The sequence below is a fragment of the Terrimonas sp. genome (assembly GCF_003075435.1).
Lineage (GTDB): Bacteria > Bacteroidota > Bacteroidia > Chitinophagales > Chitinophagaceae > Agriterribacter.
This window is the reverse complement of record NZ_QCZJ01000005.1, coordinates 115,343-173,013: the sequence shown is the minus strand read 5'-3', so window position 1 is coordinate 173,013 and position 57,671 is coordinate 115,343. Positions and strand designations below refer to the sequence as shown.

Here is a 57,671-nt window from a genome sequence, read left to right as displayed (position 1 = left end):
ACTGATCGCGCCAGTTAGCCCTTATATATTGAATGCCGCTTTCTGATTTCAGCCAGCTTTTTATTTTATAATCTCCATTGAGGGTGAAATTAAGACGACGGTAAAAAGTTTTAAGCGATAAACCATCCTCGTCATAATAACCAATATTCGCATAATACTTTCCCTTATCGTTTCCGCCAGTCATACCAATATTATAATCCTGCAATAAAGATTTTTTGTGTAATCCGTAACTGCCATAATTAAAATCTTTGTATATCAGATCGGCGTATGTTCCATTAGGATCATAGTTACCGGCAGCGTTGGTTGGTACCGCGTCTTTCATTGTCTTCCAGCCAGGTTCATTTAATAATTCCCTGTTCACATCATCCAAACGCATCACACTCCATATAGCCCTTGTATCATAATTACCATCAACAATATTCCCGTTTGCATCTTTATAAATGTTTCCGGTACCTCTTGGTCCTACGGCTGATAAAGCAGAATTAGTAGTAACGTTACCGAATGTACCATTAATGATGGCCTGCGCCACACCCATCCTTGACCATTTAATATAATCTTCCGCGCTCATGAAGTTATAGGGAAGATTAAGATAGTTGTAGCCGCGCTTTGCCTGAAAGTTGATAGAAGCGCTGCCGGCTTTACCTCTTTTGGAAGTGATCAGGATTACACCATTACTGGCTCTTGCACCATAGATGGCCGTTGCGGAAGCATCTTTCAATACTTCTATGCTTTGTATGTCTTCTGAATTGATATCACTGAGTGAACTCCGCACCTGGCCATCCATTATGATCAATGGGCTGCCAGATCCATCAAAGTTGGTACCGCCCCTTAATACAATATTGGGTAAAGAGCCTGGTCTGCCGGTAGTGGTAGATACTCTTAAGCCGGGAATGGTTCCCGCAAGCGCCTGTGCAGGGTTAGAGCGGACACCCGACTGTAATACTTTATTATCAAGTGTAGAAATAGAAGAGGTTACCTTGGAACGTTTGGCTGTACCATATCCCACTACTACTACTTCTCCCAGGCTGCCCGATGTTCTTTCCAGCGCAACATTCATTACAGCACTGTTGCCAACAGTAACTTCTTTGTTATTGTAACCAGCGGAAGAAAAGACGATCACGTCGCCTGTATTTACATTAATGCTGAAAGTTCCCGATTCATCGGTTTGTGTAATGGCTGTTTTTCCCTTAACTGCAATGGTTACACCAGGCATCGGCGCATTATCATCGGCTGATAATACCTTTCCGGTAATAACCCTTTCCTGCGATTTGCCAACCAGCGAAAAAAGCAACAGAGAAGATAAAAACCACACTCTCATAATAGCAGTATTCATTGTCTGATTTTTTTATTTTTTGTATTATGTATGACATAATAAAACTAGCAGTTAAATTTGTATTAGCAAAAATATTTTTGCAGATTGTGAGAAGAATTAAAACCTGTAATTATTTTTATTAATAAACAACTAATTAAACATTAAATAAAAATAACATATAAAATATTGGGCAAATGGTAAACGAAAATTTGAAAAAAGAACTTCTAACAGTAGATACCAGCTCGCTGGTTGATAAGGTGGTGGAGCGCCTTGTTAATTTACTGCAGCAAAAAAAACTCAAAGTCGGAGATAGCATTCCCAAGGAATTAGAGCTGACTGAAACACTTGGAGTAAGCCGCACCGTTATCCGCGAAGCGCTCACACGGTTAAAAATGATGGGATTAATAGCATCCAAAAAGAAAAAAGGTTCGGTAATAACCAGTCCCGATATTTTTGGCATTATGAGCAGGAGCATGAATCCGCATGTGCTGGACCAAAACACCTTAAGAGAAATATTTGAGATAAGGCTTGTGCTGGAAATCGGGATGGCTGATTTTCTTTTTCAGCGGATTACCAAAGAAGATATTAAAGAGCTCAGGGAAATTGTGAGCAATGAACCTCCTGTTGCGCAACATCATTTATTTAATATTGACCATGAAATAAAATTTCACGGAAAGCTGTACGAGATCACGGGCAATGAGGCATTAAAAAAGTTCCAGCGAATGCTGCTGCCGGTTTTTGATTATGTGCACAAGAGTAGCCATTTGCTTAAGGAACCTTATCCGTTTAAAACTTTTGTATCGCACAATCAACTGGTAGATATCCTGGAAAACGGTACACCGGAGGATTTTCGCAACGGTATGCGGGCGCACCTGGAAAATCATTTTGTGCGATTGTTTAGCTAAAATATTCAGCCAATTCCTGGCCTGACATAATGGGAAACAAAATCCCGGCAATATATCTTTATCATATCCCTTACCAGCCTGAACTGTTCAATCACGGCTTCTTCAGTGCCAACTGCTTTGGCAGGGTCAGGGAAATTATAATGTATCTTTTTTGCCCTAGCCGGGAGGTAAGGACATCTTTCTTTTGCATTATCGCATACCGTTATTACAAAATCAAAATCAATATTTTTGTATTCGTTTATACTATTGGATTGATGGGCCGATATATCAACACCATCTTCATTCATTACTGCTGTTGCTTTCGGATTAACTCCATGTGTTTCTACCCCGGCGCTATATATGTCGGCACTATCACCGGCAAATAAACGCAGATAGCCTTCAGCCATCTGGCTGCGGCAACTATTACCCGTACAAAGAACCAATATTTTCATTTCCTGCTTTTGAAGGTATTGTAATAAAAAACAACCTGTTCCCGCTTTTAATAAAAGGGTTGTTCACTACGGAATTAATTACAGCATTCGGGACCGCAACATGCCTTCTTCTCTTCCAATGGCTTTTCAGCATATACGGTAATACTGAATATACCCGCTTCGTTCGCTTTAAACTGCTCCAGTTCCCCGGCACTTAAAAAATTCTTTAAAATATCATCCGGCACTACAATCTTTTTCTCTTTCTGAATAGTAACATTTATAAACCCGTTAGACTGTATTAAATCAAGATAGGAATTTTTTTGAACCGCTCCGGCAACACAGCCGGCATACATTTCTGCAGCATTTTGTAAGGCTTCTGGCAATGTACCTGTTAATACAATATCTGAAATGCTGAAATGACCGCCCGGCTTTAAAACTCTGTACATGTCTTTTATTACAGCACCTTTATTGGGTACCAGGTTAAGCACACAGTTGCTAACCACTACGTCTATCGTAGCTGAAGATACAGGCATATGCTCTATATCTCCCTGCCTGAATTCAACATTGTTATACCCCAGCTTTTCAGCATTGTGTCTTGCTTTTTCAATCATGGCAGCAGTAAAATCTATACCGATCACCTTGCCCTCCTCCCCTGTTTCAGCGCGGGCTATAAAACAATCATTACCGGCACCACTACCCAGGTCTGCAACCGTATCGCCTTTCTTTATACGGGCAAATTGCGTGGGCAAACCGCATCCCAAACCCAGGTCTGCATCAGGTGTATACCCATCTAAACCAGTGTAGTCATCCGTCATAATGTTGTACACTTCGGTGCTGCAGCATGTGGAACCACAGCAGGAAGACGCATTGGACGTTTTATCCTGCAAAGCAATTTCGCTGTATTTCTGCTTTACTATTTCTTTTAACTCCTGTTCTGTTTGCATATAATAATAGTTAAATGTTTTATTGTAATATTACGATTAATAAACTCAAAAAAAATTATTTGCAGCAGGCAGCACCTTTCAAATCTACCTCTTTAAAAAAGCTGTTAAACAACTGCCGGTATTTGTTCCATATTGCCGGATTTATACAATAACATACACTTACGCCTTCAATTGTCCCCTGGATAATCCCTGCATTTTTTAATTCTTTAAGATGCTGTGAAGTGGTTGCCTGTGCAAGTCCTAACTCATCCACCAGGTCATTGCATACGCATGCATTCTTTTTTACCAGGTATTGCAGAATTGCCACCCGTGCAGGGTGCGCTATAGCCTTCGCCATCATAGCTATTTCATTCTGTCCTTTTGTAAATAGTATAGTTTTTGTAGCTCCCATATGCTGTTAATCAATCGCAATATTACGATACAATATTTATAACCCGTAAATTATTTTTAATTATTAGCTGTCGTGTAATAACAACAAAGTCTCTCCTCCGGGCAATTTGCGTTGGCAGGACTCCGCGGCAGTCGGAGAATCAAAGGTTATAATTAAAACGCTTACCACATAAGGAAGATATTGCAGAGACGATGAGCATGCCTCGCAGCATTCAGTGTATACACAAAAGATCAGGAGTTGAAAACTGCGGAGAACCAGGGATGCCTTCGCTGTTGAACATTGTTTTTGTACTGCTGTAAGATAACCCGGTAATCTCTTTTACGGCATTGCAATCCATGTCGGCGCGATACATTACAACAGGTCCATTTCCATTTTTCAGGATGCCAACCACACCTGTTTTTCCGATACCGGTAATTACTTCATACCCCAATGCTTTAAACCCGCCGGCCACAATTCCTGATGTTCGCTCTTCCATAAAGGCAAGCTCAGGGTGTTGGTGCAAATCTCTGAAGAGCTCAGCAAGCCTTACGGAATCAGCATCAGCCATTTGCTTTACCTGTTTAGCGGGTTGGGCCTGCGTATCAGTTACCGCCATTAGCAGAACTGAAAAAAATATCAATACAGTATTCTTCATCAGAAATATGTATCAGGTTTAAATTGTTAGTGCTATGAAAACTGTATATGTAATAGTTGCCGCACACTGTTACCTGCCCATTATCTTTTTCCGGTGCTCTGTTCCCCATGCAGACAGATGCTTTATTACAGATTGTAACTTTAACCCGTATTCCGTTAGCTCATAATATACCGTTACAGGCTGCGTATCAAACACTGTTCTTGTAATAAGCTTATTTATTTCCAGCTCTTTTAATTCTTTACTAAGCATTTTGTTTGATATTCCCTTTATATCATTTAAAATATCGGAGAATCTTCTTTTATTATGATAGCATAACACGCTTATGATAGATATCTTCCATTTTCCGCTCAATACATCCATCGCATCATGCACGGCCATAATATGTTTTTTACAATTATCAGCATTTTTAACGTCAGCCATAAGTTACTTTGTTTCCCCGAAGTTACTGTTACTTTTCGATACTAAGTAACTAAAATAAATTACTGTCCTGTAACTTTATATTTTAAACCAGGTAAAACTTTTATTATATGTCCTTATTAGAAGATTTGCAGTGGCGTTATGCCACAAAAAAAATGAACGGACAAACAGTTCCGCAGAAAAAACTGGAATATATTCTGGAAGCCGCGAGGTTTGCACCCTCGTCATCAGGCTTGCAGCCTTACAAAATTTTCGTGATCACCAATAAAAATCAGCTTAAACAAATAAGGGAATTTTCATTTAACCAAAGTCAGATTACTGATTGTTCTCATCTTTTGGTTTGGGCAGCATGGGACAGCTATTCTTCTGATAGGGTTAGTAATGTTTTATTAAGAACATCAAAAGAACGGGGCTTGCCTGACAGCAGTGCAGAAGCTTATAAAACCATGTTGCTTGACTTATATGAACCGCTCGGAAAAGAATGGCAGGAAAACCGGTGTGCAAAGCAGGCGTATATTTCCTTTGGACTGGCTATTGCCGCTGCTGCAGAACAAAAGGTTGACGCTACTCCCATGGAGGGATTTGATAATGCTAAAATGGATGAATTTCTTGGGTTGGAAGCCTTAGGTTTAAAAAGTGTTGTAATGCTGCCGCTTGGTTACAGGGATGAAAAGGAAGACTGGCTGGTAAACTTAAAAAAATGGAGAACGCCTAAAGAAGATTTTGCAACGACAATATCCTGACAACACATGAAGATCCTGGTAAACATATATTACTGCTTACATAAGAAATATGTTTACCGGGGTTAATCAGAAGATACCCTTTTGATTAATCCTGTCGGCTTTCCGGGCTGCACCCGGCATTTCACCACGTTGTCCTTTTTGTGGTAAAGCATTACCGGTTTCCCTGTCATACCAGTCTGATGTAAGCTTTTCCGGTTGTGTATCGCCTGTTTGCTGCTGCCATTGCTTTAATATTTTCCTGAGCCGGAATAATGGCTGTGTATATGTTTTATCATCTGCAAGGTTATGCAACTGCAGACTGTCTTTCCTGAGATCATACAATTCTTCAACCGGTCTTGGTTGCACAAATGCATCCTCCTGTAATAAGGTAAGCTTTCCTTTTGCGCGTGCAGCTTTCAATGAGTGCGCCGCCAGGCTTTGATTGGCATCAATAGGCCCTCCATTATCAAAGTTTGGCCTGCCATTAAAAATGTATAAATAATCTTTTGTGCGTACAGACCGTTCATAAGCTTCATAATCATGCCAGTTATGTTCACCAAATATATAATGGCGAAAATCCGAATTGTTGTTTGTAAGCAGCTTTGCAAAACTTGAGCCCTGTATACTTTCAGCAGGCTTTGCTCCTGCAAGCTGTAAAAATGTAGGAGCTATATCTATAGCACTTACAAGCGCGTTTACACTGCCAGCTTTATGTATGCCGGATGGCCAATAAAAAATGAACGGCGTTTTTAATCCCCTGTCATTAAGCCGGGTTTTGCTGCCGGGAAAAGGACGTGCATTATCCGCTATAAAAACAATGATAGTATTATCAGCTATACCTTCTTTTCGTAATGCTTCATGCAATTTACCCACATAATAATCCAGCCTTCCAATCTCGTTATAATAAGAAGCAATATCCCTTCTCGTTGAATCATCATCCATAAGTGTTTCCGGAATTTCTACCTCTGTTGCAGGATCATGCGTTATCCGAAACGTATCAGCAGACCATGTTCTGTGTGCATCAAAGGGAGAAAACCAGAAGAAGAAAGGTTTATTTGCAGGCCTGTTTTGTAAGATGTTTATCCATTGCGCTTCACCACCCAAACCATTTGCAGCTTCGCCTGCAATTACTGTGTCATAGGCCCGTGCCGTTTCTTTTCCTTCGTGCCACTTGCCGGCCAGTGCGGTATAATACCCTGCCTTTTTCAGCAGCTCCGGAAAATAAGTTAAATGCTTTGGCAGCGGCGTATGCAGCTCTGCCGCTCCTGTATTATGCGGATAACGACCTGTTAAAATACTGGTTCTGCTGGGGCTGCATGAGCTTGATGCAACAAACATATTATTAAACCTGAGCCCGTTGGCTGCAAGAAAATTAAGCGAAGGTGTTTTTACTTTACTGTTACCATAAGCACCAATGTCATCTATGCTGATATCATCACCAATAATAAAAATAATATTGGGCGAAGATGGCAACGGTTGTTGTGCAAAAATTTTTCCGCAAAAAAACAGTAAGAAATATAAAATCACTTTTTTCATGGCGATACTTTATAAAGTATATTCTAATTTTTTTTGTCTGTTGGAAGTAGATAATAAACAGAATCAAGTCCAAGGCGCTTCCTGTATTCAATTGAAGGAACAGGTGTCTTATCTCTTTCGTTATAATAAGGAGAGCTGTCCCAAATTATTTTTCCCCCGGTAGCTCTGGGATCTTTTGTGTCAAGTAAATATTTATCGAGCCTGCTCCTCAATGTTTTTTTCTGTTCTGTATATTGTACTTCCCCTGCAATATTATGCAACTGAAAAGGATCATTACTTAAATCATAAAGTTCCTCCTCTGGTCTTTTGGCAAAAGCCAGCTTATAATAAACACTGTCGTTTAAGGCCTTATTGGCCAAAACCTCTACTTTGGAAAGCGAAGGATAATGTAACATATGTGCATCCACATCTCCATATAATGGAGGATCTCCCGAAGGCCACCTGCCAGGCTCATAATTATGGATATACAAAAAATCATTTGTCCGTATGCCTCTCATCGGGTATCCCAAACCGTTATGCCGTACAAAAGCGTGTCTTTCCCTGCCCATGTATACAGCATCTCTTGTTTTATCTGTAATCCCTTCAGTTTGATCTGCTTTCAACAAAGACAACAGGCTTTTTGCCGTAACTGCAGCAGGAACGGTAATCCCGGCCAATTCAAGAAATGTTGGTGCAAGATCATTAAGATTAACAAAATCATCATACACTCTTGCCGGTATCCATTTGGAGTAGCTGATGATAAGCGGAACATGTGAGCCAAAATCATATAAATTACCTAATCCTCTCGGCATTTGCCATCCGTTATCGCTGCAAATTACAATCACAGTATTGTCATACAATCCTGCGCTTTTTAATGCTTCTATAATCCTGCCTACTTCCTGATCAAAAGTTTCAATAGCTGCATAATAGTCAGCTATATCATTACGCACTGAGTCTGTATTAGGCAAATAAGGCGGAACTTTTATGGAAGCAACAGGAATGCTGGAAGCTTTGCCTGAGCCCACAGGGTAAGGACGATGTGGCTCGCGGCTGCTGAACCAGAATGTCCACGGTTTATTTTTTTCAGCGCTGTTTAAGAATGCTGTAAAATCACTGAACTTATTTCCTGCAGGATTTCTGTTACGACCTTCCACAGAATCTTTACCGGGTCCCCATCCTTTACCACTAAAACCAACAGCATAACCGTTTTCTTCAAGCAGATCCGTATAAGTATTAAATTCATGGGGAAGAATACCCCAAAGATTCGCTCCTTCTTTTAATCTCCATATATCCTGTCCGGTAAGCAACCCTGCTCTTGAAGGTGTACAGGAAGGTGATGCACAAAACGCATTTGTGAAGCGAACACCTTTCAATGCTATTGCATCTATATTAGGTGTTCTCACAATTTCATCTCCATAAGCGCCAAGGTGCCTGAAGTATTGATTGTCTGACATCAGTAACAGGATGTTAGGCTGATCCTCCTTTTTTGAAGCATTACATTGTAACCCTGTTACTATAATTATAATCAATATAATTGCTGAGCCCCTAGTTTTCATTATTTTGATTTTTCTGAAAACGCAGCAATCCTTTTCAGCAGGTAGCGCGCTGCTTTTTTATCATACTCTGTTTTGTTTTTTGTGATTTGCTCAAGCTCACCTGCAACAGGTACCAATTCTTCCGGAGTGGCAGCCTGCAGTGCGATCAATGCCTGCAACCTGCTCATTACACTGCTGTCTTTTACTGCTTTGTAAAGATGTTGTAATGCATCCTGCTTATCGCCCAGGTGGTAAAGTGCTTCCGCTGCCACAGTTCCTATATATCGTTTTTCATCTTTCAGTAATTTTTGCAAAACAGGTTTTGCCGCCTGCGCGTCTTTTCCCAGTGCCAGCAAACCGGTTGCCGCCCAGTAACGGATCACCGGATCTTTAACAGCAGATTTTTTTATAAGATACGAAAGCTGCTTCTTATCATTTGATGAAGCAGCAACAGCTGTTTCCAGCACTTTGCTGATATCATAATTGCCTGATCGTGCATAATCATATAAAGTGGTAGTTGCAGTAATACGCTCTGCTTCAGGCTCAGGTATAAAGCCCACATCTTTTATCTCCACCAGCAACCGGAATGTTTCTTTCCTGAGTGTGTCCAGGATTTTTTCATATCCCGGCTTACCGGCAAGATTATGTATGTTATCAGGGTCAGCAATTACATCATACAATTCTTCTGCAGGTTTAGGATTGAAAAAGCGCGACTGCACTTCATTTAATGTTCCTTCGTTATAAGCCTTTTCCCAGGAGCGGATATTGGATGCCAGCCACAAAAATTCTATATGCTGACCATATTTGCGGTGAGGCATAAAATTTTTTACATAACGGTATTGCCTGTCGCGTACTGATCTTACCAGGTCAATACCTTCATCCATACGTCCCCTGAAATTAAATACAATATCTCTCTCCTTTGTAACAGCATATTTCCCAAGAAAAGCTTTTCCCTGCAGGTATGCAGGCGGTTGTATGCCTGCCAGGCTTAATACCGTAGGTGCAAAATCGGTAAAATCCACCAATTGTTTGGTACGGCTTCCGGCGGACAGGTTAGTATATTTTCTGAATTTCTCCGGTATGCGCACCACCAAAGGAATGTGCAATCCGGATTCAAAAATAAATCGCTTGCTTCTTCCCAGTACACCACCGTTATCACCATAATAAAAAATAATGGTATTATCAGCAAGCCCTGCTTCATCCAGCTCTTTCAGCAAAGTGCCCACCTCACTATCCATCTGCTGGATCTTATCGTAATACAATGCCCAGTCATGCTTCATTTCCCTGGTAGCAGGCAGGTATGGTGGAATATGAATTTTTTCAGGATCGTGTATCAATGGTTTTTCAGGTGGCAATTGAATACTATCCAAAGGTTTTTTGGTGAATTCAGCCGTCATCTGCCTTCTTACCTCATTACCAAAAATGGAGCTTTCGTGTGTGGTATTAATATTAAAAACAGCAAAGAAAGGTTGCCCGGCCCTGCGGTTCTTATAGGTAGCTTTATTACCCGATTCATCCCATGCCTCTGTTTGATCAACAGTGTTATAATCTTTCTTTGCGTTATTGCTGGTATAATACCCTGCTTCTCTTAAATACCTGGGAAAAAATTTTACAAATGCCGGCACAGGATATTCGCTCCTCATATTCTCTGTGCCTACAGCGGGTGGATACATACCTGTGATAAGCGTAGAACGCGAAGGCGCACATACCGGTGCGGTGCAATACGCATTTTCAAATAATATGCCCTGTTTTGCCAGTGCATCAATATTGGGCGTTGTCGCGTATACGTCACCGTAAGCGCCTATATACGTGGTATTATCTTCACTTACAATCCATAAAATATTAGGACGGTCACCCTGTTGTTGCGCTGTAACAAAAGCACTTATGAACATAGCGGCGATTACACAAGTAAAATTTTTGAATTTCCCTGGTACTGATAAAAGTTGCATAAAAGTCATTTTAAGGATTCTGAGTGATTTCCGGGTTAGTATCAATTACCGCTTGCGGTATAGGAAAAAGCAACTCACCTGAGGTGATATCAATGCCTTTGGACTGCAAAACCGCTACAGCCCTGCCTGTACGCACGAGGTCAAAAAAACGATGAAACTCAAAAGCCAGCTCCACCCTGCGCTCATGCTCTACCGCCAGCGCTACAGTAGGATAATCAGCGGAAGGATATGCCGCCTCTCCGTATGCCGGCAATCCCACCCTGTTGCGCACCTGGTTAAGGTATGAAACTTCGCCGGTAAGTTCAGCATAAAGCAGTAGTATATCCGCATAACGGATAATCTCAACATTTTGCCCCGGGTAAAGATAATTGGGATCGTAAAATTTTAATGTATAGGGATAGGCTATAAAATTACCTGTTTGCAGATCTGTGAAGCCTGTTGCCAGCGAAATATCTTTTCTCGGATCATCGGCTTCATATTCATTAATAAGATCATCGGCTGGCGTATTTAATCCATTTCCCCTGAATGTTATGGTGCTTCCGGGCAAATGGAAAGAAAAATCCCATGGTGCATATTCTGCCTGATGTGTGCTGTTTACCTGGTTTTGGCCTGCAAGGTATTGCACTTCAACAATAGCCTCTTTTGAATTTTTGGTATTAGCCTGGAAGAGATACGCGTAATCTGTTTTATTGATACTGCCATCACCATTGGCGTCAAGCGAATACCGGTTGCTGTCTATAATTGATTTTAAAGCCTGTGCAGCTTTGGTATCATCATCCTGTGCAAGATATACACGGGCAAGAATGGCAACTGCACCATATTTGGTAATACGCCCTATATCTGTGCCTGTATAAGATTCGGGCAGGTTTGCCTGGGCTTCTGTTAAATCAGTAACGAGCAGGGATAAAATAGTTTCTTTTTTCTCTCTCAGGTAACCATAACTCTCCTGTGCCGAAACAACTTTCAACGGGAATGGCACTCCTCCCCAAACCTGCACAAGATTATAATATATCAATGCTCTTATAGATTTCGCTTCAGCAATCAGCCTTTCCTTTAATCCCGCGGTTGAAAATTCAACTTCGGTATTTTCAAGGTGCGTAATAACATTGTTGATAATAAATATTCCATTGTATGCCGCATTCCAGGCAGCTTCCAGCTTGCCGTTATCAGGTCTTATTTTGTGCAGGTTAATGTCTTCAGGCCATGAGTTGGCGCCCGACACTGCTTTTATATATACATTATCAGAGCCCAGCTCTCCATATATATCGGCAATACCACCGGCATCGTATATTTTTTCGAGTTGCCTGTATGAGTCATTAACCGCCTGAATCAGTTGCGCTTCGGTGTTATAAAATAAACCTTCGGTAAGTGTGGTTTCCGGGTAAAGATTAAGCTCATTTTTATTGCACGAATAAAATGCACCGGGAACAATAAGAAACGCAACACTTTGAAGTATGATTTTTTTCCTGATGATATTCTGAATTGTATATTTCAATAATTGTAACATAACATGTGTGTTTGAATGATGGAATCAATAACCTGTAATATCATTGCTGAATTACAATCCCAGGTTTATACCCAGGGAGATGACTTTTGCCGCAGGATAAGAATTACCATTAACGCCACGCCTTGTTACATCTGAAACATCACCGGCAAAGGCCTCCGGATCAATCACCAGTGTATTTTTGTGCGTAAACAGGTTTGTTGCATTTACATAAACCCTTGCAGAAGATATCCTGATCTTATTTAGCAAATACGACGGCACAGTGTAGCCAAGGGTAAGGCTCTTTAACCTGAAATAGCTCGCATCATTCAGCCAGTAGCTGGAAGGTGTTTTTTCATATCCGTCAAGATCTACTTTCAGCTTATAATGATATCCGTCTCCGGGATCTGCTTCCGATCTCCAGCGGTTTACCAGCACTTGTGCATAATTCCTTCCTTCGTGATACAGCATGGAGCGGTGGGCATTTTCATCCATCAGATCTCCACCCTGCACACCCTGGAACAGTATGCTAAGGTCAAATCCCTTGAAAGAAAAGTTATTGGTAAAGCCCCATATAAAATCCGGAGCTGGATTTCCTATTATTGTTCTGTCGTCAGCATCTAGTATTTTGTTATTATCAATGTCAATATAGCGCCCATCCCCTGGCGTTGCGGTAGCATACCTGGCCGGGTCAGCATCTACTTCAGCCTGGTTCATATATACTCCGCCGTATTGATAGCCATAGAAATTAAAGATCGGCTGGCCTACAACATTAATTTTTTGCATACCGCTGGCCACGGCAGAAGTGAAGAGCATTGGCGCGTTATCTTCTCCCAGTGCAAGCAATTTATTGCGGTTGCGGGAGAAATTAATCTGAGAGCTCCATTTAAAAGCACCTGTAATATTTTGCGTAGTCAGGTTAATTTCAAATCCTTTGTTTTCGAGCTTACCAATATTTTTGAAAACACTGGTAAATCCGGATACCACAGGCACCGGCACATCAAGCAAAAGCCCGTCTGATGTTGACCGGTACCAGTCAGCCTCCAGTACGATCCTGTTTTTATACAATGCCAGCTCAATACCCAGGTCTAACTGCCGCGTGCGCTCCCATTTAAGATCAGGATTAGTAATGCCTGACGGATAGTAAGTGGTGGCAAGGTTAGTACCAAATGCGGTTCTTCCCTGTGTTATCAGACCAATCCATTTATAATCTGCAAAACGATCATTGCCGGTTAACCCGTAACTGGCTCTTATTTTAAGATTACTGATCGTATTTGAATTACTTAAGAACGCTTCGTTTGATACAACCCATCCGGCAGATATTGCGGGAAAATAGCCCCACTTATTATTGGTGGCAAAACGCGATGAACCATCACGGCGGATGCTTGCAGACAGAAGATAGGTGTTCTTATAATCATAATTCAACCTTGCAAAATAGGATATGAGCTTGCTTTTGGCAACATTATCCGTAGCCTCAAAAACGGTTTTACCGGCAGCAAGCGAGTGCAACAGGTCATTATCGTAACCTCTGCGTTCCTGGTTGGTATAATACAGGTCATTGTAATTATACTCCGTACCCAGCAGTGCATTGAAATCATGATCACCAATAGATTTATTATAGGTAAGTAAATTTTGAAAAGTATAATTCAGGATGCGGGTTTGATCTACCGTCATAATACCCTGCGTGTAATATGCAGGTCCGAGGTTATGATCTACCGACTGGTAATTGCTGTTATCTGTACGGTTCAGGTAATAGTTGAAAGCTGTTTTAAAGCTAAGTCCCGGAATTAAATTCAATTGAGCATAAAGGTTGCCTAAACTATTCAAACGTCTTCGCTGTATATCATCGTCAATACGGTATAAAGGATGACCATTCTGCGGTCTGAATAAAATGGCATTGTATTTTTCAAACCCGGGTTGATTATTAGGCGAACCCAGGTAACCATTCTCACTGTATACCGGGTATATGGAAGGATATTGCGCTGCCCATTCAAACATCCTGGAGTAAGGTTCTGTTTCATGATCAAAACTAAGCGTAGTGGCACCGCCAACCTCAAGCCAGTTATATACGTGTGTAATATTTTTAAGACTTACACTATATTTCTGATATTGCGAACTCAATGCAATTCCTTTCTGATTGGTATAACCGCCTGATAAAAGGAATGTTGATTTTTCGCTGCCACCGGTAATATTCAGGTTTATCCTGTTTACAGGCGCGGAGCGATATATGAGATCCTGGAAATCAGTATTGGGTAAGGTTCCTGGATTTTCCAAAGCAGTTGGCCAGGTGTATTTGTATTGTCCGCGGGCATCAATAGTATTGGGCGCATTGGGATCGCCACCTTTTTGTATCCAACCGTTTTGTGCCGCATCAATGGAGGCCTGCGCATATTCTGCGGCATTCATTACATCAACTTTATCAATTACCTGCTGAATACCTGTTACATAACTCAGGTCAAGCTTTGCCTGTCCTGATCTTCCTTTTTTGGTGGTAACAAGCACTACGCCGTTTGCAGCACGTGAACCATATATGGCTGAAGACGCAGCATCTTTCAAAATTTCAATTGATTCAATGTCGCTGCTGTTGATGAGGTTCAGATCGTAGTTAGGTGTGGGAATACCATCTATCACTATTAAAGGTGTGCTTCCGGCAGATACTGAATTTATACCTCTTATCTGAATGGAAGAAGATGAGCCCGGTTTACCGTTGCCGCTAACTACCTGAACTCCCGCAACTTTTCCATACAATGCCTGGCCAAACTCGGCATTAGGACGTGCGCTGATATCATTATCTATTTTTACTTTACCAACGGCGCCGGTAATACTGGTTCTTTTTTGTGTGCCATACCCAACCACCACTACATCAGTTAAGCCGGTATATACTTCCGTGAGTGTAACCACAGCATTTGTATTGGCAGTTAATGAGAGCGTTTGTGTTTGATAACCTACCAGGGAAATCTCAACTTCTATTGTACTTCCGCCATCGCTGGTCTTAATGGTGAATCTTCCGTCTGCATTGGTAACATAACCAGCGGAAGCACCTTTAATAGTAACTGTTGCTCCAGCCAATGGCTCCTTTTTAGCATTGATAACTGTGCCGGTGAAATCAGAAAAAAGGGAGTTGCCCCTACCACTGTTTTTAAAGTTTTCGGAAATGGTTTTTGTCGATGGTAAACTATAACCGGTATTAACTGTGAATAAGAGTAAGGTAGCAAGGAGATAGTATCCGTTAAATAACGGTTTGATCAAAGCAAATAAGTTGCTTTTTTTCATAATTTAGTTATTGGTTTGTTCGTAATTAATTGCTGATTCGGACAACTGAAACCTTTAACAGGTTTAAGGGGTGGTAATACTGCGAATATTGCCAACCCTTTTTTATTATATACTGTTAAAGCGCCAGGATTTATATGAATTGAAATGTATTATGCGCCGCAGGCGCAGCAGTTTTTGAATTTAGCCAGGTGGGTATACACGATAAAATTATTTATAATTATTGGTTTATGAATATATCGGTAATGCGAAGATAATAAAAGTCTACTAAATTTATAGACTTTGTGAATTTTATTTTCAGATAGCTGTGCAGGTATATTAATATTTCCACTGCATGTACCGGTTTGAAATATAAACGCTCCGTAGAAACGGAGCGTGACCTCAATGATACTTGCCATGAAAATATATCATTTCTATTTATACGGATAAGCTTATGGCAGCCCTTTTATAATTTATTGGAATGTATTATGGTTGCGTCCGGCTGCTGATTTGTTTTTTAAATGCCGTTGATTAACGACCGGGGCAATCACAAGATTATATATATAACAGCCAATGCAAATATTGAACGCCGATTCAAGGAAAGCGCAAAATATTAATATACCTCCCACAATATAAGCCTCTGTAAAAAGATGAAAATGCACCAAAGCGAAAATGGTAGTGGAGAAAATAAAGCCCAGCAATGCCGCGAACTTTTTAGGCGCTGCAAATACAGGTTTAGGCTTTAAACGGAAAATACCGGCTATCGATTTAGCAATGAGCGATAGTAAAGAATGTTGCATGGTAAAAGCGCGGATCCCAAAATCCAGCGCCAGAAAGACAGCTGCAATCTCCCGGCGGGTAATAAGCATTATCAAGGTAAGTATAACTACTGCCGCAGCAGTAATTCTGATTACACGTTCATCCTTATATATTCCAAACGTTTCCTGTTTGTTCATACACAATACATTTTTTTTGAGGTGCTGACTGGATTCGAACCAGTGTAAAAGCTTTTGCAGAGCTGTGCCTGACCACTCGACCACAGCACCATAATAAGGATGATCTTAAAAATGGCCCTTATAGAAATAAGGGCCCAATCAAAACTAACTGCTTATGAACTACCATCTCTGATGCTATCAAAAATGGTAATCCTCAAAAATATCAGCAATGCTGTAATAGCTTACCGGGACCGTTATCAGCATTTATATATTCAATCCGGTTAATACAATTCAAAACTGCTTTCTCAAAATCCAGGTTAATAATTGTGCTGCTTGTCATCATTAATGGCTTGTCATCAATTTTTATACAATAAAGACGTCCTATTTTTTTACCGTATACTGTGCTCCAGTAAATCGTTATCCCCTCTTCTCTTTTGATAACATCAACCTCAATGTCAAATATGTCGTCTTCAAAATATAAATCAGTTCTATACATCCTGTTCATTATTATAGCCAATACAAGCTGAGAATTTTATCCTGGTATTGTATGCTTTACATGGGTTATGAACAATAGCATACTGATACAGTTAAGCTGGGCCGGGAAAGCAACAAAAAAACCAACTCAATACATTCACAAACACATATCGTATAATCTTTCCAAAATTAAAACATCATTATTAGTCTACAAAATTAATAGACTAATAAATAAAATATTATTACCTTTTCAATACATTTTATTTAATGTTCCCTGCAAAATCAATAGACTTACCAATACTCACAGAACGGCTGTTCACCGAAACCCTGTGCGAAAATCCTTTCGCTTCAACCACATACGCAACAAATGATAGATTTTCCTTTTTATAACCAGCCGGTACATTGTAGGAAAATGTTTTAGCATAGATTGCATTCTTAGTTATTGTGCCGAGTGTGTCACCAAAATAATTTGTACTGAGTATATCGCGGAGCACATGATAATGTCTGTAATCATCAATCCATTGTTTAGCGCCATCCACAAGGTTAGCCTGCTTATATGGTATATCGTTTTCTAACACTGCCACCACAAGCTGGTAATCTGAACTTGTTTCTCCTTTATTTAATACCTGTACATCAACCTTAATAGTATTGTTATCTGTTATTGCAGTGCCAATCGCAATACCAATTTTAGTCTTTGCATTTGCGCGTTCAAGAAAACCGCCTGAAGCAGCATCAAATTCTCCCACAGAAACAAGATCATCCCGCTGGTCTATTATTACACCGGGATACCCGGTAACGCCGTAAAAATAATTCTGAAACTGTTTGTAATTACTGAATTCCATCGGGTCAATTTCATCAAGGCGCCCGTGCACACTTATCAGGTCAATTCTGCCTGGATATTTTATTTCAGCGGTTTCTTTTATTATGTCTGAAACTTTTGGGCAGTATACACAATCAAAAGAAACGAACTCCATTATCAAAATATTCTTTGTAAATGTTGCAGTATCTGTTTCGCCAGGATTATTGATATCGCCATCCCTACTGCCTTTTGTGCAGGCGTTTATTATAAGTGCAAAAGCAGCAACCGATAATATTTTAAGTATTTGATTCATTTACATAACTAATTAAAAAGATGATGCTATGGAAAGGTTAAGACCTGTATATGCAGGCATATACAGGCAAACGCCACCGGCACAAATAAGCCCTTCCCTGTTTCTGCCATAGTTAAGCGCAATCCGCGTACGCGAAAAAGTATAGCTGCTTCCCAACCGGTAATAATGAATATTACTGTCGCCATAATTATACATATCACCAATAAAGCATGTAAACGACGGAGCCGCAGAGAATTCAATAAGCGCAGCCGCCCAGTTTTTCAGGTAATCGCCGCTCCAGAGATGTTGCAGCTCAAAGCGAAAGGAGTTTTTTGTTGTTGGTTGCCAGCGCAGATCTCCGGCAACTATATGCGACTTATACAAGCTGCTTTCCTTCCCAATAATCACAGGATTGAATTGCTGGTTTGCATAAAACAGGTGAGCAAGCATGGATGTGCTGAATCTCTTCTCTATATCCAGATTAATATCCTGGTAATATTTTGTTTTACCTGTAGCAAAAAAATCATAGCCGTTAATTACATCGCCCTGCAGATTGTAGTAGGTTGACGCATTTAGTGATAACTGCATTCCATATTTACCCCCTGTCACACTTCCTTGCGGAAGGTTATACTGTATATCCAGTTGCCCGCCAGTTTCTCCGTTGCCCATTGTGTTATGTGGATTTAACACAGCGAGTGAATAGCTGTGTTGTTTTGTTAATGCGGGTAAATAATTCAGATCAAGCCCGATCCCGGTTATGCCACGTGTTGTACCAAATTGCATGTATTCCAGCCTGCGCAATGTTAACAAACTTCCAAAGCCAGGGGTATTATATCCAATTTCCAGCAGCAAAGCGCTGCCATCTTTGTTACGGTTATTAGTATATACACTGTTATCCTTCGACTTATATGCATACTCACCCTGCAGGCTGAATGCATGCACATTCCAGTTTATATTAAAGGAATATGCCTGTACATTAGGATTGATTGGCTCCTGCCCGGCATAACTTACATATCGGTTTATCATATTAACAGCGGCATCTGCTGTTGAGTTTTCAAGTTTTAATAAAGATGCGATATCTACAGACACACCTGCAGCCTTGATATTTGATGTAGCTTTGTCCATAAACTCGCGTGAACGTCCTGCAATACCTTTAACATGAATAAGATTGCGGAATGAATATGCAAGCCGTACACCTTCCACAGCGGTATTAAGTCCAATAGCCCTTTCTTCATACGCCCTGAAAATTAGCCCGTTCCCAAACTGCTCATAAAAGTCGCCGGCAGTAACGGAAAAATTACTATCCCGGAAAGAAGCATATTTAAATACCAATCCGCTGTTGCGCAAGGTTGAAGGCAGTCCCTGCAATACCGGCAGGTATGCTTCATACTGAACACCCGCGCTGAATTTCCTGTGTCTGTAATCCAGCTTAAAATAATTATCAGAGCCAAACTTGTCATCAGGCGCAACAATACCCGGTTTGCTATCTTTTACATAATAAATGGAGTTGGTTTCAAAACTGCCTGACAGGTTGCCCTGTGCATATATAGATTGAATACTTATCAAAATAATAAAAAGAATTAAGCATATATGGATGATGTTTTGTTTCATCTACAATCCTTTTAAAACTTCCAGCACTTTTGTTTCACTGCCGGGTGTATATCCAATATGCGAGTAAACAATTTTTCCATCTGTCCCTATAATATATAATTGAGGAATGGAGTTAACATTTAATGCTCTTTTAAAATCCTGGTTTTTATCCAGCAATATGGTAAACGGCCATTCGCGTGAAGCAGCAAATCCACGCACCCTGGCAACTGATCTTGCATCATCAGTGGACACTGCAACGAGTTGGAAATTCACTTCTTTTTGCCATTTTGCCCATTGATCTTTAAAAGCGTTCAGCTCTTCAATGCAGGGTTTGCAGATGGTTGACCAGAATGAAATTACTACCGGCACCTTATCATTAAGCAGAGCTGTTGAGCTTATGGTTTCTCCTTTTAATGTGCTTAGTTGTACAGCTGGCAATTGTGTTTGTGCTGAGGAAGTAACAACAACCAGATATATTAACGCGAATAGTGAAAATTTCTTCATTGTTATTTTTTTGTTTCGTCACTAATGTCCTTCATGTTCATGCCCGGTATTTGTACTGTCTCCGGCGGCAACGGTTATATCTCTTTCCAGCTTACCTACCTGTCCTGCCTGGTCAGTTACTTTCAGGCGAAAGGCATAATCTCCGATTGCCTCACCTTCCGGTATCAAAGGATAATCCTGGAAACCCAGCACTTCTTTTTTACCAACATAATCTGTGTAATTTTTGGTGAGACTAAAAGTGGCATAGCCGCTTTTCTGATCTATTTCAAGTTCTATAGACTGAATGCGCCCAGGGGCTTCAATATTCACTTCGAAATGCCCTTCCTGTCCCAGGTAAAAAACATCTTCACCTGATGACACGTGAGCTCCGAGATGAATGACTTCAATAGTTGGCGCCGCAGGTTTCTCCTTTTCAGATTCCTTGCTGCATGATGAAAATAAAACGACAGGTATATACCATAACACTATCATACTGTTCAAAAACTGTTTGTCTTTCATGTTAATTTCATTTAAGGAATGAACCCTGTTAATCGGTAAATATGAAATATCACCTGCTTCAGCATTGCTTAACAGGTGATATTTCTGCTATCCGGCTATTAATGAAAACAAAGTTTAGTATCCGGGGTTTTGTGTAATGCCCAGGTCATTGCCTGATAAACCTTTTGGAATAGGGAACCGGTAGAACTTCCCGGAAATATTATCGGTTTTTGCATGCAGATGCTTATAGATCTTCGCAAAAAACGGATAGTTGGTTTTAACCTTGCTTCCGGTACCATCGCTTTCAGCGCCGAATTTGGCAACCTGGGATTCTACTGAACTATAGTCCGGTTTGTAATATTCAAAAGTGGGTACATCAGTAAGAATTGTGCTAACCAGTTTTCTCCAGCGAACCAGGTTAGACCAATGTCTTTGTTCAAAGAATAATTCCAGGTACCATTCATGTTCCAGTTGCTCATGTGTAAGCGTGGTATACTCTTCCACACCGGCTCTTCTTCTTAACTGGTTAATCACCTGTGCAGCTTCAGTTGTTTTGCCCAATTGAAATAATGCTTCTGCTTTGGTCAACAATACCTCTGCATAACGGATCTCAATACGATTGATATTATTAGGCTGTCCGGCTTCTGAGCCTGGAGCCACATCATTGTATTTTGAATTGCGATGTACAAATTTCCCGATTCGTGGTGATGTAACAGGGAACACGTAATCGTATTCTTTATAGTCTGAAGCTTTACTTACAGGAGAAGCAACAGGTTCGTCCTGGTTATACAACTTGGTGAAAAGCGAAAAATGCTTGCGCTTATCATTGTCTGCAAAACGGTTCAGCAAAGTAACATCAGCGGGCCCGATATGATTATCCTGGTAAAGATCGAAACGGAAGGTGAAGGGACAGTGCGTTTGGTGATTACCCTGCGCATCTCCCAATCCATCTCCATCATGATGAATAGTGAAGATATGTTCTGCTGCTTTATCTTCAGCAGGCACTCCGAAGTTGGTTTCAAAATCATCCTGCAATTTGTAGTTGCCGCTGCTGATCACCTTATCAGCATATTCAACAGCTTTCTGCAGCCTGGTAGCGTCCCATGTAGCAGCGCTGGGATCAGTTTTGCCGCCTGCAATAGCAGCAACTTCTGACTGAGAAAGCGGCTTGCTTGCCCATTGCAGATAAGCTCTTGCCAAAAGCGCGTTAGCAGCTCCTTTACTTGGATTAGAACGCACCACATCGTATCCTGGTAAAGCGGCTTCGGCTTCAGTAAGATCTTTTACGATCTGCGTATATACTTCATCTATGGATTTACGCGTAGTTTGCTCTGCCTGTGTAGGATTAGGCGTGAGAATAAGCGGCACTTCACCCCAAAGATTTGTAAGGTACGCGTAACCGTGAGCACGGATAAATTTTGCCCTTGCTCTTGCCAGGTCTATACTTGCCTGTGTAAGATTGTCGCCGGCGCGGCTGGAGTCAGCTTTGCCGATCGTTCTGTTCGCCTCACCTATACTTACATAGATATAGTTAAATATCTTGGTAGGATACCAGTTATTAACATCCGTTTTTAATTGGCTTACCAATGGTCCATCTGCATCATCAGCGCCTTCAAAGCTGATGGTATGCTCACTGGTAGACTCCAACAAGAAGGAGAAAGAAGAGCTCAGTCTCTGCCATGGCGGAAAGGCGGCATTTGCCGTTGCCAGGGCTTCCTGGTCTGTTTTCCAAACTGATTCACCTGTAATAACCGGGGGCGTTGTGTCGCCGGGGTCCACGTCTTTCTTGCAGGAAAATCCCGCCAAAGACCCTGCTGCAATAGCTGTTAAAGCTAGATGTTTTAGAGATTTTGTCATATTTTCTGTTGTTTTAGCAATGAATGAATAAGTATATATTTATAAATGCATTTACTTAGTATGAAATGTTTACGCCAAACAGGAATGTGCGCGGCATAGGAAAGGTTCCTAAATCAATACCTTGCGCTACTTCCGGATCATAGCCTTTATATCCTGTTATTGTTAAAAGATTCTGAGCCGTTGCAAACACGCGGACTTTTAATGGCGGCAACTTACGGGCGGTTAACAACGCTTTATTTACAGTATAACCAAGTGTTATTGTTCTCAACCTTAAGAAAGAAGCATCCTCAATATAACGGCTGTCCAGTTCCGAAGAAAAAGGTGTGCTGGTAATCCTGGGTACTGTATTGGAAGGATTGGATTCCGTCCAGCTATCCAGCAATACTGCAGAAGCATTATACGCATCTGTTGGTCTTTCAAGATAGCGGCGTAACTGGTTGTATACACTGTTTCCCTGTGCACCCTGCAGCAGCACAAACAAATCAAAGCCTTTAAAATTTACAGAAGATGAAAAACCATAAATAAGCTTAGGTTGTTTGCTGCCTAATACCACACGGTCGTTTTGATCAATATGCCCGTCCCTGTTTACATCCTTCAACCGCGGATCGCCTGGTTGCGGAGTTGTGTAAGACGGGCTGGTAGGTAGTTTAGAAAGATCTTCCCCTTTTTGAATTATCCCCTGAAACACCTGCCCGTAAAAAGATCCTAAGGGTTCACCTACTCTTAATATTTCTATACCTAAGATTCTTTCTGTTACGTTGTTATATAGCTTTGTAATTTTATTTACATTATATGCCGCGTTGGCACCCACCGACCATTGTAATACTTTATCATCAACTACCAGCGCGTTCACAGTCAGCTCTACACCTTTATTTTCCAGGTTACCTACATTCACCAATTGTTCATTACTCTGGCCCAGGGCCGGTGGTATGCGGATGAGCAGATCAGATGTTTTTTTATGATATACATCTACAGTAGCGGAAAGCCTGTTATTCAAAAAACCCGCATCAATACCTGCATTGTATTGAAATGTTGTTTCCCACTTCAGGTTTTCATTACCGCTGTTTCCTACCTGGTATGCAACACTCCCGCCATAATACACGGCTTCCAGAAGCTGGAGGTATTCATAATCACCTATTTCCTGGTTACCTACCTGTCCCGCGCTCACTCTTAATTTTAAATTGCTGAGCGGTTTATAATTGCTCAGGAATGATTCTTCATTCACATTCCATGCTAAACCAATGGAAGGGAATAAGCCCCATTTATGATTTTTGGCAAACCGTGTAGAATAATCACTTCTGAAATTTGCTGTCAGGTGATACCTGTCGAGCAATGAATAATTTATTCTGCCAAGCAATGAATGAAGCCTGCTTTCAGTAAGCCCGCTGAATATCGGCCGGCTGCCATAGGGCTTTCCGTCCTGCAGATTATTTACACCCAGATCTTCATTGGTAAAACCAGAACTAAGTGTAGTAATAAAATTTGTTTTGGTATGCTGGTAGGTATAACCTGCCAATACATCAATAAAGTGGATGTCTTTGATGTGCTTTGCATAGGACAGGGTATATTCCGATAAAAGGATCTGCGATTTTTTATTTCCGATACCGCCTATTCCCTGCGGCTCAAGTCCTATAGCGGTGTAAGAAGGAGAAAAGTAATTTTGGGTGGTATACCCGATATTGGTTCCAACACTCACCTTTGCGGTGAACCCGCTTTCTGTTTTATATTGCGCATAAAAATTTCCCAGCAAAGAAGCATATACAGACTGGGCCGTGCTATGCAAAAGATCTGAAATAGGGTTAGCCGTTGTATCTCCTTCTCTCAGGTACGCGTATTCAAATGGATTATTGTAGTTGTACCCACCGTTTGCAGTATAGAACGACACAACAGGTGGCATATATAATGCATAGGTAAGCGAGTTGGTAATACCGGCAGAATAAGGAGAGCTATTGTAATTAACTGCTTCAAATGTTGTAAGCGTATTTTGTGTACTCTGGCTGCCGGTAACGTTTACGCCTACCCGAAGCCCAGGTAACACTGATCTGTCATAGTTGGCACGTCCTACAAAACGCTTCAATCCTGAATTAAGCACCACACCCTCCTGGTTAAGGTAGTTGCCTGAAATAAAATATTGCGACTTTTCATCACCACCACTGATAGAGATGGAGTGATTTTGAGTAATACCTGTTTGAAGTACTTTTTGCTGCCAGTTATATCCCTGCCCCAAAGCAGCGATCTGCTGATCTGAATAGCCCGGTTTGTTGAGAAAATAGTCTTTCTGTAAACGGGCCCACTGTTTGGCATTAAGCAGATCTAATTGTTTGGCAGAATTTGCAAAGCCGGCCGAATATTGATAATCTATTAAGCTTCCGCCTTTTTTCCCTTTTTTAGTAGTTATCAGTATTACACCATTGGATCCTCTTGAGCCATATATAGCCGTAGCTGAAACATCTTTTAATACTTCAATAGATTCAATATCTGAAGGATTAAGAAATGCGAGCGGATTAAGCTCTCCTTCAATACCGCCCAAGCCTGCTTTGGTTGAAGCATTGTCACTGAAAAACAAAAAACCATCAATTACAAATAAGGGATTGTTACTGGCGTTTACAGAATTTCCGCCACGTATGCGGATAGTTGCCGGCGCTCCCGGTTGTCCTGATTCCTGGGTTACATTTAATCCGGCCACTGTACCACCCAACAACGCATCTACAGAAGGTGATATATTGTATTCCAGTATCTTCTTTGAAACAGATGATATAGACCCGGTAAGATCTTTTCTTCGCTGTGTGCCATACCCAACAACTACAACTTCGTTCAGCACATTTATATTTTGTAATAATGAGAATGTGACAGGATCATTTGCTGACAGTATTTCTTCCTCAGCCAGCTTATATCCTACAGAAGTGATCACCACTGTTAATGGAAAAGCTTTTACAGAATGAAAAGAAAAAAAACCTTTAGTATCACTCAGCACTTTATTACTGGTCCCTTTTTCATTTACAACAGCATTAACGATTGGCTCATTTGTTTTGGCATCAATAATATAACCCTTTATAATATTGTTTTGCGCATTAAGTTTGCCAATAAACAACAGAGAACACAGAAGGAAAAAATAATTTAGTACAGGTAGCTTAACATAACATTTCATCTTGCAGTAGGTTTTAAAATTAATTTTGTACACATTGAAAATTGTAACACTTATAATCACAGGATGCTACAGTATAAATCTTCCCCCCACATAAATCATTCTTCCCGTTATTGGTCCCCAAACCAGTGAACCATCAAAATATTTACCGAATGGATTGGCTGCATCCAGGATAGGATTATTTTGCCTGTAACCCGTAAGGTTTTCGCCTCCTGCATACAGTTCCCATTTACTTTCGAACTTCCGGGTTACCTGTGCAGTAATCTGGATGAACGCAGGTGAGTAATCGCTCAAACGCAATCCTTCTGGATTTGACACCGTATATGGAATTCTCTTTCGCCCATACCATTGCGTTGTATAATCAAACTTCCATTTGTCTGAAATTTTATATTCCAGGTTTATAAAAGCCCTGTGTTTTGAAAGCAGCGGCTTTTGAAGCAGCTCTCCCCAATAAGCTGTTTTTACATCAAGCCATTTGTAAGCAAGGCGCACATCAAGTTTTTTTAACAGCTCATAATTCAGTTCAACCTGTATGTTGTTGGAGTACGATTTTCCCTCCAGGTTATAAAAGTTCAATTCCTGCGGGTGAGCATCAAAATCAACTACGATCTGGTTAATAAAGCTGGTTCTGTACGCATCAACACTTACGGTGCCGGCACGCTGGTGTAATTTGAAAGCATGGAGAAAATTAACACCAACTGTCCATGCTTTTTCGGGATCAAGACCGTAACCATAGTTATGCGAAGTATTGATTATCCTGTATTGCCTGGAGCTGACAAATGCTGCGGCATTTTCAGTAAAAATATTTGCCAGCCTGTATCCTGATCCTGCTGAAACCCTAAGATTGGTTTTCTCAGAAAAATCGTACTTAAGATTAAGCCGGGGTGTAGTGATCCATCCAAAATAGTTATGATGATCTGCACGTATACCAGCTATTACCGAAAGATTAAACGGCGCTGTATAAGTATATTCAAAAAATGCGCCCGGCACAATTTCATTGCGTGTAAATACAGCTTTTTCACCGGTGCTGCCAGGCGTTACATGCGTGTGTCCCGGTACATCCGTGTCGCCGGAATGCTCGCTGTGATCTGCTATATATATTTCACGGTAATTTTCATTACTAAAACTAAACCCGGTTCTGTACTTATGCATTGTAGTACCTATAATAGACTGGTAAATAAAATTTGCGTAGATATTTTTTTGTTTACCCGAATATGTATTTATTCCGTAAACAGATTCATTATTGTAAATATTACCTGAAAAAATTACGCCCACACTTTTGTACTTATGCTGAGGAAACACATATCCCAGCTTTCCGGTTACCGTGTATTGTTCTGAGCTGATATCAACAGTATAATGATCAGTTATTGATGTATCTGCATTGTGATGAGAGCCGCGTTGCCCGGCATATCGTTTATCATTTAAAGCCTTAATTGCAAACTGTCCTATCCAGCCGTTATTGTCAGCATACTTCCACCTGCTTATTAGATTAAACTGGCGGCCGCCGGGTATATCAACAAATCCATCATGATTTCCATCATGCTTCCATGCAACAGCATCAGCATGAGCTAACACTGCGGTACTCCATTTGTTGTTGAGCCTGTGTGCAAGATTGATATTCTGCTCAGCGCGGCCCATGCTGTTTACATAGCTGTTTACCAGGAGGCGTTCCGTATTATCCGGCTTTTTCTCTTCTATATTTATTTGCCCGGCAATACTTTCATAACCATTTACCACTGATCCAACACCTTTTGTTACCTGTATACTTTCAATCCACGTACCCGGAATGAATGTAAGCCCGTAACTCCCCTGCAAACCTTTTAATTCCGGAACGTTCTCTGTAAGCAACTGTGTATAAATGCCGGATAATCCCAGTAACTGAATCTGCTTTATACCCGTTATTGCATCTGAATAGCTTACGTCAACAGAAGGACTGGTTTCAAAACTTTCGGAGAGATTGCAGCAGGCAGCTTTTGACAATTCAGCAGCCCCAAGATTCAAAGTGTTGTATACATTCTTCAACGATAAATAGGCAGGCTCTTTTTTTGAATTAATCGTTACCGCTTTTAAATTTACAGATGACGCATTTTTTAATGTTACCGTAAGAAAATCCGTATTGGTAAGGGTAATAGTATCCGGTGCAAATTCTGTATAGCTTATAATAACCGGTGCGGGTAAAGTAGCCTGAAATTGAAAAACACCGGTACTGTCAGTAATGAAACTTTCTCCTGAATGAAGACTTTTAATAGTTGCGCCGGCAACCGGCTGCAGTTTTCCTTTAACGGTTTCTTCAACAATTACGCCGGATAACCTGTGTAATACATTTTTTATACCGCCTTTTCCAGAGCGATGATAATGGCAGCATACAGGCAGGGATTTATATGTTTCGTCTGATGCTTTAAACGAATCATTATCGTGACCGGCTTCCGCTATTTTTTGTTGAATAACAGCTTTTGATATTAAAGCACTGTCAAAGGTGATCTGCAGCCCGCCTGTTTTAATATTCCAATCAGCGTATGTTATAGATTTGAATGATAAAGCAGATTGCTCTATTCTTCCCTTGCACATTTCGCAGTTACCCGAAACATGAAATGATGCTGTAACCAATGTATTGGTTTGTGTAAATGCTTCCTGCATCAAAAACGAAAGCGCGATACCGGTTAATATATATTTATTTAATTGTTTCATTACTATAATCACAATGGATCAATGATCCTGTAAAAAATTTTTTCATTATCACCAGGTTTATTTCTGCCGGAATAAGCAACAATAAAACCATTACCTAAAGGCCTGATTACCGGAAAAGAGGCATAGCTTATGCTATCCGTTAAATAATCTGTTTTCAATTTCTTTCCACCAGCAGATCTTACCTCAATTCCTATCCTGTTCCCGTGTGAAGCGCCCTCATCCCAAACGATCAGTTGCTCGCCTGTTTTCGCGATTGCTATTTGCGGATGTTTAGCAGAAGGTTTAGCGCTTACAGCATCCCGTTTAGAAAATGTTTTACCGTTGTCTTTTGAATCTGCGTAAAAAACACCACTACCATTTCCCAAAGTGTACCATGCAAAAGAAAGCCCTTCAGATGTTTGCGCTATTGCCGGACCTGTATGCGGGCAGCCATTGATCACCCAGTTATCAGGACTGATGCGCTCAGGTAGAGAAAATGTTTTACCATTATCTGCGGAAACCGTATGCACCATATCCCTTATTGAATCATTGATGATCTTCCTGTATACGGCATGCAGGTTTCCCTGTTTATCAGCAAACAAATCTGTACGGCAACACTGGCAGGCAGTAACATCAATTGCCCGTTCATTATCCGTCACATTATTTTCATTAAATGTGGCAAAATATAATGATGATCCATCCTTGTCCGTTTGCTTCCTGTTATCGAGCCATATTATACCTACTGTATTATCTTTTAGTATTTCAATATCAAAATAGCGCTGGTCAATGCTATTGATATCCCTGCTTAAAGTTTTGGGAGCAGTCCAGTTTTTTCCATCATCCAGCGACCAGCTATAATACACTATACCTGAATAAGGATTTTTGGGATTAGGATTTGCCGCTCCCCATGTTGCTAATATTTTTCCACCAGGCGTTTTTATTACTCTTGGTAAATTTTCACCGTGAGGATGAGCGTTATCACTTCCGGGCACAACAACTGTTGTTCCAAAATCAACCCCATTATCCGCAATTGCATAGCACAACACTGCCTGTGTATCTGAAACATCCCGCAGCCAGCTTATAAGCACTGCGCTATCGCCGGTTTTAAATAAATATGGGCATGATCCTGAAAACGCACTATCCCTGCTGGTACCCAATCCATGAAATGCAATGTGCCTGGTTGTTTTTTCTTTTGCATTACAGGAGAAGATAAATGCTGCTAAAAAAATGTAAATAATATTTCTCATCATTAATTTCCCTGGTTTAATTTCCATGCTAAGCCTACATTAAATGTTCTGAGTTGCCCGGGTCTGTATGTAGTACCCCATGCACTTTTTTCAACTGTTGTAGCATACACCACATTGCCCACATTCAAACAGTTTACCCAAACCTCATATGATTTAAACTGGTATCCTGTTCTTGCATTTAAAATATTAAAGCCGTTATACTTTGCCGTATTCTCAGCATCTGTATGATAACCACCCATACCCTGCCACTCCACTGAAACTCTGAATCCTTTTAAAAACCCCGGCTTATAACTCAGCTCACTGTTTACAAAATATGATGGAGCCTGGCTCATATGGTGACCGGAAAGGTTTTTATCATTTTTTACATATTGCTTATACTCGTGGTGTGCAATAGTGCCACTAACTCTTAACTGTAATCCTTTCAGCAATTCATAGCGGGCATTTGCTTCAATGCCATAGTGTGTAGTTTTTCCAACATTCTGATTTTTGTATGTACCATCTGTTTGCCTGACGCTCATAATTTCATTTTTACCATCCATCTTATACAGGGCTATATCGGCATTACCTCTTCCTTCGTCAAAACTTGTCCATCCGCCAATTTCATAATTGTTGTAAGTAGAAGGCTTAAGTGTGGGTACCTGCACGCCAGTGAATAAATCAGTAATATTAGGCGGCGCAAAGCCAACGCTGTAATTGGCATAAACACCTTTAGTATTGGTAAAGCCATAAGTAAACCCAACTTTAGGAGTAAAATATGAGAAATAATTAGAGGCATTCTCAGCACCTGAATAAGAACCAGGGGGAAGAAAATTCCTGAAATCATAATCCATCCTGTCATATCTTCCTGCAACAAGTATTTTAAATTTTTCAACAGGATTAAATTCGAGCTGAGTATATACTGCAGAGTTAAACAGGCTTACCCTGTAATTAGTCAAAACTGAATCAGTAGTGGTATAGGCATAATACACTTTGTCTGCATTTACATCTACATCAATATAATTTGCCCAATAGGTTGCCGGGCTATAGTCCACGCTAATACCTGTGATCCATCGTGCATTCAGGAAGTTGAACTTTTTCCGGTGTTGTGCTATCACACCATAACTTGTAAATGCATCTTCATTAATTTGTCCCTTTGCTTTCGTAGTACTGCCGGCAATGGCACCAATACTGTAAAACGGGTTTTGCCCTATTGCCGTATTCCTGTGAAACAGCGTTACTGTTGTTTTATCACTTTCACTCCAGTTATGCTCAAATGCAGCTTTTAACCTGAAAGCATTTACTTTCCTGTAAGTAAACCTGTAAAAGCTCTCATAGTTTTTGCTGTAAAATTTTGCACTGTCCAATCCTCCTACCTGGTCTGTTTTATAATCAATATAATCAGCAGTGAAATTCAACAGGCTTTTTTCACTGAAGTGATAGTCGGCGCGGAATGTTAAACCAAGTTTCCTGAAGTCGTTATGCTTGCTGTCATCTTCATTTCTATCCGCAAAATACCCGCCGATGTATAACCCGAGTTTTTTAAATGTATTGGAAACAAAAAAATCTGTTCTCTTATAACCTCTGCTGCCTGCTTCAACCTGCACTTTTGCCGTAGGTATGCGTGAAGGTGTTGCCGTAATAAAATTTACAGCTCCTCCAACGGCTTCGCTTCCATATAAAGAGGAGGCAGGTCCTTTTATTACTTCCACCCGCTCTATTGCGGCCTGGTTAATCTCAATCAATGCATTATGATTAAAATCACCTACCGTGCGGATAGGAACGCCATCCTGGAGATACAAATACATGTTGCTATAACCCATAGGCTGTCGTATGGACATAGCATGTTGTTCATTACCCAAATCAACCATAAACACTCCGGGTACTTTATTCAGCAACATATCCAGGCGTGTTGCTTTTGTATCATTAATGGTAGATTTGGAAATGGTATGTATAGCTACAGGAGCTTCAGACCGTGGTTGCTGCTCGCGGTTTGCTGAAACAATTACTTCAGCAAGTTCAGTGTTATAAAATTGCAGAAACACCCGTATATTATCAGAAGCAGGGATCTTTTGCTGCTTATAGTTTATAGCTGAAATAATAATGCTATCAACCGGCGTGGCTGATGTAAAAACAAACCACCCGGATTTATTTGTTTTTGTAACTATTTTTTTATCAGGAGATGAAATGCTGGCATCAGCAACCGGGTGGCCATGATCTTTATCAAATACAAATCCACTGATCGTATTTTGCGATTGTGCCGCATTTTCAATTACTATTGATAAAAGTGTTAATAAAATGAAAGATCGGAAGGACATAAAATTATTTTTGCTTTGGTTGCAAAATCAAATACTGTGTATCATATACGGTATTTGATTTTAATGGTTAATCAAACATTTTTTTTACAATAAAAAAGACATCCCTCATTCTTGTTTGGTAAACAAAAATTACATTATCGACAGCCCTTGTTATTACAAGAAAATTTTAAAGCCAGTAAGACAAATACATAGCGCCCCACAGTAAAGCAGGTGCATAAACATAACTTATTAATAAAGTTTAGTAAGAATATATACTATGCATGAGCCCTGTATTGACAAGGCCGGTACACAATCATTCTGTTTGCGTTAACATCGCATTTTGCTACAGAACATCAAATAAATGGATTTTGACCCTGGTTGCATGATGTAGTCAATTTATAGTTTCTAAATATTGTTTAGACCAGGTTAGGCACTTATCCGGATGCCGGAAGTTGCCAGAAGTTCACAGAGCCTGACTCTCCCTTCTTCTTTATAAATTAACTAACTAATGGTGGTGATTAATTAGATGGTGCAAAGCTAAAGCGTTAACAAATTACTTCCAAATTTTTAGTCTACTATTTTTGTAGACTTATATTTTTTGTATCATATACTCCTGTTATCAAACACAATCTGCTCACGTAAAGTTTCATAATTTTATCTGATAATGTAAAGTAAAACAGGCTTATGCCCGCGGTATAACCTGATTAACATTCTATTGACCTATTCTACTCACAGATATACTAACTTCACCTTTTACTCACTATCAAAATGGATGTATTTTTTTTCTGAAGCCCCGCTACCGGAGGTTACCAAATATATGACCACCATAATATTCTGAACCCTGCAGGGGGCTCCAGAAAAATAAAATAATATTTACCCTTGCGGGTACGTATAAAATTTCGGCGGAATAAATGGTGGTGGTTTATTAAAGCCGGAGAAATCTCAACTCGTTATTTGCAACAATGCAAACGCATTAGCTCAATTGCAACAACATACACGACGTAAAGTAAAAGCAATCACTTTCGAATAAATTTAATAATTGTCCACAAAAGTAATAGACTATTTAGATAAAACAATTTTTTGTTTCGTTTTTTCAAAAAAAAAATTTTCCTGCTATTGTAAACATATTGTATCAACTTAAAAAGACAATGCTTGTGCAAATGTTTTTTTGTCAGTACTGATTTTACTTTTCTTAAAGGCATTGCTTAAATCATCAACCAGGTCATCTGCATCTTCTAATCCAACACTTAAGCGTATAAGACTATCTGCAACGCCGGAGGCTCTTCGTATTTCTTCCGGTATAGATTTATGTGTCATTTGTGCGGGGTGACATAACAGGCTTTTTACACCACCAAGACTTTCTGCCAATTTAAAATATGTTGTAGCCGTTACAAAAGCATTGGCAGCTTCAACAGTATCTTCTTTCAAAATAAAAGAAACTATTCCGCCAAAACCCTTTGCCTGTCTTGCTGCAATACCATGATTAAAATGATCTTTCAACCCGGGATAGTATACTTTACTTACAGCCGGGTGTGATTGCAAAAATTCTGCTACGGCCTGCGCATTCGCGCAATGTTGCTTAACCCGCAGGTGCAGCGTTTCTATACCACGGATCACCAGCCAGCTGTCGAATGGTGACAGAACAGCACCGCTGGCATTTTGAATAAATTTTATCTTATCGCCCAACGCTTTTTCTTTTGTAATAACAAGTCCTGCTATCAGGTCGCTATGACCTCCGAGATATTTGGTAGCCGAATGCACAACTATATCTGCGCCCAGAGTGATTGGAAGTTGCAGCGCCGGCGAAGCGAAGGTGTTATCTACACAAAGCAAAATGTGATTGGCTTTCGCGATTTTAGCAATAGCCTCAATATCCGATATTTTAAGTGTGGGGTTTGTAGGTGTTTCAAGCCAGATAAGTTTTGTTTTAGCAGTGATGGCATTTAGCACATTTTCTGCAACGGTAGTATCAACATAACGCACCGTAATGCCAAACTTTTGATACACCTGTGTAAACAACCGGAAAGCGCCGCCGTAAATATCATCAACCGCGAGGATCTCATCGCCGGCTTCAAGCAGTTTTATTACCGCGTCAATGGCAGCCAAACCGCTTGCAAAAGCCGCGCCTGCAGCTCCTTTTTCTATGCCGGCGATCAGTGTTTCCAACGCTGCTCTTGTAGGATTTCCGCTGCGGGCATAATCATAACCTTTATTTACACCCGGTGCGTCCTGCACAAAAGTGCTTGTTTGATAAATGGGTATAGAGACCGCACCTGTTAAAGGATCTGCAGGAATACTGTGAAGGAGTTCTGTTACAATGTTGCTCATCTTTTTAGTTTTTAATAGTTTAAAATGTAATTGATAATACTTACCAAAAAGATGAGCGGACAGCAACAAAAAAGCTCGTCCGATAAATCAGACGAGCTTTCAATATAGTTATATTCTATTTTCTGAGCTGTGAATCTGGCTTATCTCTCACGCCTGTGGCGTGATGGAATTGGCACCTTCCCTTTAATACAAGTGTATCAAAGGAGGTTGCCAAGGCTTCGCAGGGCCATTACCCTCCACCTTTCTTGATAAGTATTTTGCACTTTGTGCAGTAAAGAACTGCGGCAAAGGTATAATCATTTTATTTTCCCGGACAAGTTTTTTTCCATGTTTTTCTTTTTCATCGCAGTCTTTTGTAAGCGAGAATTCTCCGCGACAAGTGGAGAATCAAAAGTTGTAATTAAAACGCACCACATAAGGAAGATGTTGCAGAGGCGTGAGCATGCCTCGCAGTGTTCAGCTTATGCACAAAAGGATTGGAGCAAAAACACTTCGGAGAACCAAAATAATAAAATGCAAAAAACCGCTGGGTTTATCAACGGTTTTTGCATTACTACACATAAATTATTTCGCCTCACTTATCCATAATTTTTTATCAGTTCAACTTTTTCATTTTATATATGACACCTCAAACCCGGCTTACTCAACTCCCAATCTTAATAATAACGATGACCGGCGTTCTTTTAACACTAACGTAAACCCTGAAGAAAGTTCTGCACCCGTTTTTTTCGCTATCTCCCCGGTATCTTCATTTGTAAGCGTATACTTTTTTTGTGGTTGAAGTCCCTGCAATTTTACGATGCAGGTTTCAGATGTGGCTTCTTCACGGCGGAAAGCAACAATATAGCCACTGTCATCCGACGGGCGATGTAATTGGTATGCCAGCCAAATATTATTGGCAGTTGTTTGTTCAGTGCCGGTAAGCGGGTAATAGTCCTCGTAAAAAAAAGGTCGTACTTTTTTAAATTCAGCCTGGCATGCCTGCATTTCATTTATATTACCACTGCTTTCGGTTATCTTCCAGTTATATACAATAGCAGTACCTAAACTTGACCTGAATGAAAATTTATCAGTTTTATGTGTGCCCGTTCCATGCAGAGGCAAATACAATTCCAGTCCGTAAGTATGACTCTGATATCCTACAGGTTCCCCATAGTTATAATCTGTTCTCCAGAGAGGAGCGCTGCGCGATGTGGTTTCAAGATCAATACGTCTGCCTCCGCTTGCACAATTATCAATAATCATTTCCGGAAAGCGTTTCAACAAATAATCCCAATACGCATACAAGCCCTCTATGTAACGTATTTCCGAAATGCCCTCACGGTCAGGTTTGTCATTATTTTTCCAGAAAATATCAACCTGCATATTAAAGTCCTGCCGGTAATAATCAACCTTATTATCCTCTATTAGTTTACCCATTGTTTTACAAAGCCATTGCCTTGCTTCAGTATTTCCCAAATCAAACAAAAACGCATCATGAGCATCACTTGCGTTTAACATCCACTCAGGATGTTGACTGGCCCAATCAGAGTTTTTCATTACACGCTCAGGTTCAAACCACAACATAAACTTTGCACCTGCTTTATGAACTTCATCAGCAATTTCTCCCAACCCCCCGGGAAAACGCGTTGAGTCAACACTCCAGTTGCCAACAGTATTAGCCCAGTTTTTTTGCGGAGCCTCTCCTGAATGTTTATACCATCCTGCATCTAACCAGAATACTTCAGATACCAATTTAAATTGCTTGTACCGTTTTATGAGCGCCACTCCATAATCAGCAGTCATACAGGTGTATTCATTACAGGGCGCCGGGTCGCCATAATTAAAACTGTTGGATATGGGGTACCGGGCTATTTGTCCATTTATTTTAGGCGTATGATGTGCCAGTATAAAACGCCTGAATTTATTATGACCCGTAAATCGATTGTTACCCTTCCAGAATAACATCGCTGTAGATGGTGTTCTTATGGTTTCACCGGGATTCAAATAAGTCCGCAAATGTTCCATTCCGGTAGCAAGCGACAATTGCTGCGCCTGTTTTTGCTGTATAGAAGCAAACCAGGTGCCTGTCCAGCCAATAGCTACCATCACTCCTGTATTTTCAGTAAAAGCAATATTAAAAAAAGGAAAACTTTTTTGTGATGAGCGACCTTCTTCAGGAACCATTTTTAATTCGGCGCCAGCAGTCATCTGCTGCAGCCGCGGGCGAAAATCTTCTTTAGCTGCATAACTTCCATCAGCATAATGCACATCAGGCACCTGCCCTTTTTCATATACAAAGTTCAAATCAGTAGCTTTTACCTGCTCAATAATGCCTGATTGCGCTGATGCATTATTTTTAAACCTTAATACCCATTCCACTGCATTAAAGTTGGCGAATCCTTTTACGTCACAGGTAACGAGCAAACCATTCCCCGGTTCCTGGTAATTAAACTCATAATGTAATACACCAGCTTCTCCTGGTGCTTTCTTTGTAACACTATACCCCCATTTGGTTATAAATGTTGCTGATGATTTTCCGTTATACACAAATGAAAAAGGAGGAATTGCTTTTTTAGCAAAGCTCTTTTTAATCCAAACATCTACATCTGTATTTACGGTTTTAATATTCGTTGTTCCCTGGGCAATCAACCCTATAGGAAATATCAATATCAGTAGCAGATTATACCAGGTCTTTTTCATCCGTATATTTTTTTAGTTTTATTTTGACGATATTGTTTATCATAACTATATCACTTCTCGTTTTGTTTGTGGATGCCGCAGGCACTGCCAGTAAAACTTAACTGCTTTTTGCACCAATTGAATTCACCTTTTTAATAAGCCATACCATATACAGCCAAACAATAGCAATTGCTGCAATACCGGCCCATTGCGTTCCTGTTATATCGGTAGCAATACCCAGCACCGGCGGCAGCACAGCACCACCACTCACCCCAATAATAAGCAAGGCGGATACCTCATTGATTTGTTTAGGCAGATATTTTAATGCAAGAGAAAAAATAATAGAGAAAAGATTGGAATAACCCAGTCCAAAAATAGAAACGCCTGCAAATACAACGATAATATTTTTGCTAACCAGCATCAATAACAGCCCCGCTAATCCAATATAAACACTATACTTATAAAACTTACTTTCGGGAAAACGCATCATCAGCAATCCTCCTGTAAATGCGCCAATGGTTCTTGCAAAAAAATAAACGCTGTTGCCCATTCCCGCTTTGCCCAGTTCCAGCCCGCAATCCTGCATAAGGAATTTCGGAAAGGTGATATTCATACCAACATCCACACCCACCAATACCAGTATTCCTATAAAAAAAACAAGTATGTAACGATCCTTCAGTAAAGAGAAGGTACTTTTAACAGTAATGTGCTGCTGCTCAGTCTTATCTTCCTGAATAGGCGTGAGCCACAACCAGAGCATTGCCAGCAAAGAAAGAATGGAATAGACCGGGAATAGCATCCTCCAGCCATACACACTACCTGCTAACCAGGCTGCCAGTATAGGACCTGATAACGAACTGATGGCTTTTACAAACTGTCCCAAGGTAAGCGTACCCGCAAGTCTTTCCTTTTTAACCACATTTGTTACTAAAGGATTCAATGCTACCTGCAACATTGTATTACCAATGCCAACCAATCCAAAGCAGACTAATACAAAAGCAAAGTCATAGTAGAAAAAAGGCACTACCATGGCAACAGCATGAACTAAAAAACTAATCACCACGGTTTTCTTTCTGCCCAGTTTATTCAGCATTATACCGGTGGGTATAGAAAGTACCAAAAACCAAAAGAAGCAGGAAAGCGAAATAAGATTTACAACCGTATCACTTAATCCTTTAAAATCATTCTTTACATAATTGGTGGTTATGCCAATAATATCGATAAATCCCATGATGAAAAAACCAAACATCACAGGCAATATTCCTGTACCATTTTTTTTCTGATCCATAATGATCGTTTATTGTTGCTTGCAAAGGACAACGGAATTGGCACTTATATTGATATTTAGTTTGCCTTTATCAGTTGTTGCATGTTCGGTTGAAATAATAAGTTCTCCATTAACAGGTAATTTATTTTCCTCGTACCGGTATACCTCAAATTTCCCTTCTGCCGCCGGGTTGGAGACCAACAATGATTTTTGTGCATCAGTGCCATTGGCAAATACATAAACCCATTTTCCATCCGTGCCTTTAAATGCAGAGCCTATAGCAAAATCATCATGCAGATTGACAGGATGAATTTCAGCGCCGGGTTTCAGAAAACGTGTTAATAAAGTATATGAATAATATTGAGGACGTACTTCATAATCCTGCTGTATGCTCTCGTATGTAGAGTCTGTTTTATATGCCGCTTTTACATATTTCCACAAACCAAGTTGTTGCATCTGCACATAATCTGCATCCTTTCCATAATACTGATCAATCAAACTCCAATAGCTTACACCCGAAGCCCCGGCGTTAAAAAAGTTCAGCACCAGGCGGGTCATCAATACACCACGCTCATAGCGGTCAATATCCTTTTGTCGTGTAGCCCCTACCGTTTGGTTAGAGCCAAACTCACCGACCAAATGCTTTTTTCCGGCACTGGCTGCAATGTTCACATTATTTTTTTCCCATTTAAAGATGCTATCGTTCGGTGTATCATAGCCGAATATATAGGTGTGTGAGTTGAATATATCGGCTTCATTGGACAGGTTTTTAGCACAATCCTCCAGGTAAAAAGTACGGGTATCGGTATTGTCTGACAGGTTAAACTTCACCTTATCACGAACACCGTCTTTTTTAAACCGTGCATCCAGCACCTTCGCCATTTTTATATACTCCTCCGCAGTAAGCAATGGGCCACCATCAGGTTCATTCATCGGGGTAATCTCGTTTACGCAGGTATATTTCCTGTCTTCTATAAGATGTTTGATCAACACGGAATAATTTTCCGCCCATTCATCATAATCAGTCGGCCCTGTTATCCATACATTCTTCTTCGTTTGATCGGCCATAAAAGAGGTTTTTACATAGTCATATTGCTTATCCAGCAGGGATACATATACCGGGCATCCCCATACCACAATGCATACAGACATATTTTGCTCCTGTGCCAGATCAAGCACTCTATACAAAGATTGCATCTCAGGTGAGTTGAATGTAAACCTGCCGATATCTGCCTGCTGCGGATCACTATTATCATTCACCGGTTCAAACCATTGGGGCAATACCATAACCCTGAACTTCTGTAGCTGCATGTCTTTAACACGCTTTACCACATGTTGCCAGTCTTCCGCTTTGGCGCCATCATTGCGCGTAAGGTTCTGAGAAAAAAAATGCGGGTCTAATTCGGCTCCCATTGCTTCCAACTTCACCCCGGTAGGTTCTCCTACAAACACTTCTGTAGCTTTCTTTTCCGTTTTACAGGAAACAATCATCAAAATGCTAAAAAGGGCAATAAAGTTTTTTATACTATTGTTCATCTTAATTGTTAGAATTTAAACATTAATAAAAAAGCGAATTATTTTAATGATGTCCAAGTTTTATTTCAATAGATTGAATCAGGAGATGAATCACTTTGATATGAATTTCCTGAACACGATCTGAAAATTCAGTTTTGGGGCTGGCAAGTACTATATCAGCCAATGGTGAAAGCTGATTACTGCCAACACTTGTTAAAGCAACCACTTTCATTCCGATCGTTCTGGCTGCCTGGGCAGCTTTCACTACATTTTTAGAATGACCACTTGTACTGATGGCCAGCAATACATCACCTGCTTCTCCTGCACCTTCAATGTATCTTGAGAAAATTTCTTCAAATGAATAATCATTGCCAACGCAGGTAATATAAGCCGGATCGTTAATAGCCAGTGCCGGGTATGGCTTTCGGTTTTTTCTGAAACGCCCGGTTAGCTCCTCTGCAAAATGAGCGGCATCACATAATGAGCCGCCATTGCCACAACTGATTATTTTTCTGCCGGATTGTAATGCGTCAGATATCAGGGTAGCTGCTTCATCAATAAGCGACACTGTCTCCGGGCGCATAAATTCGTCTAATACGGTTCTTGCCTCATTTAAGCCTGCGTAAATCACTTCTTTCATTTCAAATATTTTTGGTCAGTAAGTCAGCAGCAACAGATAAAGCCGAATAAGCACCAATCTGTTCTCCCAGCTCAGATGGCAATACACTGCACACTTTAGCAGCGCTGCATAAAGTTTCCCTGCTGATAATTTCCTGCATGCGTGGCTCCATCAATGCGCGGCACCGTGTATAGATTCCTCCAATAACAATCATTTCAGGATTAAGTACATCAATAATTACAGACAGACCTTCACCTAATTTTTCCGAAGAGATGTCGAATATTTTAAGCGCAAGTCCATCTCCTTTAAAAGCTTCTTCCGCTACCTTTTGTGCTGTAAGAGACTCAAGTTCTTCCGGCTTGCACCAGCTTACGGCAATACCCATCTGGTTTTTTTCCATTATCAGCATGCGTGCTATCTGCGATATGCCGGCACCGCTGCAAAAACCTTCAAATGAGCCGGCCTTACCATAACCTACAGGACCATATTCTGCCAGCCTTATACGGCCAAGCTCACCGGCATTGTCATTGGCGCCTGTATATAGCTTGCCATTTAAAATCAGGCCCGCTCCCAAGCCTGTTCCAAATGTCATAAATACCATATTGTTTGCACCACGGCCGGCACCACATTTCCATTCAGCGAGGGCACAGGCATTCGCATCGTTTTGTAATCCTGTTCTAATGCCAAAATGTTTTTGTATAATGTCAACAATTGCAATTCCATCCCATCCCGGAAGATTTGGCGGAGACATTATCAGTCCCTTCTGGCTGTCTAACGGACCGCCGCAACTTATTCCCAACGCCGCAATGCCATCTTTTGTTAGTGTATGCTTTGCAATCATCTTTTCAACGGATCCGATAATTGCCGTAATAGTTTCGTTTACCGTTGTTGTGGCAAAACGATCTTCATCCAACAGTTCAAGGATAGCTCCATCTTTATAGCCATATGTTACCGCGCACTTTGTACCACCTATATCTACTCCTATCAGGTTCTCCTTCATAAATTATACTAGTTTAGGTTATATATTTTTGTTTTCTCTAAAAGTTCTTTGTAGCCTTTTAAGGCATACGGAGGCTTTCCATATAAATAGTGATTTGCATATGGCTTTCCGTTTATTTCATATCGGATCAACAGCATTCCCTGTCCCTTCATTTCGGGTAGTTCAGCAATTTTTTGCCTACCATTTTTATCTACTGAAAAACTTCCTTTAAAAATTTCTTTCCCTGAGGCTACATCTGATACGGTTACTTTTCCGGTGGCATTGGTTCTTGTGTCATTCGCTACTACTAATGGATTATACCCTTGTACCGCATCATTCATTAAAACCACAATATCCTGTTGCACATTTTTTATGAAATGATAAGCCAGTTTTTTGTTGTTATAGTAATCAGCAACTGCGTCTGAAATAATCGGCCATCCGTCTCTTACATTCCACCAGATAATGCCACTCTTATCATTAAACTTGCTTCCTCTCCATAACTCTATAAAAAATTTCATTGCTTCTGCCTGCATTGCCTGCGAGGCGAATATGAAGGAGTCAAGATCTTTTGGCGTTGAACCAAACAGAAGATTTACCTGGTTCAGCATTAAATTATTTCTCCCTGTGGTTCTTACAGACTCAGGAAAAATGCGCACTGATTTTGTAAGCCATTCCTCATTCCATTCAGAATTTTTTGACCAGGGATAAACCGATGCCGGGTTCATCATTTTTTTAAGGCTTTCTTTGGCGGGGCAGCCATGATACCCGATTTCACTCACAAAAACGCATACAGCATTTGTATAAAAAGGATCTTTATAATATCCTCTCGGGCCCCATAAATGATTCTCCGGCAGCAGGTGATCTCCGCTTCCGTTTTCCCATACTTTCTGACTGTAATAAGGTGAGCTGGGTAAGTAAGGCCGTGTTGGATCAAACTCATACAATACCCGTTCAATAGTTTCCCTGGAAATAACATCTTTATTAGGATTGATATTAAATGGCTGTGATGTCCAGCGCAGGGCCTGATCATCTTCATTATTTCCCGACCACAATACCAGTGAAGGGTGACTTCTGAATTTAAGTACCACCGACTGTACTTCTTTTTCAATTGCTTTTCTAAAATCATCCCGTTGCGGATAAAATGTGCAGCCCATTGCAAAATCCTGCCATACCATAATCCCGTTTTCATCGCAGAGTTCAAAAAAAGGAGTATCCTCATATACATTTCCGCCCCAGCAGCGAATCATATTACAGTTCAGGTCCACCACCATATCAAAAGCATCTTTTAATAAAGAAGCGTCTCTGCTATGCATTGCATCTAACGGCACCCAGTTGGTACCACGAATAAAAATGGGCTCGCCATTAACAATAAAAGTGAAACGGCCAGGGTTACCCGGAAGATTTACATCATTTAAATCAAGTTTTATTGTGCGGATACCAATACGCTTTTTATCAAAGTTTAAAGTCTTTCCATCCACATCCAGAATATCTGCCTGCACATCATACAAAGCAGGATCGCCATAACCTTTCGGCCACCAGAAATCTACATTCTGCAGTTCTATTATTTCACGCATGGCAAAAGAAAGCACAGGTACAACTTTTTCAGACACCGTTTTTCCTTTGCGCCTAATAGTAAATTTTACTTTTACCTTATCCAGCTTTTCAAAGGGCACTCCTAATTGAACGTCTGCAAAAATGCGGGCAGTTTTTTGTGCTGTATCAATACCTGCTATTATCCAGTTTACATCTTTAAAATGTACCTGGGCAATAATTCTTAGCTCCACCTCCCGCCATAAGCCTGCGCTGACTGCACGGGGCATAATATCCCATCCATACCCGGATGGTGCTTTACGTGCATAAGTTGCTTCTTCATATGGAAAATTGCCGAGGCTGATTGTGCCCAGTAATTTGTTTTGAACTTCTATAACAGCCGAGCGGATAATCACCTGCAGATGATTGGTTCCGGGTTGTAATACATCAGTTACATCAAATACATGTTCAATAAGCATATTATCTACCGAGCCTATATGATTTCCATTCATCCATATTTCCGCAAAGCAATCAATCCCTCCAAAAAAAAGCTGTACCCTTTGCTGTGCTGTTCGCCTGGGGGCTTCAAAGCTGCGTGAATAGCTCCATTGATACCCTTCATATTTACGCAGCTGGTAAATATTTGATCCAACGGAAATATCCGGGAGCAGTCCGGCAGCCATTAAATCAAGCTCAACATTACCCGGAACTTTTGCTTTTATTCTTTGAGGATTTATTGCTTTAACCTCATCTGGTGTAGTAAGTGGTTTGGCAGGTTGAGGCCAGTAGGCCAATTCCCAGCTACCCTTAAGTGAAACAGCAGGTGGATTAGAAGCCCATGCATTTATACTTAGCAACAGCAACAGCTGAATAAAAAATAAAACAGTTTTTCTCATTTTTGATGTGATATTTTTTCTGAAAGCGGTTCGATGGTTATAAAACTTATTTGCTGATCCGCTCATTTACTTTCATGATTTCCTGGAGCATATACTCTCTTGGTCCATTATCAGGAGATACATTGATACCTTCTTCTGTATCATGAGGGGGATAGTCAAAAACCCACATAGCAGAAAGTGGCACTTCATTACTTTCAATTGCTGAAAGTATTTCCATAAACTTATCGCGGGTTGCATCTCCATATTTAGCCTGCTGTGCGCCAAACTCACCGAGAAATAATGGTTTTTTAATTGCGCGGGCAGCATCCATGCTGGCTTTTATTAAACCGTCGTAAGTTACTTTCTCATCACCAAAATATCCATCGTCAGGCGATGCTATATAGGCGTGTATAGACAGTACATTTACAGGATTGGGATTCTGTGTATTCAACATGCTTATAAATTGCTCCTTTGTGTCTGTAGTCCAGCTCTTATTATTCAATAAGTTCCATGCTGCAGCACGGGCAACAGCATTACCGGTAATAATAATGCGGGAACCATCATACTTGCTTATTTCAGTAGCAAACTGCTTCATCATAACAATTAAATCGGCAGTATATAATTTATCTTGTTTTGAGCGGGTAGTGGGTGTTCCCAATGATGGAACGATCGGAGGAAGATTTTCATTATCACCAGGCAGGTCAACCAAAAGATTAACTTCATTTCCCTGTTCCCATCCCCAAATGGCTGGAGAATCACGATACCGTACCACAACTTCTTTAATAAATTTTCGCATAAGCTCATGCGTTTTGCTATTTATTTTTCCCCAGTTGTTTACCGGCTCTCCTGCCAGGTCGGGTAAGGTGGGTGTATGCCAGAAAAAAGAAGGAATGAGCCCGATTCCTGATGCTTCTGCAGCTTTAACAAAAGCATCAAGGTTTTGAAAAAACTGGTCAGGATTTTTTAAATACAGATCCCAGTTTTTTGGCCAGTATCCATTTAAAGCGAAACGAATAAATGGAATTTTACGCTCCTTCAGGTAATTAAAACCAATTTTATACGTGTCATTATTTTGTTGCCCGTCTTCGAGGGTACGTATAAATGCATTAAAATAATTAACTCCAATGCCACGAAACGGACTACCATTCAGCAACAATTGACCGGTAGCAGAAACTGACAACCCGGGATACTGATCTTTTTTGGGAGGCACCTCTTCTGTATTTTCTTCAGGAGAAGTATCCGTATTGTTCTTCTTACTACAAGCTATTTGCCCTGTAAGCAAAAAGCTCAACAATAAAACAGGTATTAATTTATTTAAACGCATATTATAAATACTGATTAAAACTTTACTCATACCGGGCCCGGACATTTGTTCAATGCCGGACCCGTTTATAAGTATTTGCTATCTGTTTTGCTACTCATTAAAAAGCTTCTTTATAAGCATCCCCGGTATTAATACCCTGGGTTTTCTACTAAATTGGGATTAGCTGCAACCCGGCCCTGCCCTATTGGGAAATAATAATTCTTTTCAGGGAAAGTAGGCGTTTTCGGCCGGCCATCTATATTATCAATAAAGTCTACGCGGTATTTTCCGGAAGCAGCATCATAGATATATCTTATCCCGGTATAGGTACGTGTTAACGCAGTTACTGCAGTTCTCCAACGGCGCAGATCCCAGTAACGATGGTTCTCAAATGCTAATTCTACTTTTCTTTCATGACGAATTTTTTCGCGGCTTACGCTGCCAAGCCCGGCAATTCCTGCACGCTCACGAATTTGGTTAACAGCAATCAATGCATCTCCATCTTTTCCCAACTCAAAAGCTGCTTCCGCGTAATTAAGCAATATCTCTCCATAGCGAAAGATGAGGTAATCTGTAGTGGATTCACAAAACCAGTTAAAATTATTAGCGGTGGGATCAAGATATTTCATTAAACCAAAGCCGGTGTTGGTAACATTCCCTTCCTTAAATCTTACCAGCTGGTCACCAACAGCCGAGATGCCTTCATAAGAATCATATCTTCCGTCAATTAACTGACCCTCTCTTGACATAATGCCGTTGTGCATATCAATTTTGTCAGCGCCCAAGGTTCCGCCTGAAGCCCCTGCCCAGGAAGTACCATTTGTCCAAACAGTTGCAAAGAAACGAGGATCACGATCACTCCATAGTTCATCCATTGTCCACAAACGACTTTTTGTATACGTACGGTCTATAACGCCGGAGCTACCATCTGTAAGTTCAAATTCTTCAACAAAATCAAGGTAAGGGCCATGGTAATTACCAACACCCCATACGTTAGGGCGCGGGCATTCTACCATATCCCATGACCACCTGTTAGATCCGCCATCCATAAAGCCTTTGCCGGAGTGCTGCTTTACCATAATAGCTTCACTGTTTCCCTTTTTAAGAAAAATGTTTTTAAAGTTCTGCACTTTATCCGCATCTCCATTATACAATGCAAAACCACCTCCATCAATAATTTCTTTATTGGCATTATAAGCAACCTGGTAATAACTTACATCATCTCCTCCGGGAAAACCCAGCAAGCCATTTAACTGCTGCGTTCCAAAGCGTGCTATACTTGCAGCATATAATGCAGCACGGCCACGCAATGCCAACGCTGCCCATTTGTTAGCCCGGCCTGCTTCAGCAGCGCCCGGCAGTATTTTTGAAATATCATCTGTTTCACTCAATATAAAATCGTATATCTCTTTTTCTGTATTTCTTTTGGGGAATAACATGGAAGAGTCTCCGTCAATAGGAATTACTTTAGTTATCAAAGGAACGCCTCCATAACGTTTTACCATTGCAAAATAGCAGAAGGCTCTTAAGAAGCGGGCTTCTCCAATACGCTCTTCAACGTTAGAGATGGAAGATTCACCGGCACGCTCAATAAAGTTATTCAGGTTCCTGATAGTATAATATGCATTTCCCCACCATTGCAGTTCCGTACCATTAGCCTGTATGCCGTTCTCTTTCAGGTCAAGCAGGTGCGCCTGCGCGCCAAAATTATATTTTGCCTCATCAGTAATTTCATTGGTTCTTACCGTGCCTTCCATCTGGGCACTAAAACCCATGGTAGCGGTCCAGCCATTATCATCCACGTTCATGGGTGCACCACTCCAGCTATTCATTAATGTAGTAGCATCCTGTATCATTACCGGCACACATGCATATAATTCGGCCAAATGCGCGTCAAGCAAAACAGGATCATTCCATACCACCGCGTCAGTGTATCTGTCTGTAGGCACCTGGTCCATTACCTTGTAACAGGAGCTCATCGTTAGTGCAGCTATTGCTGCTATTGCTATATTAAATTTCGATTTCATGATTATTACAAATTAAAAAGTGAGATTACAACCAAAGCTCATTGTATATTGTTGAGGATAGTAAACCCCTGCCCCATAACCTTCAGGCATTTCAGGGTCAACACCAAATTTGTCAAGTGTACTGATTGTAAACAGGTTTGTACCTGCAACAAATACCCTGAATTTGCTTATCCCTGCCCTGCTTAATAAAGCAACCGGCACCTGGTAACCCAATGACATGTTTCTGAATCTCAGGTAAGTTGTGTTATGGTTTCTGTAATCAGAATATAACCAATTGGTTGATGAACCGGCAGGTCTTGGTATCAGTACATCAGCACGATTGTTTGCGCCATCGTTCCAGTAATTACTATAGAATACAGCTGTAGGAGCTGCCTCAAGGTCAATATAAGTGGTATAGCCAAAAGCCCCCTGGAACAGCGCGGAGAAATCGAAGTTTTTATACCTTAATGAGAGGTTCAAACCATAAGTCCAGTGTGGCATTGAGCCCTTTCCTATTTCTGTCTGATCGCGCCAGTTGATCACACCATCACCATTTAAATCCTTATACTTTGCATCGCCGGGGCGAAGGGATGAGTTGTCATTGTTCAGACCTTCGAAGCTTAAAGGCCATTTGTCAACGTCTTCCTGGCTGGTAAATAATCCATCAAAAACATAACCATAACGACGATCAGTATAACGCCCGCTATTTTTATACATTCTCATCTGATCTTCATCTGTATATGCTGCTTCATCATAAGAAATCCATTTCGATCTTGAATAAGCTATATTTCCAACAATGTCATAATTAACTTCACCTATTTTACCTACGGTACCTAATCTTAATTCAATACCCTGTGTACTTTGGCTGTTCAGGTTTTCAAGAGGAAGTGTTGCACCGAATGATGAAGGCAGTGAGTTAACGCGGCTTCCGGGAATTCCTAAACGCCTGCGGTGAAAAAATTCAACTTCGCCATAGAGCTTACTGCGCCATAATGAAAAATCAACACCGGCGTTATAAATAGCCATTTTTTCCCAGGTTAAATCAGGGTTGGCCAAACCTGTAGGAATCAGCCCCGAAACAAGATCACCGCCAATGGTATAAGTACCATCATACCCATAGCCGGTGAGGTATGCAAAATTAGCTACGGCATCGTAGCCGGATGAGCCATAGCTTGCGCGTAGTTTCAATATGTCAAACATATCCACAGGCTCCATAAACTTTTCCCTGGCTATATTCCATCCTAATGATATGCTTGGAAAATATCCCCAACGGTTTGCTTTTGAAAACCGGGAAGATGCATCAGCTCTCAAAATTGTTTCCAGCATATACCGGTCGTCATAACTGTAATTTAACCGGCCAATCCATGATATTCTTCCATTAGCATAACTTGATGAATTATTGGCAGCGGTTGTAGGATCTCCTGAAAATAGTTCTTCAAGCGCCATTGACTGGTAACCGCCGCGTGATGCACTAAATGACTGCCCTTTTTCATGTATATACTCATACATAAACATACCCGTAACCCTGTGCAAACCACTAAAAGACTTATTATAGTTTAAAGAATACTGCTGAACCAGTTTGGTATCTGTGCCGGAAGAGCGGCTTAGCGTCATGGGATCTTGTGAGCTACGCACATAAGTATACTCATCATTATCCGCATTATACGTATAAAATTTTGCCTGGTTTTTTGCTACTTTATTATCAGCTGAAGTTGACCTGTAAATAACAGTACCTTTTGCATTTAACCCCGGCACCTGTGCAACATCGTATTTCAACTCTCCTTTAAACTGTGTAACGTTCCTGTTAAGATCAGAATAACCACTTAAATCTGAATTGGTAGCCCATACCGGGCTTCCATAAGGAATACCTGCATAAGCCATAATTGTTTCATCAGGTAATGTTAATGCATACGAAGGATCAGCAGCATAAATCAGGTCGCGCCAGAAATTATTATTGGTGCCCACACCATCCGCACCTGATGGAAAGTAGCGTTGTTCTTTAAAATACTGAACATCCATCGCAGCAGAAAGCTGGTCTGTTACTTTGGCATCCATATTCACCTGGAAATTATACCGGTCATAGTGCCCGCCATTCTTTTTCAAAATAGTTTCCTGCTTATTGGCACCGAAATAGCCATAATATTTTATTCTTTCATTACCACCGGATACTGAAAGATTATGATTTTGCTGGGGAGCGAATTTTCGGATAGATGCATTAAACCAATCTGTATTTAAATACTTAGGATCTGTACCATCTTTAAATTTCTGAATTTCTTCAGCCGTAAATGGCACCTGGTCTGCAGGCTTACCTGAGTTTAACCACTTATCCACTTCATATTGCGCACGTTCAGCTGAAGTACCAGGTTTGATAACCCTGGTTGACCCCTGTAATGTATAAGAACTGTTAACCGTAAGTGTTGGTTTTGAATTTTTACCGCGTTTGGTAGTAATCAAAATAACGCCATTACCTGCCCGCGCTCCAAAAATAGAAGCAGCACCATCTTTAAGAATGGATACTGTTTCAATCTGGTTAGCGTCAAGATTACTCAGGCTGGTTTCAATACCATCAACAATTACCAAAGGATTTCCAAAACCGCGAATATTTAAACTGGCATCATCAGAGCCCGGAATACCGGATACCTGTTTTGATATTAAACCTGGCAATTGACCGGCTAAAGCATTGGTTACATTAGCAATTGGAGCTACGGTAATTTTGTCTGACTTAATTTGCGATACCGCTCCGGTTACAGTAGCTGCACGCTGTTGTCCATAACCTACCACTACCACATCGCTTAAAGTGCTGACATTGCTTTTTAATACAATATCAATGCCTGATAAGCCTTTTACCGCCACAACCTGATCAGCATAGCCAACAGCAGAAATGGCTAAAGAACCATTAGTGGTTGTTGTAATACTAAAGTTTCCACCTGCGTCGGTTTGTACACCTTTTTTTGTTTTCTGGTCTACAACAGAAACTGCTTCCACAGGATTTCCCTGTTCATTTGTTACTTTTCCGGAAACCTGGATGGTTTTATCCGGATTGACCTGGGCAATGGAAACCCCGGTAAGTATATACAGTAACATTACACAGACAAATGTCCACTTCAAATGCCTTTTGTTCTTACGCATAAATAAGAGATTTGATGATTGTTGTTTAGGTTTTAGAAAGTATATTGATGAGTGATGTGCTGCAGGGAAATTTTTATCCTGGTAAATAATGACAGTTGTTGTATTAACCGGTTATCATAATTACCGGTATATGAGGCGGTAAAGCCTGTATTAAAAGCAGAAGGATGAGCATGATTCCCGGAAAAATGAATAACAGCCACTTTTTCAGCGGATTAGTTAGTACAAACACTACTAAATCGATTAAGTTATATGTGCAGGCAATATTCATATAGCAATCGTTTAAAATACATTAGATGTCAATCAATTATATAAACAATAAATTACTTTAACGGTTAAGTAATTTTAGAAAAAAATATTCCTCACTGTAAACTCAGCTCACAAGACAACACCAAACCTTCTGTCGCAATTTTTTTCTTACTCATTTTAGCGTTGATGGCATTTACCAACATACGCACCGTATTTTTTCCAATCTCTTCTATTGGCATCCAGGCGATATTCATTTTTGGGGCAAGCACTTTAAACGATGGTACTCCATGTATGCAGGCCAGTCCATACTTCCCATTATTTATATCAATTCCCCGTTCAAAAAAATAATTGAATGCCTCCAGGGCCAGTATATGTGTTGTAAAAAAGAAACCGTCAACATCCGGAACGTTTTCAAATATCTGGTCCAGCACTTTAAACAGGTTTTTTTCGTAATTCACATAAGCTACTTCTCCATAAAGATTAAAATCAACCTGCACCCCTGATTCCATCATAGCCCGCGCATAACCTTCTCTACGCATATTTAAGGTACGCAAATGCGGGTTAGTAGTAATAATAGCTATTTTCCGGAATCCTTTATGCAGCAGATGAGATACAAGCTTGTAGCTGCTTTCCTCGTTATCGATAATTACGTAATTGGTATCCAGATCATGAAAATAACGGTCAAATAAAACAAAGGGAAACCCTTCTTCTATTAATCTTTCAGTTTCTTTTTTGGAAATTTTGGTGGGAGCTAATATTATACCGTCTACCTGCTTACCCTTAAATAAGCGAATCATCCGGTCTTCTTTTTCTACCTCGGAATGAGAGCTTCCAATCATCATGGAATACCCGTTTTTTTCCGATGCTGATTCCACTTCGCGTGCAACCCTGGAATAAAAGGAGTCTGAAATAGATGGCAGAATCAAACCAATGGTCCCCGATACCCCGGTGTTTAAACCACGTGCCAGCAAATTTGGTTCGTAATTAAGATCCCGTGCATATTTTAATACACGCTCCTGCGTTTTCTTACTAATCCCTTTTTCATCACCCATACCGGATAATACCCAGGAAATAGTCGTCTTGGACAATTTTAAAGAATCTGCAATATCTTTTAAAGAAGTTTTCACTTCATATGGCGCTTTAATTGCTTAATCGGTTAAGTAAAATAACGGTCTTTATTTGAATAAACCAAATTTTATGAGAAAAAGCTTTCATAACAGCGCTTTCCCGCCATTACTTCTCCCCTATGATCATACTTGATCTGTTCGTAGCTACGTTCCTCTTACCTATCCGCATTATGGCGATGGTGAGTATTAGCCCTAATAAGCCCGATACATATTCAAACTTATATAGCTATTTTTACCTAAGCCTCCTTCAAAGTTTTTAGTCATTATATGTATGAAGTCGATTGCATTACTACTAACAATTGCCGCTATATTTTCTACATCCCGGGTAAATGCACAGGAAAAACCCTGGATGCTGGGACCATTTGTAAAACAGGATAATGTTAATCCCTGCCTTACACCCAAAACAACTATTTTTTTTGACCCGGTATTAAAAAGAAATATCGGTTGGGAAGCACAGGATGTATATAACCCTGCCGCAATTGTACGAAACGGGAAAATTCATTTGCTGTACAGGGCGGAAGATACGGTGAAGAAATATGCAGGCACATCACGTATAGGCCTGGCTGTTAGTACAGACGGACTACATTTTACAACATCCAAACAGCCGGTATTGTTTCCTGATAATGATGCAATGCTGAAATATGAGAACGAAGGCGGCGTTGAAGATCCAAGAATAGTGCAGGATGACAAAGGCACCTGCTATATGACCTATACAGCTTACGATGGCACAACAGCAAGGCTGTTCATTGCTTCTTCCACCGACCTGAAAAAATGGACAAAGCATGGTTCTGTTTTCAAAAATGCGGAAAATGGTAAGTATATCAACTATTGGTCTAAAGCAGGTTCAATAGTTTGTGAGATAAAAAACGGAAAAATTGTTGCCGCGAAAATAAACGGCAAATACTGGATGTACTGGGGCGAATCAAATATCTATGCTGCCACTTCTGATAATCTTATAGACTGGACGCCATTACCAGAAACCGACCCCGCTAAAAAACAATATGATACGCTCAGGAATTATGAAGCGTTTAAAATTGTATTTGGCCCAAGACCGGGGAAATTCGATAGTCAGCTGGTTGAACCGGGTCCGCCGGCCCTGGTTACCAATGCAGGTATTGTATTTCTCTATAACAGCAGGAACAGCCCGGTATCCGGGGATAGATCTTTAGCAGAAGGCACTTATGCCGCAGGACAGATCTTGCTGGATAAGAATGATCCATTAAAAGTGATTGACAGGTGCGATAACTATTTTATAAAACCTGATAAACCTTATGAAATCTCAGGACAGGTTAATCATGTTTGCTTTATTGAAGGATTAGTTCGGTTCAACAATGAATGGTTTTTATACTACGGCACGGCAGATTCAAAAATCGCAGTAGCCACCACTGCTGTAAAATAGCTTTTTGTAACCCTGCTGTGCAACTGGTAATGATTATTCAAAACCCGCAAATAAATTATACTTAAGTATACATTATTCCTCAACCTGGGGAACAATCTGCTTAGCGCTTGGTGATTCTCAGGGGATGTATTTGGTACATTTTTATATGTAAAAATGAATAACTAAATACAGGCTTATGAAAATAGCAGAAAATAAATCAACACAGCTTTGCCCGCAGGAGAAAAGAAAGTGGCTAAAGATTATAGAAGATAATTTTTCTGAGTTACATATCGGCGACGAAGTAGCTCCTGCTTATCCCGGCAATATAAGCAATGAGGTGACAGATGAACCGGTTGAGGAAAATAGTAACAGGATAAATGAAGTCTACAGTATAAGCGGCATTGATGTATCAAATGGAGCGCATATTGTTTTAACCAATAAAAACAACTCCACCCTCAATGTTTCGAGGAAGGAGTTGTTAGACAGCTGGTGGTTACAAAAAAACAATCCCTAAGCTGCCGTCTTTCTGCATGCTGCGGCACATGCGGCGCATGTTTCAGCACATGCTGCACAATGCCCCATATCTTTATGTTTACTGCATTCTGCTGCACATTGATCGCAAATATCTGCGCATACAGCACAAAGCTTTTTTGATATTACCCCATTCATGCTCATAACAGCAGCGGCAGCGCTGCAAACTTCCGCACATTCAAGATCGAGCGATATGCATTTGCGCAAATGGCCAATATGCGTTTCATTTAAACACGCAATTGCACATGCATTACAAACTGATATGCATTGCAGGCATTGATCAATGCAATCTTTAAAATTATTATCCATAAAAAATTATTTAATGGTATCTGCTTTTTGTGTGCTGTCTGTACGTGTAACAGGATCGGTTACCGTTGTATCTGCAGGTGCAGGCGATACATTTGTACTATCCGCACTCATATCTGTATTATCTGGTGTATTATTACAAGAGATTGTCAAAAAACCTACAAACAAAAACAACATAAGAAATTTCATAATAAAAGATTTAGATTTAATAATAATATAGATCATCAAACCAATAATGTTGCCATTAATAGGATTTACCCTTGAAATGTGTATGCAGTGCTGTGAATTGATGAAAATTATACCAATCCTGTAGAAACCGGGGAAAATATTACAGGCAATATTAAATCTATCAGCAGAGGCCTTCATCTATCATAATAAATCCTGGGCAGGATATGTTTCAACGCTCCGGAGTATTGTAAAAACTATGTGCAGCAACAATATTTAATCCAGTTCATAAATCTCTTTAGCTGAACGAAATGTATTACAATGTGCTTCCATAACTATTTTAACATCCGGGGAATATCCGCCACCCATAGCTACAACACAGGGAATTTGCAAAACCTTTAAGGCAGAAAAAACGATTTCATCTCTTTGTTTGCAACCCCGGAGTGTAAGTTTCAGTTTGCCGAACTTATCTGTTTCTAATACATCAACGCCCGATTGGTAAAAAACGAAGTCAGGTTTTACTTCGTTCAAAAGCTTTTTAAGTCTTTGCTCAAGTAATGGAAGGTATACCTGGTCATCAGTTCCGTCTTTAAGCCCGATATCAAGATCACTTTGTTCTTTTTGAAAAGGATAGTTATGCGCTCCATGCATGCTAAAGGTAAACACCCGGTTTTCGTGCTGAAAAATGCTGGCAGTACCATTTCCCTGGTGAACATCAAGATCTATAATAAGGATTTTTTTAGCCGTATGCTGAGCAAGCAGGTGATTAGCCGCAACAGCAAAATCATTCAGCAAACAAAAGCCCTCTCCCCTGCTTGTAAATGCATGATGTGTGCCGCCGGCAACATTTAACGCTACCCCTTTCTCCATTGCAATATTGCAACAATCAATGGTGCCCTTTGTAATAATAAGCTCACGATTTGTAAGTAAAGGAGATTGTGAAAACCCGATTGCCCTTTGGTCTCTTACCGTTAGCGCCTGCTCCTTCAGCTTCAGGAGATATTCACTGGTATGTGTTAACAGAATAATATCATCGTCACAAAGTCCTGGAACAAAAAGATTATCTGCAGCTATTGTTCCCTCATGTAATAATTGCTGTGGAATAAGTTCATACTTAAGCATAGGAAACCTGTGTCCCTCAGGTAATGGATGTGCATAAACAGGGCTATATGCTATATACGGTGTATTGTTTTGCATCAGGGAGGTTTGTTGTTATATATACTCAACTATTAAGTTAAGGGAAACATGCGCATTTCACACTTATTGTTTTTTTTCACAACATGATGCAGCAAGTTACGACCAACATACCTCACTATTTATATTTATGCTTTTGTAGCTATTGCTTTCGCGGCTATCCATCCTGTTGTCCATGCGTTTTGAAAATTAAAACCGCCTGTAATTCCATCCACATCTATTACTTCACCCGCAAAAAATAAACCAGGCTGCTTTTTGCTTTGCATCGTATTAACGTCTATATCATTTAAAGATATACCGCCGCAGGTAACAAACTCTTCCTTAAAAGTAGTTTTCCCTTTCACATCAAAATGATGCATAGTAAGATGCTGTATTAATAGTTGCTGTTGTGCAGCGGTTATATCGCTCCATCGTTGTTCTGCCTGTATTTTAGTTTCTTCCAGGAGATAAACCCACAACCTGGCAGGCAATCTAAATGGATTACGGGTATATATTTTTTGTGCACCATACTGCTGCCTTAATATACTCCACTCATTACGTAATGTTTGCTCATTAAAATCGGGCAGCCAGTTTACAGTAATGCTGAAGTTATATTGCATATCTGCCAATGCTCTTGCCCCCCATGCACTTAATTTTAATACAGCAGGCCCGCTCAGTCCCCAATGTGTAATCAGCAATGACCCTTTTTCTGATAATTTAGCTCCTTTAATTTTAACGATCGCATTTTCAACACTTACCCCCATAAGACCTGTAATAGCACTGCCGGGTATGTTGAAGGTAAACAGGGATGGAACAGGGGTTGCGATAGTATGTCCCAACTCCTTTAACCAATCAAACTGCGCTGCTTTGGGATACCCACCGCATGCAATGCACAAATAATCACCATGTAGTATATTTTCATTTGCAAGATGTATGTAGAAACCAGATCTTGCTTCATCGTCCTTATTAATTATTATCTTCCTCACTTCTGCATTCATCCTTATTTCCACTCCGTTTTTATTGGCTTCTTTAAGCAGGCAGTTAATAATTGCTTCAGAAGTATTTGATGCCGGGAACATTCTTCCATCAGCTTCTGCTTTTAATTCCACGCTCTTTTCTTCAAACCATTGTATGGTATCTGTAGTAAAAAAATGATGAAAAGCCTTTTTCAAAAAATTAGTACCGCGCGGGTATCGCCTGATCATTTCATCAATATCAAAGCAAGCATGTGTTACATTGCATCTTCCTCCTCCGCTCACACGCACTTTAGCAAGTACCTTACTGCTTTTTTCCAGTATGGTCACTTTAATACCGGTATTCATTGCGGCAGCATTTACCGCAGTAAAAAAACCGGCAGCTCCTCCCCCAATCACTACAAGATGTTTTTGCTTCATTAATTTGTGTAATTTAATCCTGCCAATTTTCTGCCCCGGCAAACAGGAAAAGTAAAAATATATTTTTTGTTTTACAGCATTATAAAAATTATCGCAAGGTTCAGTCAACTGTTTTTCTTCAGAAAAAAAATAGTTTGTGGCAGATCATTAAAAGAACTGAAAGGCCCGGCTATTATTGCCGCCAATCATCCAGACTCTCTTATGGATGCGGTTGTAATTGGTAGTTGCTGCACTCAAAAGGTGTACTTTACCATCAGGAGCGATATGTTCAATAACAAACTATTCAGCATATTATTAAACAGGCTGAATGGCATTCCTGTTTACCGGTTCTCTGAGGAAAAAGATAAACTTCGGAGAAATTTTGATACGATTGACCGCTGCAGGGAAATATTAAAAAACAATGGCATCATTATCATATTTGCGGAGGGTCAAACACTGCACGACTGGAATCTAAAACCAATTAAAAGCGGTATATCTAAAATTGTACACCACGCTATTACAGATAAAGATTTGAAAGAAAAGCTATCTGTTTTACCGGTAGGATTGACCTACAGCGATTATAATCACCCGGCTAAAACAATTGTTATACAAAGCGGAGATAGCTTCCGCCCTGGCTTAATAGATGAGCAGTTGAGCAGCGGACAATGGAAACAAACATTCAACGCTATGTTGTTTGAAAAAATGGCACCTGTAGTACCCAGTATGCGCTCCCAACAAAAAGAAAAGATATACGCGTGGCAAACTGTGATTAAAGGACTGAACAAACTACATGCATGCAATACCATACATAAACTACACAGCACCGCAGGTATAATAGAACAATCAGATATTATACCTGATTTAAGTAATATTACGCGGCAATACATTGCTAAAAACAGCCGTCATTTTTACAAAAGCGTATTTCTTTTTTTACTGTTGCTCATCCCTGCGATTGGGGGGCTGTTGTTAAACACATTGTACTATTTTCCGGCAAGCAGGTGGGCTGCCCAAAAAACAAAGGATTCAATTTTTTACGATGCTTTGTTATGCGGACTGATAACAATCACCTATCCGATATATATTCTTGTAGCAGCAATTATATTGCACCTGGTAACCGCAATTCACTTCCTGATATGGATTCCACTATTACCATTTACAGGTTGGTGTACCGTATATGCATATGTGTTCTTTCTTGAAGTGAAAAACTATTTGATCATCCCTGCAGAAGAGAAAAGATTTCTGGATAAAGTAACGATTTGAAACTGTAAATTACAGAGGCTGTAAGTCACAAAGTTTAGCACCTTATCATTTCTCTGTATATTGTATCCACAAGCACCCACTCTTACCATTTTCAAACTGTTGGGAGTCAGGCTTTCTTCTCTGCTGCAACGGAGAGTAAGCAGAGGGTTGTTTAATATGACGAATCCAGATTAT

43 protein-coding genes, 1 tRNA gene and 2 riboswitches (2 of these 46 running past the window's edge) are annotated in these 57,671 nt (G+C 40.4%); of the genes, 5 read left to right on the top strand and 39 right to left on the bottom strand.

From position 1 onward, the window contains the following. Window positions 1–1,333, bottom strand: partial view of a SusC/RagA family TonB-linked outer membrane protein gene (locus DC498_RS07960; RefSeq protein ID WP_116873621.1) — the 5' portion only. Its footprint begins 2,066 nt before the window's first position; the window shows 1,333 of its 3,399 coding nt (coding positions 1–1,333); it begins with the start codon at window positions 1,331–1,333; its stop codon lies off the left edge, out of view. A gap of 173 nt (window positions 1,334–1,506) precedes the next feature. Between DC498_RS07960 and DC498_RS07955 the strand changes: the two genes are divergently transcribed. Continuing rightward, window positions 1,507–2,217: a FadR/GntR family transcriptional regulator gene (locus DC498_RS07955; protein WP_116873620.1), complete on the top strand. Its 711-nt coding sequence runs from the start codon at window positions 1,507–1,509 to the stop codon at window positions 2,215–2,217. A 5-nt stretch (window positions 2,218–2,222) separates the two neighbouring features. On the opposite strand, the gene DC498_RS07950 is transcribed toward DC498_RS07955, so the two are convergent. The 5 genes from DC498_RS07950 to DC498_RS07930 form a co-directional block, all read right to left on the bottom strand. After that, on the bottom strand, window positions 2,223–2,648 hold the full coding sequence (locus DC498_RS07950) for an arsenate reductase ArsC (protein ID WP_116873619.1): 426 nt from the start codon (window positions 2,646–2,648) through the stop codon (window positions 2,223–2,225). A 74-nt stretch (window positions 2,649–2,722) separates the two neighbouring features. Next, complete coding sequence (locus DC498_RS07945) at window positions 2,723–3,571, bottom strand: arsenite methyltransferase (protein WP_116873618.1); 849 nt, start codon at window positions 3,569–3,571, stop codon at window positions 2,723–2,725. Window positions 3,572–3,626: 55 nt separating this feature from the next. Further along, window positions 3,627–3,962: an ArsR/SmtB family transcription factor gene (locus DC498_RS07940; RefSeq protein ID WP_116873617.1), complete on the bottom strand. Its 336-nt coding sequence runs from the start codon at window positions 3,960–3,962 to the stop codon at window positions 3,627–3,629. Window positions 3,963–4,173: 211 nt separating this feature from the next. Continuing rightward, window positions 4,174–4,596, bottom strand: a complete 423-nt coding sequence (locus DC498_RS26375; RefSeq protein WP_206197552.1) for a hypothetical protein — start codon at window positions 4,594–4,596, stop codon at window positions 4,174–4,176. A 69-nt stretch (window positions 4,597–4,665) separates the two neighbouring features. Then, a complete protein-coding gene (locus DC498_RS07930) occupies window positions 4,666–5,016 on the bottom strand; it encodes a winged helix-turn-helix transcriptional regulator (RefSeq protein WP_116873616.1) in 351 nt (116 codons plus the stop codon). A gap of 107 nt (window positions 5,017–5,123) precedes the next feature. Here DC498_RS07930 and DC498_RS07925 point away from each other — a divergent pair, with 107 nt between their 5' ends. Next, the gene (locus DC498_RS07925; protein WP_116873615.1) at window positions 5,124–5,756 is read left to right on the top strand and encodes an NAD(P)H-dependent oxidoreductase; all 633 of its coding nucleotides are present in this window, start codon (window positions 5,124–5,126) and stop codon (window positions 5,754–5,756) included. Window positions 5,757–5,822: 66 nt separating this feature from the next. On the opposite strand, the gene DC498_RS07920 is transcribed toward DC498_RS07925, so the two are convergent. The 28 genes from DC498_RS07920 to DC498_RS07785 form a co-directional block, all read right to left on the bottom strand. Continuing rightward, window positions 5,823–7,271: a sulfatase family protein gene (locus DC498_RS07920; RefSeq protein ID WP_116873614.1), complete on the bottom strand. Its 1,449-nt coding sequence runs from the start codon at window positions 7,269–7,271 to the stop codon at window positions 5,823–5,825. A gap of 23 nt (window positions 7,272–7,294) precedes the next feature. Next, window positions 7,295–8,806: a sulfatase family protein gene (locus tag DC498_RS07915; protein ID WP_116873613.1), complete on the bottom strand. Its 1,512-nt coding sequence runs from the start codon at window positions 8,804–8,806 to the stop codon at window positions 7,295–7,297. Continuing rightward, window positions 8,806–10,734: a sulfatase-like hydrolase/transferase gene (locus tag DC498_RS07910; RefSeq protein ID WP_206197551.1), complete on the bottom strand. Its 1,929-nt coding sequence runs from the start codon at window positions 10,732–10,734 to the stop codon at window positions 8,806–8,808. Before DC498_RS07910 ends, DC498_RS07915 begins: the two co-directional genes overlap by 1 nt. 10 nt (window positions 10,735–10,744) lie before the next feature. Further along, entirely contained in the window at window positions 10,745–12,241 is a 1,497-nt protein-coding gene (locus DC498_RS07905; protein WP_116873612.1) for a RagB/SusD family nutrient uptake outer membrane protein, read from the bottom strand. 51 nt (window positions 12,242–12,292) lie between these two features. Further along, window positions 12,293–15,490: a SusC/RagA family TonB-linked outer membrane protein gene (locus DC498_RS07900; protein ID WP_116873611.1), complete on the bottom strand. Its 3,198-nt coding sequence runs from the start codon at window positions 15,488–15,490 to the stop codon at window positions 12,293–12,295. 449 nt (window positions 15,491–15,939) lie between these two features. Continuing rightward, entirely contained in the window at window positions 15,940–16,422 is a 483-nt protein-coding gene (locus tag DC498_RS07895) for a DUF4395 domain-containing protein (RefSeq protein ID WP_116873610.1), read from the bottom strand. A 19-nt stretch (window positions 16,423–16,441) separates the two neighbouring features. Continuing rightward, window positions 16,442–16,512, bottom strand: a tRNA-Cys gene (locus DC498_RS07890). A gap of 112 nt (window positions 16,513–16,624) precedes the next feature. After that, window positions 16,625–16,897 carry a hypothetical protein gene (locus DC498_RS07885; protein ID WP_116873609.1) on the bottom strand — a complete coding sequence of 91 codons (273 nt, stop codon included), beginning with the start codon at window positions 16,895–16,897 and terminating at the stop codon, window positions 16,625–16,627. Window positions 16,898–17,135: 238 nt separating this feature from the next. Then, window positions 17,136–17,987, bottom strand: coding sequence for an Omp28-related outer membrane protein (locus DC498_RS07880; protein ID WP_116873608.1), 852 nt, complete (start codon window positions 17,985–17,987; stop codon window positions 17,136–17,138). 12 nt (window positions 17,988–17,999) lie between these two features. Continuing rightward, entirely contained in the window at window positions 18,000–19,577 is a 1,578-nt protein-coding gene (locus DC498_RS07875) for a DUF6029 family protein (RefSeq protein ID WP_116873607.1), read from the bottom strand. Next, entirely contained in the window at window positions 19,578–20,060 is a 483-nt protein-coding gene (locus tag DC498_RS07870) for a peroxiredoxin family protein (protein WP_116873606.1), read from the bottom strand. Between the two features lie 21 nt (window positions 20,061–20,081). Further along, window positions 20,082–20,558 carry a DUF4625 domain-containing protein gene (locus tag DC498_RS07865; protein WP_116873605.1) on the bottom strand — a complete coding sequence of 159 codons (477 nt, stop codon included), beginning with the start codon at window positions 20,556–20,558 and terminating at the stop codon, window positions 20,082–20,084. Between the two features lie 114 nt (window positions 20,559–20,672). Then, entirely contained in the window at window positions 20,673–22,394 is a 1,722-nt protein-coding gene (locus tag DC498_RS07860) for a RagB/SusD family nutrient uptake outer membrane protein (RefSeq protein ID WP_116873604.1), read from the bottom strand. 55 nt (window positions 22,395–22,449) lie between these two features. After that, a complete protein-coding gene (locus DC498_RS07855) occupies window positions 22,450–25,542 on the bottom strand; it encodes a SusC/RagA family TonB-linked outer membrane protein (protein WP_116873603.1) in 3,093 nt (1,030 codons plus the stop codon). 66 nt (window positions 25,543–25,608) lie between these two features. After that, window positions 25,609–28,227, bottom strand: coding sequence for a TonB-dependent receptor domain-containing protein (locus tag DC498_RS07850; RefSeq protein WP_240627923.1), 2,619 nt, complete (start codon window positions 28,225–28,227; stop codon window positions 25,609–25,611). An 8-nt stretch (window positions 28,228–28,235) separates the two neighbouring features. Continuing rightward, window positions 28,236–29,456: a sialidase family protein gene (locus DC498_RS07845; RefSeq protein WP_165813788.1), complete on the bottom strand. Its 1,221-nt coding sequence runs from the start codon at window positions 29,454–29,456 to the stop codon at window positions 28,236–28,238. Further along, window positions 29,456–31,747: a TonB-dependent receptor gene (locus DC498_RS26125; protein ID WP_165813787.1), complete on the bottom strand. Its 2,292-nt coding sequence runs from the start codon at window positions 31,745–31,747 to the stop codon at window positions 29,456–29,458. Before DC498_RS26125 ends, DC498_RS07845 begins: the two co-directional genes overlap by 1 nt. A gap of 372 nt (window positions 31,748–32,119) precedes the next feature. Next, window positions 32,120–32,225, bottom strand: a riboswitch (SAM riboswitch). A gap of 638 nt (window positions 32,226–32,863) precedes the next feature. Next, window positions 32,864–34,054, bottom strand: a complete 1,191-nt coding sequence (locus DC498_RS07835; RefSeq protein ID WP_116873601.1) for a trans-sulfuration enzyme family protein — start codon at window positions 34,052–34,054, stop codon at window positions 32,864–32,866. Window positions 34,055–34,191: 137 nt separating this feature from the next. Next, a riboswitch (SAM riboswitch) is annotated at window positions 34,192–34,309 on the bottom strand. A gap of 384 nt (window positions 34,310–34,693) precedes the next feature. Then, complete coding sequence (locus DC498_RS07830; RefSeq protein WP_116873600.1) at window positions 34,694–36,736, bottom strand: glycoside hydrolase family 36 protein; 2,043 nt, start codon at window positions 36,734–36,736, stop codon at window positions 34,694–34,696. Window positions 36,737–36,833: 97 nt separating this feature from the next. Next, window positions 36,834–38,003, bottom strand: coding sequence for an MFS transporter (locus tag DC498_RS07825; RefSeq protein ID WP_116873599.1), 1,170 nt, complete (start codon window positions 38,001–38,003; stop codon window positions 36,834–36,836). 9 nt (window positions 38,004–38,012) lie between these two features. Next, entirely contained in the window at window positions 38,013–39,518 is a 1,506-nt protein-coding gene (locus DC498_RS07820; RefSeq protein WP_116873598.1) for a hypothetical protein, read from the bottom strand. Window positions 39,519–39,561: 43 nt separating this feature from the next. Further along, window positions 39,562–40,137 carry an SIS domain-containing protein gene (locus tag DC498_RS07815; protein WP_116873597.1) on the bottom strand — a complete coding sequence of 192 codons (576 nt, stop codon included), beginning with the start codon at window positions 40,135–40,137 and terminating at the stop codon, window positions 39,562–39,564. A 1-nt stretch (window position 40,138) separates the two neighbouring features. After that, window positions 40,139–41,116 carry an ROK family protein gene (locus DC498_RS07810; RefSeq protein WP_116873596.1) on the bottom strand — a complete coding sequence of 326 codons (978 nt, stop codon included), beginning with the start codon at window positions 41,114–41,116 and terminating at the stop codon, window positions 40,139–40,141. Between the two features lie 8 nt (window positions 41,117–41,124). Continuing rightward, window positions 41,125–43,521 carry a glycoside hydrolase family 2 protein gene (locus tag DC498_RS07805; protein WP_116873695.1) on the bottom strand — a complete coding sequence of 799 codons (2,397 nt, stop codon included), beginning with the start codon at window positions 43,519–43,521 and terminating at the stop codon, window positions 41,125–41,127. A gap of 46 nt (window positions 43,522–43,567) precedes the next feature. Next, window positions 43,568–44,854 carry a cellulase family glycosylhydrolase gene (locus DC498_RS07800; protein WP_165813786.1) on the bottom strand — a complete coding sequence of 429 codons (1,287 nt, stop codon included), beginning with the start codon at window positions 44,852–44,854 and terminating at the stop codon, window positions 43,568–43,570. Between the two features lie 98 nt (window positions 44,855–44,952). After that, window positions 44,953–46,830 carry a RagB/SusD family nutrient uptake outer membrane protein gene (locus DC498_RS07795; RefSeq protein WP_116873594.1) on the bottom strand — a complete coding sequence of 626 codons (1,878 nt, stop codon included), beginning with the start codon at window positions 46,828–46,830 and terminating at the stop codon, window positions 44,953–44,955. Between the two features lie 12 nt (window positions 46,831–46,842). Then, window positions 46,843–49,938, bottom strand: a complete 3,096-nt coding sequence (locus DC498_RS07790) for a SusC/RagA family TonB-linked outer membrane protein (RefSeq protein ID WP_116873593.1) — start codon at window positions 49,936–49,938, stop codon at window positions 46,843–46,845. Window positions 49,939–50,297: 359 nt separating this feature from the next. Then, window positions 50,298–51,311, bottom strand: a complete 1,014-nt coding sequence (locus DC498_RS07785; protein WP_116873592.1) for a LacI family DNA-binding transcriptional regulator — start codon at window positions 51,309–51,311, stop codon at window positions 50,298–50,300. 271 nt (window positions 51,312–51,582) lie between these two features. Between DC498_RS07785 and DC498_RS07780 the strand changes: the two genes are divergently transcribed. Next, window positions 51,583–52,710 carry a glycoside hydrolase family 130 protein gene (locus tag DC498_RS07780; protein ID WP_116873591.1) on the top strand — a complete coding sequence of 376 codons (1,128 nt, stop codon included), beginning with the start codon at window positions 51,583–51,585 and terminating at the stop codon, window positions 52,708–52,710. Window positions 52,711–52,885: 175 nt separating this feature from the next. Beyond that, complete coding sequence (locus tag DC498_RS07775) at window positions 52,886–53,203, top strand: hypothetical protein (protein WP_116873590.1); 318 nt, start codon at window positions 52,886–52,888, stop codon at window positions 53,201–53,203. Here DC498_RS07775 and DC498_RS26750 read toward each other — a convergent pair. From DC498_RS26750 to DC498_RS07755, 4 genes are all read right to left on the bottom strand, one after another. After that, entirely contained in the window at window positions 53,200–53,529 is a 330-nt protein-coding gene (locus DC498_RS26750) for a four-helix bundle copper-binding protein (RefSeq protein ID WP_116873589.1), read from the bottom strand. The genes DC498_RS07775 and DC498_RS26750 overlap by 4 nt on opposite strands. Window positions 53,530–53,535: 6 nt before the next feature. Continuing rightward, window positions 53,536–53,715 (bottom strand): hypothetical protein, encoded by a 180-nt coding sequence (locus DC498_RS25975; RefSeq protein ID WP_133176787.1) that lies wholly within the window; start codon window positions 53,713–53,715, stop codon window positions 53,536–53,538. 252 nt (window positions 53,716–53,967) lie between these two features. Beyond that, on the bottom strand, window positions 53,968–54,888 hold the full coding sequence (locus DC498_RS07760) for a histone deacetylase family protein (RefSeq protein ID WP_240627921.1): 921 nt from the start codon (window positions 54,886–54,888) through the stop codon (window positions 53,968–53,970). Between the two features lie 125 nt (window positions 54,889–55,013). After that, window positions 55,014–56,258, bottom strand: a complete 1,245-nt coding sequence (locus tag DC498_RS07755) for an NAD(P)/FAD-dependent oxidoreductase (RefSeq protein ID WP_116873693.1) — start codon at window positions 56,256–56,258, stop codon at window positions 55,014–55,016. Window positions 56,259–56,324: 66 nt separating this feature from the next. Between DC498_RS07755 and DC498_RS07750 the strand changes: the two genes are divergently transcribed. Continuing rightward, window positions 56,325–57,497: a 1-acyl-sn-glycerol-3-phosphate acyltransferase gene (locus DC498_RS07750; RefSeq protein WP_165813785.1), complete on the top strand. Its 1,173-nt coding sequence runs from the start codon at window positions 56,325–56,327 to the stop codon at window positions 57,495–57,497. 151 nt (window positions 57,498–57,648) lie between these two features. Here the strand turns inward: DC498_RS07750 and map are convergent, their stop codons facing one another. Next, a protein-coding gene (gene map, locus DC498_RS07745; RefSeq protein ID WP_116873586.1) for a type I methionyl aminopeptidase crosses the window boundary here: on the bottom strand, window positions 57,649–57,671 show its end. 778 nt of this gene lie beyond the right edge of the window; the window shows 23 of its 801 coding nt (coding positions 779–801); its start codon lies off the right edge, out of view; the stop codon is at window positions 57,649–57,651.

What these genes read in the sequence shown, in the direction of transcription:
- DC498_RS07955 (WP_116873620.1), top strand. Translation starts at nt 1,507, where the DNA reads ATGGTAAACGAAAATTTGAAAAAAGAACTTCTAACAGTAGATACCAGC.
- DC498_RS07950 (WP_116873619.1), bottom strand. Translation starts at nt 2,648, where the DNA reads ATGAAAATATTGGTTCTTTGTACGGGTAATAGTTGCCGCAGCCAGATG.
- DC498_RS07945 (WP_116873618.1), bottom strand. Translation starts at nt 3,571, where the DNA reads ATGCAAACAGAACAGGAGTTAAAAGAAATAGTAAAGCAGAAATACAGC.
- DC498_RS07940 (WP_116873617.1), bottom strand. Translation starts at nt 3,962, where the DNA reads ATGGGAGCTACAAAAACTATACTATTTACAAAAGGACAGAATGAAATA.
- DC498_RS26375 (WP_206197552.1), bottom strand. Translation starts at nt 4,596, where the DNA reads ATGAAGAATACTGTATTGATATTTTTTTCAGTTCTGCTAATGGCGGTA.
- DC498_RS07930 (WP_116873616.1), bottom strand. Translation starts at nt 5,016, where the DNA reads ATGGCTGACGTTAAAAATGCTGATAATTGTAAAAAACATATTATGGCC.
- DC498_RS07925 (WP_116873615.1), top strand. Translation starts at nt 5,124, where the DNA reads ATGTCCTTATTAGAAGATTTGCAGTGGCGTTATGCCACAAAAAAAATG.
- DC498_RS07920 (WP_116873614.1), bottom strand. Translation starts at nt 7,271, where the DNA reads ATGAAAAAAGTGATTTTATATTTCTTACTGTTTTTTTGCGGAAAAATT.
- DC498_RS07915 (WP_116873613.1), bottom strand. Translation starts at nt 8,806, where the DNA reads ATGAAAACTAGGGGCTCAGCAATTATATTGATTATAATTATAGTAACA.
- DC498_RS07910 (WP_206197551.1), bottom strand. Translation starts at nt 10,734, where the DNA reads ATGCAACTTTTATCAGTACCAGGGAAATTCAAAAATTTTACTTGTGTA.
- DC498_RS07905 (WP_116873612.1), bottom strand. Translation starts at nt 12,241, where the DNA reads ATGTTACAATTATTGAAATATACAATTCAGAATATCATCAGGAAAAAA.
- DC498_RS07900 (WP_116873611.1), bottom strand. Translation starts at nt 15,490, where the DNA reads ATGAAAAAAAGCAACTTATTTGCTTTGATCAAACCGTTATTTAACGGA.
- DC498_RS07895 (WP_116873610.1), bottom strand. Translation starts at nt 16,422, where the DNA reads ATGAACAAACAGGAAACGTTTGGAATATATAAGGATGAACGTGTAATC.
- DC498_RS07885 (WP_116873609.1), bottom strand. Translation starts at nt 16,897, where the DNA reads ATGTATAGAACTGATTTATATTTTGAAGACGACATATTTGACATTGAG.
- DC498_RS07880 (WP_116873608.1), bottom strand. Translation starts at nt 17,987, where the DNA reads ATGAATCAAATACTTAAAATATTATCGGTTGCTGCTTTTGCACTTATA.
- DC498_RS07875 (WP_116873607.1), bottom strand. Translation starts at nt 19,577, where the DNA reads ATGAAACAAAACATCATCCATATATGCTTAATTCTTTTTATTATTTTG.
- DC498_RS07870 (WP_116873606.1), bottom strand. Translation starts at nt 20,060, where the DNA reads ATGAAGAAATTTTCACTATTCGCGTTAATATATCTGGTTGTTGTTACT.
- DC498_RS07865 (WP_116873605.1), bottom strand. Translation starts at nt 20,558, where the DNA reads ATGAAAGACAAACAGTTTTTGAACAGTATGATAGTGTTATGGTATATA.
- DC498_RS07860 (WP_116873604.1), bottom strand. Translation starts at nt 22,394, where the DNA reads ATGACAAAATCTCTAAAACATCTAGCTTTAACAGCTATTGCAGCAGGG.
- DC498_RS07855 (WP_116873603.1), bottom strand. Translation starts at nt 25,542, where the DNA reads ATGAAATGTTATGTTAAGCTACCTGTACTAAATTATTTTTTCCTTCTG.
- DC498_RS07850 (WP_240627923.1), bottom strand. Translation starts at nt 28,227, where the DNA reads ATGAAACAATTAAATAAATATATATTAACCGGTATCGCGCTTTCGTTT.
- DC498_RS07845 (WP_165813788.1), bottom strand. Translation starts at nt 29,456, where the DNA reads ATGATGAGAAATATTATTTACATTTTTTTAGCAGCATTTATCTTCTCC.
- DC498_RS26125 (WP_165813787.1), bottom strand. Translation starts at nt 31,747, where the DNA reads ATGTCCTTCCGATCTTTCATTTTATTAACACTTTTATCAATAGTAATT.
- DC498_RS07835 (WP_116873601.1), bottom strand. Translation starts at nt 34,054, where the DNA reads ATGAGCAACATTGTAACAGAACTCCTTCACAGTATTCCTGCAGATCCT.
- DC498_RS07830 (WP_116873600.1), bottom strand. Translation starts at nt 36,736, where the DNA reads ATGAAAAAGACCTGGTATAATCTGCTACTGATATTGATATTTCCTATA.
- DC498_RS07825 (WP_116873599.1), bottom strand. Translation starts at nt 38,003, where the DNA reads ATGGATCAGAAAAAAAATGGTACAGGAATATTGCCTGTGATGTTTGGT.
- DC498_RS07820 (WP_116873598.1), bottom strand. Translation starts at nt 39,518, where the DNA reads ATGAACAATAGTATAAAAAACTTTATTGCCCTTTTTAGCATTTTGATG.
- DC498_RS07815 (WP_116873597.1), bottom strand. Translation starts at nt 40,137, where the DNA reads ATGAAAGAAGTGATTTACGCAGGCTTAAATGAGGCAAGAACCGTATTA.
- DC498_RS07810 (WP_116873596.1), bottom strand. Translation starts at nt 41,116, where the DNA reads ATGAAGGAGAACCTGATAGGAGTAGATATAGGTGGTACAAAGTGCGCG.
- DC498_RS07805 (WP_116873695.1), bottom strand. Translation starts at nt 43,521, where the DNA reads ATGAGAAAAACTGTTTTATTTTTTATTCAGCTGTTGCTGTTGCTAAGT.
- DC498_RS07800 (WP_165813786.1), bottom strand. Translation starts at nt 44,854, where the DNA reads ATGAGTAAAGTTTTAATCAGTATTTATAATATGCGTTTAAATAAATTA.
- DC498_RS07795 (WP_116873594.1), bottom strand. Translation starts at nt 46,830, where the DNA reads ATGAAATCGAAATTTAATATAGCAATAGCAGCAATAGCTGCACTAACG.
- DC498_RS07790 (WP_116873593.1), bottom strand. Translation starts at nt 49,938, where the DNA reads ATGCGTAAGAACAAAAGGCATTTGAAGTGGACATTTGTCTGTGTAATG.
- DC498_RS07780 (WP_116873591.1), top strand. Translation starts at nt 51,583, where the DNA reads ATGAAGTCGATTGCATTACTACTAACAATTGCCGCTATATTTTCTACA.
- DC498_RS07775 (WP_116873590.1), top strand. Translation starts at nt 52,886, where the DNA reads ATGAAAATAGCAGAAAATAAATCAACACAGCTTTGCCCGCAGGAGAAA.
- DC498_RS26750 (WP_116873589.1), bottom strand. Translation starts at nt 53,529, where the DNA reads ATGGATAATAATTTTAAAGATTGCATTGATCAATGCCTGCAATGCATA.
- DC498_RS25975 (WP_133176787.1), bottom strand. Translation starts at nt 53,715, where the DNA reads ATGAAATTTCTTATGTTGTTTTTGTTTGTAGGTTTTTTGACAATCTCT.
- DC498_RS07760 (WP_240627921.1), bottom strand. Translation starts at nt 54,888, where the DNA reads ATGCAAAACAATACACCGTATATAGCATATAGCCCTGTTTATGCACAT.
- DC498_RS07755 (WP_116873693.1), bottom strand. Translation starts at nt 56,258, where the DNA reads ATGAAGCAAAAACATCTTGTAGTGATTGGGGGAGGAGCTGCCGGTTTT.